This is a genomic window from Acinetobacter sp. 1566109 (assembly GCF_000582255.1).
Taxonomy (GTDB): Bacteria; Pseudomonadota; Gammaproteobacteria; order Pseudomonadales; family Moraxellaceae; genus Acinetobacter; species Acinetobacter nosocomialis.
Genome location: NZ_JEYB01000027.1, coordinates 1 through 47,843, shown reverse-complemented (window position 1 = coordinate 47,843; position 47,843 = coordinate 1). Strand labels below are relative to the sequence as shown.

45 protein-coding genes and 3 pseudogenes are annotated in these 47,843 nt (G+C 38.3%); 30 read left to right on the top strand and 18 right to left on the bottom strand.

All coding sequences use genetic code 11. The annotated features are described in order from the left end of the window. Both J582_RS16485 and J582_RS16480 read right to left on the bottom strand, forming a co-directional pair. Positions 1–317: pseudogene (locus J582_RS16485) on the bottom strand (hypothetical protein); the annotation flags it as partial. A 56-nt stretch (positions 318–373) separates the two neighbouring features. Beyond that, the gene (locus J582_RS16480) at positions 374–1,840 is read right to left on the bottom strand and encodes a PLP-dependent aminotransferase family protein (RefSeq protein ID WP_081405544.1); all 1,467 of its coding nucleotides are present in this window, start codon (positions 1,838–1,840) and stop codon (positions 374–376) included. Positions 1,841–2,070: 230 nt separating this feature from the next. Between J582_RS16480 and J582_RS16475 the strand changes: the two genes are divergently transcribed. Continuing rightward, on the top strand, positions 2,071–2,940 hold the full coding sequence (locus tag J582_RS16475; RefSeq protein ID WP_031982656.1) for a PhzF family phenazine biosynthesis protein: 870 nt from the start codon (positions 2,071–2,073) through the stop codon (positions 2,938–2,940). A 54-nt stretch (positions 2,941–2,994) separates the two neighbouring features. Here the strand turns inward: J582_RS16475 and J582_RS16470 are convergent, their stop codons facing one another. Continuing rightward, complete coding sequence (locus J582_RS16470) at positions 2,995–3,774, bottom strand: ferredoxin--NADP reductase (RefSeq protein ID WP_002049093.1); 780 nt, start codon at positions 3,772–3,774, stop codon at positions 2,995–2,997. A 104-nt stretch (positions 3,775–3,878) separates the two neighbouring features. On the opposite strand from J582_RS16470, the gene tsaA reads away from it, so the two are divergent. Then, entirely contained in the window at positions 3,879–4,607 is a 729-nt protein-coding gene (gene tsaA, locus J582_RS16465) for a tRNA (N6-threonylcarbamoyladenosine(37)-N6)-methyltransferase TrmO (RefSeq protein WP_081404905.1), read from the top strand. 10 nt (positions 4,608–4,617) lie between these two features. On the opposite strand, the pseudogene J582_RS16460 reads toward tsaA, so the two are convergent. Then, a pseudogene (locus J582_RS16460) lies at positions 4,618–5,887 on the bottom strand (MgtC/SapB family protein). Between the two features lie 288 nt (positions 5,888–6,175). Here J582_RS16460 and J582_RS16455 point away from each other — a divergent pair. The 4 genes from J582_RS16455 to J582_RS16440 all read left to right on the top strand — a co-directional run bounded on the left by J582_RS16455 (position 6,176) and on the right by J582_RS16440 (position 10,481). Beyond that, on the top strand, positions 6,176–7,933 hold the full coding sequence (locus J582_RS16455) for a GspE/PulE family protein (RefSeq protein ID WP_031982659.1): 1,758 nt from the start codon (positions 6,176–6,178) through the stop codon (positions 7,931–7,933). Between the two features lie 75 nt (positions 7,934–8,008). Continuing rightward, a complete protein-coding gene (locus tag J582_RS16450) occupies positions 8,009–8,359 on the top strand; it encodes a NirD/YgiW/YdeI family stress tolerance protein (protein ID WP_002049212.1) in 351 nt (116 codons plus the stop codon). A 104-nt stretch (positions 8,360–8,463) separates the two neighbouring features. Then, on the top strand, positions 8,464–9,126 hold the full coding sequence (locus J582_RS16445; protein ID WP_004707827.1) for a response regulator transcription factor: 663 nt from the start codon (positions 8,464–8,466) through the stop codon (positions 9,124–9,126). Beyond that, positions 9,123–10,481, top strand: a complete 1,359-nt coding sequence (locus J582_RS16440; protein WP_031982660.1) for a sensor histidine kinase — start codon at positions 9,123–9,125, stop codon at positions 10,479–10,481. Before J582_RS16445 ends, J582_RS16440 begins: the two co-directional genes overlap by 4 nt. Positions 10,482–10,546: 65 nt before the next feature. Here J582_RS16440 and hemP read toward each other — a convergent pair whose 3' ends face one another. Further along, positions 10,547–10,717, bottom strand: a complete 171-nt coding sequence (hemP, locus tag J582_RS16435) for a hemin uptake protein HemP (protein ID WP_000993415.1) — start codon at positions 10,715–10,717, stop codon at positions 10,547–10,549. 136 nt (positions 10,718–10,853) lie between these two features. Between hemP and J582_RS16430 the strand changes: the two genes are divergently transcribed. Continuing rightward, complete coding sequence (locus tag J582_RS16430; protein ID WP_032041454.1) at positions 10,854–11,756, top strand: NUDIX domain-containing protein; 903 nt, start codon at positions 10,854–10,856, stop codon at positions 11,754–11,756. Between the two features lie 22 nt (positions 11,757–11,778). Here J582_RS16430 and J582_RS16425 read toward each other — a convergent pair whose 3' ends face one another. Continuing rightward, positions 11,779–12,330 carry a tetratricopeptide repeat protein gene (locus tag J582_RS16425; protein WP_031982663.1) on the bottom strand — a complete coding sequence of 184 codons (552 nt, stop codon included), beginning with the start codon at positions 12,328–12,330 and terminating at the stop codon, positions 11,779–11,781. 20 nt (positions 12,331–12,350) lie between these two features. Next, positions 12,351–14,747: a penicillin-binding protein 1B gene (gene mrcB, locus J582_RS16420; RefSeq protein WP_004707836.1), complete on the bottom strand. Its 2,397-nt coding sequence runs from the start codon at positions 14,745–14,747 to the stop codon at positions 12,351–12,353. A 185-nt stretch (positions 14,748–14,932) separates the two neighbouring features. On the opposite strand from mrcB, the gene J582_RS16415 reads away from it, so the two are divergent. After that, positions 14,933–15,841, top strand: a complete 909-nt coding sequence (locus J582_RS16415; RefSeq protein WP_002049094.1) for an NAD(+) kinase — start codon at positions 14,933–14,935, stop codon at positions 15,839–15,841. After that, positions 15,838–16,110, top strand: a complete 273-nt coding sequence (locus J582_RS16410) for a YeaC family protein (protein ID WP_002049252.1) — start codon at positions 15,838–15,840, stop codon at positions 16,108–16,110. The genes J582_RS16415 and J582_RS16410 overlap by 4 nt, the downstream gene beginning before the upstream one ends. Before the next feature lie 211 nt (positions 16,111–16,321). On the opposite strand, the gene J582_RS16405 is transcribed toward J582_RS16410, so the two are convergent. Continuing rightward, positions 16,322–17,326, bottom strand: coding sequence for a glycosyl transferase family protein (locus tag J582_RS16405; protein WP_031982665.1), 1,005 nt, complete (start codon positions 17,324–17,326; stop codon positions 16,322–16,324). Positions 17,327–17,824: 498 nt separating this feature from the next. Between J582_RS16405 and J582_RS16400 the strand changes: the two genes are divergently transcribed. Next, positions 17,825–19,180, top strand: coding sequence for a dicarboxylate/amino acid:cation symporter (locus J582_RS16400; protein ID WP_002049312.1), 1,356 nt, complete (start codon positions 17,825–17,827; stop codon positions 19,178–19,180). Between the two features lie 159 nt (positions 19,181–19,339). After that, positions 19,340–20,485, top strand: coding sequence for an acyl-CoA dehydrogenase family protein (locus J582_RS16395; protein WP_004707843.1), 1,146 nt, complete (start codon positions 19,340–19,342; stop codon positions 20,483–20,485). 50 nt (positions 20,486–20,535) lie between these two features. Here J582_RS16395 and J582_RS16390 read toward each other — a convergent pair whose 3' ends face one another. Together J582_RS16390 and J582_RS16385 are read right to left on the bottom strand one after the other, a co-directional pair. Then, positions 20,536–21,159 carry a hypothetical protein gene (locus tag J582_RS16390; RefSeq protein ID WP_017393809.1) on the bottom strand — a complete coding sequence of 208 codons (624 nt, stop codon included), beginning with the start codon at positions 21,157–21,159 and terminating at the stop codon, positions 20,536–20,538. Between the two features lie 108 nt (positions 21,160–21,267). Then, positions 21,268–22,212, bottom strand: a complete 945-nt coding sequence (locus tag J582_RS16385; RefSeq protein ID WP_068791253.1) for an alpha/beta hydrolase — start codon at positions 22,210–22,212, stop codon at positions 21,268–21,270. 185 nt (positions 22,213–22,397) lie between these two features. Here J582_RS16385 and pheA point away from each other — a divergent pair, with 185 nt between their 5' ends. The 5 genes from pheA (at position 22,398) to J582_RS16360 (ending at position 29,646) form a co-directional block, all read left to right on the top strand. Further along, the gene (gene pheA, locus J582_RS16380) at positions 22,398–23,507 is read left to right on the top strand and encodes a prephenate dehydratase (RefSeq protein WP_002049199.1); all 1,110 of its coding nucleotides are present in this window, start codon (positions 22,398–22,400) and stop codon (positions 23,505–23,507) included. Between the two features lie 108 nt (positions 23,508–23,615). Continuing rightward, the gene (locus J582_RS16375) at positions 23,616–25,862 is read left to right on the top strand and encodes a bifunctional prephenate dehydrogenase/3-phosphoshikimate 1-carboxyvinyltransferase (RefSeq protein ID WP_031982668.1); all 2,247 of its coding nucleotides are present in this window, start codon (positions 23,616–23,618) and stop codon (positions 25,860–25,862) included. A 127-nt stretch (positions 25,863–25,989) separates the two neighbouring features. After that, the gene (locus J582_RS16370) at positions 25,990–26,373 is read left to right on the top strand and encodes a hypothetical protein (protein WP_002049301.1); all 384 of its coding nucleotides are present in this window, start codon (positions 25,990–25,992) and stop codon (positions 26,371–26,373) included. Between the two features lie 233 nt (positions 26,374–26,606). Then, positions 26,607–28,037: a formylglycine-generating enzyme family protein gene (locus J582_RS16365; protein ID WP_171073053.1), complete on the top strand. Its 1,431-nt coding sequence runs from the start codon at positions 26,607–26,609 to the stop codon at positions 28,035–28,037. Positions 28,038–28,185: 148 nt separating this feature from the next. After that, positions 28,186–29,646 carry an aminoacyl-histidine dipeptidase gene (locus tag J582_RS16360; RefSeq protein ID WP_031982671.1) on the top strand — a complete coding sequence of 487 codons (1,461 nt, stop codon included), beginning with the start codon at positions 28,186–28,188 and terminating at the stop codon, positions 29,644–29,646. 98 nt (positions 29,647–29,744) lie between these two features. Here J582_RS16360 and J582_RS16355 read toward each other — a convergent pair whose 3' ends face one another. Beyond that, positions 29,745–30,701 (bottom strand): ribonuclease Z, encoded by a 957-nt coding sequence (locus J582_RS16355; protein WP_031982673.1) that lies wholly within the window; start codon positions 30,699–30,701, stop codon positions 29,745–29,747. Positions 30,702–30,895: 194 nt separating this feature from the next. After that, positions 30,896–31,528, bottom strand: a complete 633-nt coding sequence (locus J582_RS16350) for an alpha/beta hydrolase (protein WP_016805219.1) — start codon at positions 31,526–31,528, stop codon at positions 30,896–30,898. A gap of 125 nt (positions 31,529–31,653) precedes the next feature. Between J582_RS16350 and yaaA the strand changes: the two genes are divergently transcribed. Then, on the top strand, positions 31,654–32,433 hold the full coding sequence (yaaA, locus tag J582_RS16345; RefSeq protein ID WP_031982674.1) for a peroxide stress protein YaaA: 780 nt from the start codon (positions 31,654–31,656) through the stop codon (positions 32,431–32,433). Positions 32,434–32,650: 217 nt separating this feature from the next. Here the strand turns inward: yaaA and J582_RS16340 are convergent, their stop codons facing one another. The 5 genes from J582_RS16340 to J582_RS16320 all read right to left on the bottom strand — a co-directional run bounded on the left by J582_RS16340 (position 32,651) and on the right by J582_RS16320 (position 35,381). Next, positions 32,651–33,436 carry a thiazole synthase gene (locus tag J582_RS16340; RefSeq protein ID WP_001154366.1) on the bottom strand — a complete coding sequence of 262 codons (786 nt, stop codon included), beginning with the start codon at positions 33,434–33,436 and terminating at the stop codon, positions 32,651–32,653. A 13-nt stretch (positions 33,437–33,449) separates the two neighbouring features. Continuing rightward, the gene (thiS, locus tag J582_RS16335) at positions 33,450–33,647 is read right to left on the bottom strand and encodes a sulfur carrier protein ThiS (protein ID WP_022575392.1); all 198 of its coding nucleotides are present in this window, start codon (positions 33,645–33,647) and stop codon (positions 33,450–33,452) included. Positions 33,648–33,660: 13 nt separating this feature from the next. Beyond that, positions 33,661–34,026, bottom strand: coding sequence for a DUF423 domain-containing protein (locus tag J582_RS16330; RefSeq protein ID WP_002049118.1), 366 nt, complete (start codon positions 34,024–34,026; stop codon positions 33,661–33,663). A gap of 109 nt (positions 34,027–34,135) precedes the next feature. Further along, entirely contained in the window at positions 34,136–35,002 is an 867-nt protein-coding gene (gene rpoH / locus J582_RS16325) for an RNA polymerase sigma factor RpoH (RefSeq protein WP_002049311.1), read from the bottom strand. A gap of 133 nt (positions 35,003–35,135) precedes the next feature. Beyond that, positions 35,136–35,381 carry a sulfurtransferase TusA family protein gene (locus J582_RS16320; RefSeq protein WP_004886267.1) on the bottom strand — a complete coding sequence of 82 codons (246 nt, stop codon included), beginning with the start codon at positions 35,379–35,381 and terminating at the stop codon, positions 35,136–35,138. 374 nt (positions 35,382–35,755) lie between these two features. On the opposite strand from J582_RS16320, the gene J582_RS16315 reads away from it, so the two are divergent. Beyond that, entirely contained in the window at positions 35,756–35,968 is a 213-nt protein-coding gene (locus tag J582_RS16315; protein ID WP_000126912.1) for a cold-shock protein, read from the top strand. A 109-nt stretch (positions 35,969–36,077) separates the two neighbouring features. After that, positions 36,078–37,229 (top strand): ATP-dependent RNA helicase RhlB, encoded by a 1,152-nt coding sequence (rhlB, locus tag J582_RS16310; RefSeq protein ID WP_004886271.1) that lies wholly within the window; start codon positions 36,078–36,080, stop codon positions 37,227–37,229. Between the two features lie 39 nt (positions 37,230–37,268). On the opposite strand, the gene J582_RS16305 is transcribed toward rhlB, so the two are convergent. Then, positions 37,269–37,649, bottom strand: a complete 381-nt coding sequence (locus tag J582_RS16305) for a hypothetical protein (RefSeq protein WP_002049100.1) — start codon at positions 37,647–37,649, stop codon at positions 37,269–37,271. Positions 37,650–37,852: 203 nt separating this feature from the next. Here J582_RS16305 and J582_RS16300 point away from each other — a divergent pair, with 203 nt between their 5' ends. The 11 genes and pseudogenes from J582_RS16300 to J582_RS16255 all read left to right on the top strand — a co-directional run. Beyond that, positions 37,853–38,428: a nitroreductase gene (locus J582_RS16300; protein WP_031982676.1), complete on the top strand. Its 576-nt coding sequence runs from the start codon at positions 37,853–37,855 to the stop codon at positions 38,426–38,428. 34 nt (positions 38,429–38,462) lie between these two features. Next, a complete protein-coding gene (locus J582_RS16295) occupies positions 38,463–39,536 on the top strand; it encodes an NAD(P)H-dependent glycerol-3-phosphate dehydrogenase (RefSeq protein WP_002049214.1) in 1,074 nt (357 codons plus the stop codon). 55 nt (positions 39,537–39,591) lie between these two features. Continuing rightward, positions 39,592–40,047 (top strand): SixA phosphatase family protein, encoded by a 456-nt coding sequence (locus J582_RS16290; protein ID WP_031982677.1) that lies wholly within the window; start codon positions 39,592–39,594, stop codon positions 40,045–40,047. Between the two features lie 22 nt (positions 40,048–40,069). Further along, positions 40,070–41,209 (top strand): type II secretion system protein GspL, encoded by a 1,140-nt coding sequence (gene gspL / locus J582_RS16285; protein WP_032048239.1) that lies wholly within the window; start codon positions 40,070–40,072, stop codon positions 41,207–41,209. Beyond that, positions 41,209–41,688 carry a type II secretion system protein GspM gene (gene gspM, locus J582_RS16280; RefSeq protein ID WP_031982680.1) on the top strand — a complete coding sequence of 160 codons (480 nt, stop codon included), beginning with the start codon at positions 41,209–41,211 and terminating at the stop codon, positions 41,686–41,688. The genes gspL and gspM overlap by 1 nt, the downstream gene beginning before the upstream one ends. Before the next feature lie 89 nt (positions 41,689–41,777). Further along, positions 41,778–42,782, top strand: a complete 1,005-nt coding sequence (locus J582_RS16275; protein ID WP_031982681.1) for a quinone-dependent dihydroorotate dehydrogenase — start codon at positions 41,778–41,780, stop codon at positions 42,780–42,782. Between the two features lie 6 nt (positions 42,783–42,788). After that, a complete protein-coding gene (locus tag J582_RS0104865; protein WP_002049156.1) occupies positions 42,789–43,376 on the top strand; it encodes a CvpA family protein in 588 nt (195 codons plus the stop codon). A gap of 25 nt (positions 43,377–43,401) precedes the next feature. After that, a complete protein-coding gene (gene purF, locus J582_RS16270; RefSeq protein WP_002049153.1) occupies positions 43,402–44,943 on the top strand; it encodes an amidophosphoribosyltransferase in 1,542 nt (513 codons plus the stop codon). 78 nt (positions 44,944–45,021) lie between these two features. Continuing rightward, positions 45,022–46,911 carry a M48 family metalloprotease gene (locus J582_RS16265; protein WP_004707885.1) on the top strand — a complete coding sequence of 630 codons (1,890 nt, stop codon included), beginning with the start codon at positions 45,022–45,024 and terminating at the stop codon, positions 46,909–46,911. Between the two features lie 100 nt (positions 46,912–47,011). Continuing rightward, on the top strand, positions 47,012–47,665 hold the full coding sequence (locus J582_RS16260; protein ID WP_031982683.1) for a hypothetical protein: 654 nt from the start codon (positions 47,012–47,014) through the stop codon (positions 47,663–47,665). Positions 47,666–47,676: 11 nt separating this feature from the next. Further along, positions 47,677–47,843: pseudogene (locus tag J582_RS16255) on the top strand (bifunctional glyoxylate/hydroxypyruvate reductase B); the annotation flags it as partial.

The window sequence follows — 47,843 nt, the reverse complement described above, 5'->3', positions numbered from 1 at the left end:
CTTAAATAAAAAAGTCTCCGACAAACCCGGTACGGTTCAATCAGAGCATCTGGCTGCATAGCCACAATTGGCTCAAGATCGCGTATAAAGTTTTTTAATTTGCTGTTATGTGGCTGAATATTTACCACAACATAAAACTTCTTACCCAAAGCGTGGGCTTCATCAATACCAATTTTTAAGTTGTCATGGTCAAAAGCATTATTACGTACACGTAAGCTGTAACGAGGTTGGCCTGCGTATACTGCATCTGCACCATAAGCAAATGCATAGCGCATGTTTTTAAGAGAACCTGCGGGAGAGAGAAGTTCGGTTTTCATAAAATAAAAGGCATAAAAAATATATGGTTTTATTTTATTAACTCCGCATTTTTGATTCAACCTACTGAATTAGTAGGAATTTGAGTTATATCATTTTGCGCGGGTAGCATATTTTTTGCTAACTCTCCTAAGCGCATCAAAGCATTTAACATTTTCGGATTTAATTCGAAACAGGCTGCTATACGTAAACAATGACTAAAACGTTTATCAGCCGAACATAAAATTCCTGGCATACATAAGATCTTTTCATCCATTGCTTGATGAAACAGTTCTAATGTATCAATAGATTCGGGTAGCTCTAACCATAAAATAAATCCAGCTTGTGGACGACTAACTCGAGTACCGAGTGGAAAATAGCGACAAATATAAGAGTTGATGGTATCGATTTGTTGTTGATAGCGCTTTTTGAGCTGACGTAAATGCAGATCGTAACCACCATTTTCTAAAAAAAGTCCTAAAGTTTCGGTGAGTAAAGTTGGTTCGGCAACGGTTGTTGTTAATTTAATTTGCTGCACAATATTACGAAAGCGTCCAGCTTCTAGCCAACCAATTCGATAGTCAGGTGCCACAGTTTTGGTATAGCTACCACAGACCAAGACCCATCCATTTTGGTCAAATGCCTTAATGTTGGGTAGGAGAGGCTCGGTGAGTTGTAGTTCAGCATACATTGCATCTTCAATAACCGGAATTTGGAACTGATTAGCGAGCTCTGCTAAACGCCGGCGGTTGCTTTCAGGCATGCTAAAACCAAGAGGATTATGTCCTGTCGGAATAGTTAATATGGCTTGTACACTTTTAGATTTTAAGAGTTCTTCAAGTGCATCTAGACACATCCCTGTATGAGGCGAAGTCGGCACTTCTACGATTTTTCGCCCTAAATTATGAAGAAGCGGGTACAGGTTATGAAAAGTAGGAATCTCAAGCGCTATGCTGTCACCTGCTTGGGTGGTTGCCATAATTGCGAGACTTAAAGCCTCCATAGTGCCATGAGTCAGCACAATGTCATCTGCGGACAGAAACATGCCAAGCTGTAAGCTTCGCCTAGCAATTTGAGTACGTAATCGTAACGAACCAGGCGGCAAAGTATAGTTTTTAAAAATGTCTGCCTGTGTCCGTAAAACTTGAGCAGTTAAACGTTTTAATCTTTCTATTGGATAGAAGTTTTCTCCAGTAGGGCAAGCTAGAGCTAAATTGGCATAGTCAGGCTCCATCTGTTTTTTAACAATTTGTGCGAGAAAACAGCTAATTCCTGAAAGAGATACTTTTTCTTCACTGACATAACGCTCTTCGAGTTCTAGTAAGTTTGAAGGAGCATGACAAACATAGTAGCCAGACTGTGGGCGAACTGAAATTAAACCTTGGTCTTCAAGCTGACGATAAGCTTCTTTTACGGTGTTAATACTGACCTGATAATGTTGCGCACAGTCACGAATTGAAGGCAGCCTAGAACCTACAGGCTGCCTACCATTCTGGATTTGAAGGGTGAGGTCATCACTCACTTTTTTATATTTGTACATGTCAATTTATTAAAAAGTAAAAGTAATGGATACACTTTATAGTGATCTGGTATTTATCTCAAATATTGTTATTCGCTTAGATTGATCCTTTTAAGCAGGATTTATTTTTAAGAACTGTGTCTATTATTTTTCATATTAACTGATACTGTGACCATCAAAAATAAATTAGTAAGATCAAAAAGTGGTGAGGATTTAAAGCCATATTTTTTTAATTATAAAATCAGTAGGAGTGGTCTATGTCTGTTGTTGCATTTAAACAAGTTGATGTTTTTACTTCACAAGCATTTAAAGGAAACCCTGTTGCGGTCATTATGGATGCCAGTACTTTAACGTCTGAGCAGATGCAAGCCATTGCGAACTGGACCAATCTTTCTGAAACCACATTTGTATTTCCAGCCACTGATTCACAAGCTGACTATCAGGTTCGAATTTTTACTCCACAAAGTGAGTTGCCATTTGCAGGACATCCCACAATTGGTACCGCCTATGCTTTGCTTGAAGCGGGTATAGTGACTGCTAAAGAAGGTAAGTTAGTACAGCAATGCGGTGCAGGTTTGGTGACTTTGACTGTAAGTGATTCAAAGCATATTTCATTTGAACTCCCTAAGCCTAAAATTACTCCACTCGATGCAATGCATACTGAAAAATTGGCAGAAATTTTAAAATGTAAAATTAATACACAATGGAATGCAGCATTGATAGATGTAGGTGCGCGTTGGGTTGTATTACAAGCTGTAAATGCTAAGGCTGTTTTAGATAGCCAACCCGACTTTGCTGCTCTAAAAGAACATGATTTAGAAATGAAAGTTACGGGTGCGACAGTTTTCGGTTTTTATGAAAATGATGATGTAGAAAAGCATATAGAGGTCCGTTCATTTGCAACTTCATGTGGTGTAAACGAAGATCCAGTTTGTGGTAGTGGTAATGGGAGTGTAGCGTCTTTTATTCGTTACTATGGTATTTTGCCAGCACAAAATGACCTTGTGCTTTCTTCACAAGGTCGCGCTTTAGGGCGCAATGGACAACTTAAGCTTGAATTGCATCAAGATAAAATTTTAGTGGGTGGAACAGCTGTTACCTGTATTGATGGCAGCATCACCTTATAAAAAGAGCTATAAAAAAACCGAGGACTTTACCTCGGTTTTTTATTTAGAAAAATCTTATTTTTCTACGAACGCACGTTCGATCACATAGTCGCCCATTTCACCCATGCGAGGTGATTCAACTAAACCATGTTGGTCAAGTAATGCAGCAACGTCTTTTAAGAATGCAGGGCTACCGCAAAGCATTGCACGGTCAGTTTCACGGTTGAAACGTGGTAAACCGATTTTTTCAAATAAAGCGCCTGTTTCAATTGCAGTTGTTACACGGCCTTGTGTGTGGAAAGGTTCACGAGTAACAGTAGGGTAATAAACAAGTTTGTCTTTAATACCTAACTCTTCAAAGAATTCATGGTTTGGTAATTCGTTCAAGATTAAGTCTTGATAAGCTAATTCAGAAATATAGCGTGTACCATGAACAACAATTACTTTTTCAAAGCGTTCGTAAGTTTCTGGGTCACGAATAATTGACAAGAATGGAGCAAGACCAGTACCAGAAGATAAAAGGTACAAGTTTTTACCTGGTAAAAGATCATCATGAACTAAAGTACCTGTTGGTTTTTTAGAAACTAAAATTTCGTCACCAACTTGTACTTTTTGCAAAATTGAAGTTAAAGGACCATCTGGTACTTTAATCGAGAAGAACTCTAACTCTTCTTCGTAGTTTGCACTTGCAATCGAATATGCACGCATTAACGGTTTGCCATTCACTTCAAGTCCGATCATCACGAACTGACCATTTTTAAAACGTAAGCTAGTGTCGCGTGTAGTTTTAAAACTGAAAAGGGTGTCATTCCAGTGGTGCACATGAGTAATGCGTTCAACGTTAAAAGCAGCCATTAAAGGTCTCGATCACGATTAAAAGAAAACAGATTGCTATTCTAATCTAATTTCATTCCCGATAAACTGAATATATTTAATTGTGTTTATAAGAAAAAGTGATGATGAATTCTGTCACCCTCCCAATAGTCGGGCACATGTGCTCACCTTTTCGAGAAAAATTTGGTATTCCACGTCAGCCTAATTTGGTTAATATCGAATCTTATATCGAGATGGTAGAACCTTATAACGACTTGTTGGCTTTTGAGGGAATTGAGCAATTTAGTCATCTTTGGCTCATTTGGCAGTTTCATGACAATAAAAATCAGGAGACTGCAACTAAGTTTCGGCCTCAGGTTCGTCCGCCACGTTTAGGGGGCAATGAAAAAATTGGTGTGTTTGCAACACGCAGTATGTATCGTCCAGCGCCTGTGGGTTTATCTGTAGTACGTTTAAAAAAGATTGAAAAAGTCGGTAAGTCATTAAGAGTGTACGTTACAGGCAGTGATTTATTAAATGGCACGCCAATTTTAGATATTAAACCTTATATTCAATATTCAGATGCCATTGTTGATGCTCAAAGTGGTTATGCGCAGGCTGAACCCGAACGAAAGTCAGTCATATGGTCGGAAACTGCACTCACTACCCAGCAATATCTTTTAAAGAATAAAAAAATTAATACGCAATATCTTGATGAATTAGAACAAGTATTGACGTTAGACCCTAGACCTGCCTATCAAGAAGACCCTGAACGAGTCTATAAAATGAAATTTTCGAATTTTGATATTCATTTTAAAGTGAATGGTAATGTCATTACAGTTGTTGATATAGCGAAAGAGGAATCGCTTATCTAATAAAGCCGTTTTAGAACCAATGTAGGTTCATCCATAGCAAGCTAATAAATATTGTCATATGCAAAATTTGGGCAGGAATAAAAGCAAGGGCATAACGCATTCCACCAGAAATAGCCGAGTTAATGCTTTTAGCAATCGCATGGACAGCGAAGCCGCTCATGAAAGCAATGAGTAGTGAGGTATGAGCGTTATTCGGTTCTCCTTGTACAATTACTGCTGCAATAGCTGCATGTATTTCAAACAAAGATGCGAGTAAGGTCCCTGCGATTAAGCCTGCATCTCCCAAATATAGACTTAGACCATAAACGCCTGCCTGAATGAGGGTAAGTGTCCCTGCAATAATAATTGCTTCTTTTAAGCTAAACATTCTGGAATCTAGCTCGGGTGTAGTCGTACTTGGCTCTGCCTTGCGTAATATAATGAAAGCCCATACCGCTAAAAAAGCCAATGCAATGAGTGTTGGAAATATAATAAGTTTGAACCATGCCAAACTTATACCGACGACAATAATTAAGGTTTGTACCAATGTGGAAACACATGACATTAATGCTGCACCTGCATTTGTCTTGGCATTTGCACGACCAGAGCGTACTTCCAAACCCAGACTCGCGATAGTGGCGGTACTTGAAACAAAACCTGATGCTAAAGAAGAGAGTAATAAAGCATTTTTAGAAGATAAAAGCCGCTTTGCAATATGTGCGAGAGCTTGCACAAATAAAATTAAAGTCAGTAATTTTAAAATCACATGAGGGTTTAGAACGGGTCCCCAAAAAGGTTTATTGGGAACTAAGGGTAAGGCAATTAAAAGTAATGCCAGTAAAAAAATCCCGTCGCGCAATTCTGATTCGGTAATCCATTGACTGGCTATGCCATGCATTGATTGTTTTGCCAATAAAATAATCGTTATGATCACGGCGAGTCCTGCAGCCAGCGAAATATTCCAAATACAAAGCGCCCCAATGAAGTAAGTCATAATAAAGGCAAGTTCGGTGGTGACACCGGGGTCATTTGGCTGATTTTTTAAGAGAGACAATACTGATCGCGCCTATAAGTAGAGCACCTACAATTCCAATTTCAGTACCGAATAAAAAGCATATTGCTCCGAGTAGGGAGCTAATTGCAAATGATCGAAAACCTGCGAAAGTTTTATATTCGTGTTTTAACTTACTTCTTTCGCGCTCCAGACCAATTAATAACCCGCAGCCCAATGCAGCAGCAATGATAGTGATAAATTCTTCAAATGATGCAGTTTGTAATGACATTGTCATTGGAAGATTCATAATACTTCCTCTTAGGTTTATTGTTATATGTAGATGTCAGTTATTTTTAAATCATATATTCATGTCCAGTTTATGCTTTTTATTGTATTGAGCCTAGTCTCTTTTTTAATCAAACTATCATAATAAATATCTTTATAAATATGATCTATGACACAAAAAAAATCTAAGTTGAGAATTGGTTTAATTAATTGAAGTTAAAAGATATTTAAAAGCTAAATTTGAAGATTTCTAGACCAGCTAAATCTAAAACATCTCTGCTATATTATAAAAATATATTGGGGATAACACATGAATGCACATGTAGAAATAGACGCACATTGGTGTCTGGAACAACTATTACAAGAAGGCCGCATTACTGAACGGGACAAATTACTGGTACAAACGACAAATAGACAAAAAGATCAATTGAAATGGCATCCATTACAGTGGATTGCACATTTTAATTTAAAAGACCAACAGCACGTACAAGCACATTTAAGTCTAAACCGCCTGTGCCAATGGTTTGCTGATCGGGCGCAATTACCATTATTTGTGATTGATCCTTTAAAAGCAGATGTAAGCGCTTTAACTCAAGTCATGTCACAAGAGTTTGCAATTCGAAACCATATTTTAGCTGTAGAAGTTCATGCGGACCGAATTGTGATTGGTACAGACCAGCCTTTTAAAACAGATTGGTTAAACAATTTGGAAAGAAGCCTGGCACCGAAGAAAATTGAACGCGTACTGCTTAATCCCGAACAGTTGCAACGTTATTTGCGAGAATATTATCAGGTTAGCCGAGCAGTAAATTCAGCTCAGAAAGATGCTGCGCATGACCGTGATAACAAGGGAGTAGAAGCACTTTTACAGCTTGGTGATAGCCAAAACCCTGATGCCAATGATCAACACATTGTGAAATTGGTTGACTGGATTTTACAGTTTGCATTTGAACAAAGTGCCAGTGACATTCATATGGAACCGCGTAAAGACAATGGCAAAGTTCGGTTCCGTATTGATGGTGTTTTACATACCATTTATAACATGCCCTCAAATACACTGACTGCCGTGATTTCCCGAATTAAAATTTTAGGGCGATTAAATGTAGCAGAAAAACGTAAACCGCAAGATGGTCGGTTAAAAACACGCACACCGAAAGGGCAAGAAACCGAACTCCGTTTATCTACCTTACCAACAGCGTTTGGTGAAAAAATGGTTATGCGTATTTTTGATCCAGATGTACTGGTACGTTCCTTTCAGCAATTGGGTTTTGACCAGTCATTGTTGCAACAATGGCAGCGTATTACACAAAATAGTCACGGCATTATTTTGGTTACTGGTCCAACAGGTTCTGGTAAAACCACAACGCTATATTCTTCTTTAAAGCAGCTTGCAACCGAGCAGGTCAATGTCTGTACCATTGAAGACCCGATTGAAATGCTAGAGCCTAGTTTTAACCAAATGCAGGTCAATAATGCAATTGATCTGGGCTTTGCTGATGGTGTGCGTGCCCTGATGCGTCAAGACCCAGACATTATTATGATTGGGGAAATTCGTGACCAAGATACTGCAAATATGGCCATTCAGGCGGCACTCACAGGGCATTTGGTTTTATCAACTTTACATACCAATGATGCACCCTCTAGTTTGACCCGTTTACATGATTTGGGTGTGCAACCTTTTTTAACAGCAGCGACTATTTTAGGGGTATTGGCTCAGCGTTTAGTGCGACGACTTTGCCCACACTGTAAACAAGAAACTCATATAAATGAGGAAGAATGGCAGCACCTAACATTTGACTATATTATGGAAATGCCCGAAAAAGTTTATCAAGCAGTAGGGTGTGAACAATGCCGACATACGGGCTATAAAGGTCGAGTTGGTATTTATGAGTTTATGCCAGTTAGTCTTGAGCTTAAGCATCTTATTAGCAGCCATGCGACATTAAATGAACTACGAAGCCAAACCAAAAAAGAAAGTGTAGAGCCTTTGAGAATTGCGGGAGCACATAAAGTCATTGAAGGGCTTACCACTTTAGAAGAGGTATTAAGAGTTGTTCCATTAAACTAAACTTTTCTTAAGATTCACCTCATTTATGCTTGTTTTACTGATGTCATTCCAAGATGTAATTAAATAGGTGATTTTATGAAAGCATTTAAAGTGATCTTGATGACAGCGCTTACTGGTATAGCGCTAGCTCCTATATCTATGAGTCAAGCAGCGGCTATATCTGCAACGGTCACTACTGTTAAGCAAGCATTAACGGCAAAAGACGATACGCCTGTAAAACTACATGGACAAGTCGTGAAATCTATTGGAGATGAGAAATATCAGTTCCGAGATAAAACAGGTACTATCACTATTAATGTAGATGATGAGCTTTGGCAAGGTCATCCTATTTCCCCAACAACTAATATTGGTTTAGTTGGTGAAGTAGATATAGACTTTAAACCCTCAAAACATGTAGAAATTGATGTAGAACAAATCCAGTTTTAAGCACTGGACTTTACTTATAATATTTATAGCCGCACTGATGATGCGGCTTTGCTTTTTTAATAAAGGCTTGGCAAGATCAAGACAGAATATAACAGGAAAAATAGATGAGAATTTTGCTTGCAGAAGATGATCGCTCTCAAGCGGAAAGTATTCAATCTTGGTTAGAGTTAGATGGCTATCAAGTCGATTGGGTCGAAAGAGGTGATTATGCCCTTACTGCGATTGAGCAGCATGACTATGATTGTATTTTACTTGATCGAGGTTTACCTCAACTGGCAGGTGAAAAAGTCTTAACAACAATCCGTTATAAACAAAAAAATGTACCTGTCATTTTTATTACAGCGCGTGACAGCATTCATGACCGGGTAGAGGGACTAGATTTAGGCGCAAATGACTACTTGATTAAACCTTTTAGCTTAGAAGAGTTATCTGCCCGAATCCGTGCTCAATTACGTAATCAAACTTTAAGTCAGCAATCGATTCTAATATGGGGAGATTTACATCTAGATACTCAAGCAAAAGTTGTATCGTTGGCCGGAAATTCCATTGATTTAACAGCGAAAGAGTTCCAAATTTTACGTAAGCTCATGGTTCATCCTGAACATATTGTTACTCGGGATCAATTAGAAGAAGCGCTCTATGCATGGGGTGACGAGATTGAAAGTAATGCAATAGAGGTTTTTATCTATCAACTTCGAAAAAAAATCGGCAGTAGCAGTATTAAAACCATACGGGGACTAGGCTACCGTATGGGAGATTTAAAATGAAAACGAATCGATCCTCTTTGCAGTCTCAACTGGTTAAAACCACTATGTGGAGCAGTATCGTGGTGGGGCTGCTCGCTTTAAGCTTGCTTACCATATTTTCGATTTATCACAATATGTCAGTGCAAGATGAAATCATGGATGAAATTTCAGATACGTTATTGGTTTCTGATCTCTCTAAACATTCTATGAGACAATTTGACGAGCTCAGTGATGAGTTTGATATTCAATATGAATTATTAAATTCTGGTCAATTGCTTACTCATTCTCATACTTACCAACATGAACTTTTTGAACAAGGCAATTTATCAAAAGGTTTTTCATATTTTTGGTTTGATGGTCAATTATGGCGTAGTCTGGCCGCACAACAAAAAGATTCAGAGCTGCAAGTTGAGGTTTTTCAACCCATGAGTACTCGTGTTGAAGAAGTACTCAAAGCACTCGCTGGATATAGTGGTCTTATGGTTTTGTTCTGGCTACTACAATGGGTCATTGTAAGTTGGCGTACCGAACAACAATTGGCGGCTCTCAACCTACTCTCTAAACGTATTGCTCAAAAAACCGCATCAAATTTAGAACCGATTCAAGACCCAGATGTCATTACAGAAATTCAACCCGTCATAGATGCATTAAACCAGTTACTCGCAAGGCTCCAAAGGGCACTCGTTGCTGAACAGCGATTTACCGCAGATGCATCACATGAGTTACGTTCACCATTATCTGCCATACAAATGCGTCTGCAAGTTTTACAACGTAAATATCAGCATATTCCAGAGCTTGATCAAGACTTTGAACGTATCCAGGAAGACGTTTCAAGAAGTACCAAAATTCTTGAAAATTTACTGCTCCTTGCTCGTTTGGAACCTAATGAAATAGAACAACCAGAACTTTTTAAGAGTGTGATTGATTTAAACCATCTATTAGCTCGAGTAATTGAAACTGTAAGTATGGATGCACAAGCCAAACAAATGATGATTGAGACAAATATTTTGTCAAATGAAACCAAAATATTTGCAAATGAAGAATTACTTTTGATTGCTTTTAGAAATCTGTTTGATAATGCTATTCGCTATAGTCCTATGTTGGGTTTTATTCATGTTGAGCTCAGTCATGATCAGCAACAATTAAAAATTTCTATAGAAGACACTGGAAATGGTGTAGATGATGAAGTTTTAAGACGTCTAGGACAGCGTTTTTTTCGTGTATTAGGTACGCAGCAACAAGGCTCAGGATTAGGACTATCAATTACTAAAAAAATTATTCAACTCCATGGTGGGGAACTGCAGTTTATGCATGCAAACCAAGGTGGTTTAAAAGTTGAGGTGACATTGCCTTTTAATCATGAAATACAAAAATAGCATGGTTGCCCATGCTATCCATTTTTTGTTTTCCCACGAATATTATTGAAACGCGAGGGTAGTTCTTATTTAGTTAAAATGAGACGGTTATTGCGAGTAAGGCGTAGTCGGTATTCCTCGCCAGCATGCATAATTCGAATTTCACGACCTAATGCAAATAGGTTGTTAGAATGCAGCATTGGTAAGGCATGAGCTGAGTCAGTGTTACGAGTAAATAAGCTAAAAGGTGCGTTCATTTGTTGTGCTCCGTGGTATATTCTTGAACGATTTAAATGATAATCATTATCGAATAGATCTGTCAATGAGATTTTAAAGAATTTATAAATTGATAAAATTTGCTTACACTTGGGAAAAATTTGAGTGAGTAGAAAAATGCCTAAACCGATAGTCGATGTCGCAATAGCTATCTTAATTCATCGCGGAAAAATATTAGTTGGATGGCGTGGTGAACAGCAGCATCAAGGTGGAAAGCATGAGTTTCCAGGAGGAAAGGTTGAGCAGGGTGAAACGCCTGAAGAAGCATGCCGCCGTGAAATTTATGAAGAAGTCGGTATTGGTTTAAAAGATTGGCATCAGTTTGATTATATTCACCATGAATATGATGACATTATCGTCAACCTTCATTTGTTCCATAGCTATGTACCTGATGAATTATTAAATCTTATTCATCAGCCTTGGACATGGTATACGCGTGATCAGCTAGTTAACTTAAACTTCCCGAAAGCCAATAAAGATATTATTAAAAGATTGTATTGGCCACATTTTATTAAAATTAGCGCTACGCTCACACTACCCGAAAATGATGAAATTTTAGTGTATTGGCGCAGTGAAAAAGATAATGTTAGTGAGGATGATCTAGAAAAATTAGCTCTTTTAGATACAAATCAGCTTTCAAAATTAATCGTGAATGTCGATACTTGGCACAAACTAAAACCTGATTTAAAAAGCCGTATAAGAACAGTACATCTTAAACAGTCTCAATTAATGAGTTTGCATAAAGGCGACTTAGAAGTGGGAGTACGTTTTATTGCTGCTTGCCACGATGCGGTTTCTTTACAGCATGCTCAGCAAATTGGTTGTGATGCTGTTTTTGTAAGCCCTGTCAAAGTAACAGAGACCCATCCTGACGCTATCGCATTAGGGTGGGATCGTTTTGCTGACTTAATTGACAAATGCCAGATTCCCGTCTTTGCTTTAGGGGGCATGAGTCCTGATGATTTAGCCACAGCACAGCAATATGGTGCGTATGGCTTGGCTGGTATTCGTAATTTTTAAAAAGACATAAAAGCATTAAAAGCTAGAGCGCTTTTAATGCTTGCTGAGCTTCCTGAACAGTTTTTGGGTTATTACGTTGTTGACCCGCTTTTAAAATGGTTAGCCAAAGCTGTTTTTTCATCGCTTGGCTCTGAGCAAAGCTTAAACCACGTCTTGCAAGAGACTCAGCATTAGCATATTGCTGTTTATGATTTGCAGTCAGTGCAAGAAATAAATAAGTCTCGGCAGCCTGTGGAGCTAAACGCTGGGCTTGAAGGGCGTAGCGCTCTGCATCTGACCATTGCTGGTTTTTGTAAGCTTGCTCAGTTTTTTGCATTAAAGTTTTAAAAGCTGGTAACTGGCTTCCATCATCATTAAAGCGTTGGGGCTTTTTCTGCTGAGGAACAATCACCTGTAAACTTTTACGTTGAATATTTGGATGATCATAGGGTGTAATTTTTACACCAGATGGTGTCTCAGCATTCTTTTTTTCAGTAACAGGTGGTGTTTTGTCTTTTGGAGCTGAATGATCTGGTAAAGTTGTACAGCCGACCATAAGTACAGCACCAATATAAAAAACACCTTTCTTTAACATATCCTGTTTCCTGTTAATGCTTAGTTGTTATAACTACCACTAGAAATCACTCGTGTGTTATTCGACAGATCTTGTTCCATCTGGCTTTCACTCTCACGAATATAGCTATCGCTATTATCCGGTTGAGAAGCTGGTGCTGTGTTATCACTTTGTGGTGCGTATGTTGGATCAACTTGATAATACGGTGCTCCACATGGCGTAGCACGATGCGGAACCGTATGTGTCAGCATAGGGATATACATCGCGCCAGCACAAGCTTGTGCTGATAAATCACCTGTTGCATGGTCAATCCATTGCCACTGTACCGTGTCTGGCTGACGTAGATTTACTGGTGTTTGACGTAATTGTTTCATCACATTAATCCACACTGGTAATGCACCAGATGAACCTGTTAAGCCAGTTACTTTGTTGTCATCTAGACCTAACCATACTACAGCGACATGGTTCCCCGAATAACCAGCAAACCATGAGTCACGTGTATCGTTAGTTGTACCTGATTTACCAGCCAATTTTAAAGTAGGAGGTAAGCTGTTATACGCTGCGCGGCCCGTACCTGATGACATGACCTGTTGTAGGCCATAGTTCATGATATAGCCAACCGAAGGGTCAATGGTTTGTTGTACGTTTAAACCATAACGATCAAGTAAACGGCCATTTGCATCTACCACAGAACGAATCGCACGAGTTGGATATTTGAAGCCACCTGTAGCGAAGTTTTCATAAATACCGAGTACTTCCATTGGTGACATATTAACTGCACCAAGGAAAATAGATGGGTAGGCTGGAATTGGTGATTCAACACCAAATTTTCTTAAGTTGTTGGTAAATGTAGATAACCCAAATTCTTGACCTAGACGAACTGCAGATAGATTGTAAGAGTTTGCTAAGGCTTCACTTAAACTTACAACGCCATGACCACCGCCACTATAGTTTTTCGGTGTCCAACTTTTACCGCCATCTACCGGAATGCTAATAGGAGCATCTTCGATCTTACTTGCCCAGTTATAACGTCCAGACTCAATTGCACTTAAATAAATCACTGGCTTCAATAAAGAACCGACTTGACGTTTTGCATCTAAAGCACGGTTAAAGCCAGTAAAATCTTGAGTTGAGCCAACGGCTGCAATCAACTCACCGTTTTCAGGATGTGCAATCAGTACCGCACCTTGCAAGTTTTTCAAGCGGGCAGGGTTACTTTGAGTCAGACGTTCTACAGATGCTTTAAATGCATCTTGAACCTGAGTTTGTGCAATTGGGTCCAAGGTCGTAAAAATACGTAATCCTTGATTAGTTAAATCGCTTTCCTGATATTCGGTACGTAACTGACGGCGCACAATATCTAGGAAATCAGGGAATTTTGCAGGACCTAAGCTTGGCTTGCTGAGAACACCTAAAGGACGTGCAATTTCAGTTTCATATTCGGCTTGAGTTAAATAACCCATTACACGCATGTTATTCAATACTGTATCGCGACGATTTTTTGCTCCTTCAGGGTTTTTCCAAGGGTTATATAAAGATGGCCCTTGAACTAAACCGACTAAATAAGCTTGTTGCGCGACATTAAGTTCACGAAGTGGTAAACCAAAATAAAACTGCGAAGCCAAGCCATAACCATTAATTGAATAGTTACCATTTTGGCCTAAATTTACTTCATTTAAATAAGCTTCTAAAATTTCATCTTTGCTGTAATGAAGCTCAATAAGTAAAGCCATTAATGCTTCATTAACTTTACGCTTTAATGTACGTTCAGGGGTTAGATAGAAATTTTTGACTAACTGTTGTGTCAGGGTTGAACCACCTTGGCGACGTCCTCCAGTGACATTACTTACTAAAGCACGTGCTGTACCACGAATTGAAATACCGTGGTGATGGTAGAAATTACGGTCTTCTGTAGAAATTAAAGCTTCAATGAGTGGTTTAGGAACATTATTGAGTTTGATCAGAACACGGTCTTCATTATGCTGAGGATAGATCCCACCAATCAGTAAAGGTTCTAAACGAGCCACACCTGTTGAAGAAGGTTTTGTACTGCGTACCTCTGCAACTTGGTCATTTGTAAAGCTAAGTTCTAAAACTTGTTCCGGTTCTACGCTATCACCATAGTCAAAACCGCGTGTATGTACATACATGTTGCTACCTTGAGCAACGAAGGTTCCAGACTTGTCATAATTACTTGAAGTTTTGTAACCTAATAATTTTAATTCTTGGGTAAAATTTGCTTGAGTAATGGGTGCATTATTATAAATTTCCAGAGGCCGAGCGAACACTTTGGCAGGAATGTCCCAGCGCTGTCCTTCAAATTTTTCACGGATAATATTATCTAAACGAATCAGATAGATACTAAGAGCAATAAAAGCACCAATCACCAATATGGAAAAAATTAGCGCGAAGAAACCGATACCACGTTCAAACTTCATATAAATGAGATAAAACCCTAAACAATACGTTAATGATGCGATAGCTTGTCATCAATTTGCAATGATAAAACTGTGAATAAATGGAAAACTTAGATTGAATTTTACAGCATCTTGTTGTTATGTTTTTTTAAATTAATCAGGTTAATGTTATGATAGCGTAGAATCGCAGCGGAGCTTACTCATTCGTGCAAATTTCACATAAGTCCTTCAGAAACGTCGGGTTAATTGGTCGACCGGATAAATCATCAGTTGTAGAAACACTATGTTTAATTCATGACCATTTGCTAAGTTTAGGCCTAAACCCCATTTTTGATCAGGAAACTGCCGAATTAGTGCCCTATGATCATGCACAAGTTGTTAGTCGTCACTTATTAGGTGAAGTTGCTGATCTGGTGATTGTAGTAGGTGGTGATGGTTCTTTACTTCATGCAGCTAGAGCTTTAGTTCGCTACAATACACCTGTCATTGGTATTAACCGTGGGCGTTTAGGATTTTTAACTGATATTAAGCCTGCGGAAGCTATTTTTAAACTTGATCAGGTATTACAAGGTCATTTCCAACTTGATCGCCGTTTCTTGCTTGAAATGGAAGTACGGACCAATGGTGAAGTCATTTATGATGCAATTGCTTTAAATGACGTTGTACTACACTCAGGTAAGTCGGTACATATGATCGACTTTGAACTTAATATTGATGGTCAATATGTTTACCGTCAGCATAGTGATGGTTTAATTGTTTCGACCCCGACAGGATCAACTGCTTATGCATTGTCAGGTGGTGGTCCAATTTTACATCCGAGTATGGATGCTATTGCATTAGTCCCTATGCACCCCCATACATTATCTTCACGCCCGATCGTAGTTGGTGGGCAAAGTGAAATTAAAATCGTCATTCGCGAAAATCGGGTATTACCGATGGTGAGTGCAGATGGGCAACATAGTGTATCGCTCAATGTTGGTGACAGTTTGCACATCCGCAAACATCCATTTAAATTAAGTTTATTACACCCACCAGGTTATGATTTCTATATGGCTTGTCGTACCAAACTGGGTTGGAACCAAGATTTTGAATCTTTTCAAAGAGATGAATCATGAATATTGAACAAATGCTATCTGTTTTAAACCCTGAAATTGTAGAGCGTTTAAAAACAGCAGTAGAAATTGGTAAATGGCCAAATGGTATTGTTTTAACGAAAGAGCAGCGCGAAACATGTATGCAAGCCGTGATTGCTTGGGAGTTAAAGAACTTACCAGAAGAACAGCGTAGCGGTTATATTGACCGTGGTACAAAAGAAGAGGGTGAGGTTTGTGAAGATGATCATCACAAGCATGAGCCTGAATTTAAACCGATTCGTTTTGTTTAAAACCGTATTTTAAAACAAAAGAATAAATCCTAGTTAGCATTTGCTATCGCGTTGGCGACATGGATGTCGCCAGTTGAGCAACAGTACATGGAAGTACTGTTTGCTCAACAAAAGATTTTTGTTACTTTTCATCTTTGAAAAGTAAGTATTGCCTATATGTAGCAATATAAGAAAAACATGCTATAGAAGGCTGTATGGTCTTATATCAGTTTTATTGGCTTGAATTACGTGTTTCCCATAACACTTTTGCTTTTTGCATTGCTTCCTCAAAACTAGAAACAATGCCCATGGTATATAAAGCAATACCCATAGTTTCTGTTACGGCCATTTCCCCATATTCATGATTTTGCTTTCCAAGCCAGACCGCTTTAAAGGTTGCTAAGTCTAACTCTTCTTCAATTGGACTACGTTCAGGCGTAAGCTTTGGCAACTCATGCTCATAGAGTTCACCATTTTTAATACCGCAAATGAGAGTTTTAGCATCGGGGTTTCGTTCAAATTCACCGCCTTCACCTTTAATGACGGCACTATTTTGATAGCCTAAGCGAAGCGCACTATGCTGATGAGAGGTTCTATACGCTGGATGGAATATCGCTTGTAAGGTGGCTTTCGCATTAAATGGGTTAATGAGACGAGCCAAAGTGTGAATAGGTGAGCGTAAGCCCATCACATTTCTCAAAGAAATTAAATCGCTTAAAACAGGTGAAATCACATCTAGCGGTAAGTAAGCAAAATTCTGTTCGGCCAATTGGGTGCGGACCTCTTGTTCAGAATGGCAAATTTTATAATCTAAATATTGCAAAACTTGTTCGGTATAGACCCGGTTAATCGTATGTCCAGAAGCGCCATGCATGACGATTTTATAGCCGTGGTGAGCAAGGTTAAGAGCCGCTAATAAAAACCAAGGGTAATGTTTCCGCTTGCCTGCATAAGATGACCAGTCCAAGTCCACATCTAAAGGTTGAAAATTAAGTTGGTCTTTGGTGGCTTGTACAAAGCCTGCAAGCTCATCAATGGACTCTTCTTTAACACGTAGCAGCATTAAAAAAGCACCCAACTGAACATCAAGAACTTCACCTTTTAAAATCATGGTAAAAGCCTGATAGGCCTCTTCATAACTTAGTGAGCGAGAGCCGGTTTTCCCCTTACCTAAAATACGGACATATTGAGCAAAGGGATGTTCAGCATCTTTATAGATATTACGTTTAGTATTCATGGCAATTCAAAACAGTAAAAATAAGGGGGAGACAGCTCAAAATGAAATGTCTACAAGGACTTTTCAATATGACATAAAAAACTGCTGAAAAAATATCAAAAGTGTTTCTCATACTAAAGTCTTAAGGCTGCATGAGTGTTTTTTGTGCGTATTAGCCAAAATTTTAACCGAATTGCTATTCAATTCGAGTAAACTTTCACGTGCTTTTTTGAGCACTCATATCATAATTTTATGTGATTCTCCTATATCTTCAGCTTTTTATTGGAAAAGTAAGAGGTTATTTCTGGCTACTCAAAGTGGTTGGAAACTTCAGGTATTCTCCTGTTTTAGAAAACTGTATTTCGTTTTCATTGAGGTAGTAGGAAGGTTTTTTGTTCCCAAAAAACCGTTTCCCTTTTGCGGTGTTTATGTGAAAGGTTAGGGCTGTGTATTCGTAAAGAATAGACGTTTCATTTTGATATTTCCAACGGACTTGGAAATATAGATTGAAGTAAAGTTATGGCTAAAAAACCGATTTATAAATCACTTTATTTTCAAGTGATTATTGCGATTATTGCGGGTGTTCTGGTTGGGCATTTCTCACCAAGTACAACGCAAATAGTGAATGGTGTTGAACACCATATTCCAGGTTTAGGTGAGCAACTCAAGCCATTAGGTGATGCTTTTATTCGTTTGATTAAAATGATCATCGCACCTGTTATTTTCTGTACAGTGGTCAGTGGTATCGCTGGTATGGAAAGTATGAAGTCAGTGGGTAAAACTGGCGGTGTTGCGTTGTTATACTTCGAGATCGTTTCAACAATCGCACTTCTGATTGGCCTTGTGGTGATTAACATTGCAAAGCCAGGCGTAGGAATGAATATTGATCCTGCGACTCTGGACACTTCAGGTATCCAAAAATACGTCACTTCTGGTGAATCACAATCTACCGTTGATTTCTTAATGCATATCATCCCAGATACAGTAGTGGGTGCATTTGCAAATGGTGAAATCTTACAGGTCCTTCTTTTTGCCATTCTATTTGGCTTTGCACTGCATAAGCTAGGTGATGCAGGACGTCCAGTTTTAAAGTTAATTGATCAAATTGCTCATGTGTTCTTTAACATTGTAAATATGATCATGAAGCTTGCTCCACTGGGTGCTTTTGGGGCAATGGCGTTTACTATCGGTAAATATGGTGTGGGTTCACTGGTACAGTTGGGCCAGCTCATCCTCTGTTTCTACATTACCTGTTTATTATTTATTTTCTTGGTATTAGGAACCATCAGCCGTTTGAGTGGATTTAGCATTCTTAAAATGGTGCGTTTGATTCGTGAAGAACTTTTAATTGTACTTGGTACATCTTCTTCTGAGTCAGTTCTACCACGTATGCTACGTAAGCTTGAAATCGCAGGTTGTGAAAAGTCTGTGGTTGGTTTAGTTATCCCAACAGGTTATTCATTTAACCTCGATGGTACTTCAATTTATTTGACCATGGCTGCAATCTTTATTGCTCAGGCAACGAATACACAGCTTGATATCCAGCATCAAATTACTTTGCTATTGGTACTTTTAATTTCATCTAAAGGTGCGGCGGGTGTAACGGGTTCTGGTTTTATTGTTATGGCTGCAACTTTATCTGCTGTTGGTCATATACCAGTTGCAGGTTTGGCATTGATTTTAGGTATTGACCGTTTCATGTCAGAAGCTCGTGCTTTAACGAACCTTGTTGGTAACTCTTTAGCAACGATTGTGGTTGCGAAATGGGTTGGTGCATTAGATAAAGATAAACTAAATGATGCACTGAATAATCCCGATGAAGTAGATAGAAAAATGCTTGAGCAAAAAAGTGTAATTGCTGAGGCATCTCACTAATCATTTATCGTAATAAAAAAGGAGGCTAAGCTTCCTTTTTTATTGGCTGACTGAAAAGTACAGTTTAAATGAGCAGCTATGCCATGACAGTAACTAAAAAAATGATTAGCATGCACAGCAATGAGATTCGATAAAACAATAAAGCCGAAGGAAAATATTATGTTGGCATATGATGCAGATTTAGAATTATTCCGTGATAATTTTAAACGTTTTATGAATGAGCATATTGCTCCACATTACGACCAATGGGAACGTGAAGGAATTATGCCGCGTTCAGTGTGGAATCAACTGGGCGAAAATGGCTTTTTATGTGTGGATGTCCCAGAAGAATATGGCGGTTATGGGGTTCCAACTTACTATTCATTAATGTTAGTTGAAGAGTCTGCTCGAGCTGGTTTTTGTGCATTATCAACTGCTATTTCATGTCACTCTGAAATTGCTGCACCTTATATTTTACATATTGGTACAGAAGAGCAAAAACAATATTGGTTGCCGAAAATGGTAACTGGTGAAGTGGTTGGGGCAATTGGTATGACTGAACCGGGTGCTGGTTCAGACTTACAATCAATGCGTACGAGCGCCATTTTACAAGATGACCATTATTTACTAAATGGATCAAAAACATTTATTTCAAATGGTCAACATGCTGACCTTGTGGTGCTTGCAGTAAAAACCGATCCTCAAGCGCGTGCGAAAGGGGTATCGTTATTATTGGCAGATACACATTTGGATGGCTTTAAGAAAGGTACCAACCTCGACAAAATCGGTTTACATTCTCAAGATACTTCTGAGCTATTTTTTGACAATGTTAAGGTTCCTAAAAACCAGTTACTCGGTCAAGCTGGGCAGGGGTTTGCTTACTTAATGCAAGAGTTACCACGTGAACGTACAGCCATTGCATCTACCGCTATTGGCGCTATTCGTGGTGCAATTGATTTGGCAACGGCTTATGTAAAAGAACGTCATGCATTTGGCCAGCCTATTTCACAGTTCCAAAATACGCGTTTTGTTTTAGCTCAAGCAAAAATTGATGAGCTTGCTACGGCTGCTTTTTACGAGAGAAACGTTGCTCTATATCAAGAAGGTAAGCTAGATGTGGAAACAGCAGCCGCACTTAAAAGTTTTAGTACGGATATGCAAATGAAAGTAGCTGACAACTTGCTGCAACTTTTTGGTGGTTATGGTTATATGACTGAATATCCAATTTCACGTTTCTTTGTAGATGCTCGTATTCAGCGTATTTACGGTGGTACAAATGAAATTATGAAAGAAATCGTAGCGCGTGGCTTAATTGGTAAAGCCTAATTAAATAGTTTTAAAAAAAGCCTACCTTTGAGTAGGCTTTTTTATATTACCTATTTGTTAGTTCGATAAATGACAGGATAGTCTTGTTGCTTGGGTAACTTGTGTAAGGCCTGATTGATCTTTATTAAAAATGCATCGGCTTCATCTTGACGAAAAGAGTCTTCGGTATATTTGCTACGTTTTTGATTGATGCCACAACCCGTTATTTCCATATTTTCAGGATTAAATGACCAGTCATTTGGATTCTTTAAGTTAATGTCTAAATCACTTTCACAGCTTTTCCATAAATGTAAAAACTCATTTGATAATTCTGTTTTAAATCCTCGTGCTGGATAGACCGAGAAGCCTTTCATTTCGGGATTAGAAAATTGTATAAACATATCTACTGGCATACCTCCCCAAATGATTGCTGTATTTTCTGGTAATGCAATGCCTGATAAATTTTTTTCTTTTAAAGCATGTGTTTGCTCAAATTTCTGTCTGAAATTTTGCGATTGATAGGTCAGCTTGGTTTGAGGTGGGATTGGAATACCACGAATTTGATTACTGACAGTCGTCATATAGTACGGAGAATTATCAGTACCATTGCAACCTGCAATTATTGGACAACCGCCGCAAGCCGTTAAACTAAAAGTTGTAAAACCCAATAGGCTTAAAACAATAATTTTATTCATTCTATTTTACTGTTGTTATGACATATTGGGTCAGTATAACCAATCCATGCATTAAGAGGGCTATCTTTAAGAACAACGAAATAATCAGCTTTAAATGTAATTATGTTTTTACTTGGCTGGCTGATCTAATGGTCCATCAAATAAAGATTTACAGCTTTCTAAATTTTGACAAGAAGCAAACATAAGTGCTTTAGGTAAGCTCGCATACAAATTTGTAATGTGTTGTTCGGCAGGGTTATAAAAATGCCAATAACTAAATTCGTTTGAACGTTTATTTTCTAAAGCTTTAAAAAAGTCTGCTTCATTAAGCGTATTATTAAGTTGAGTAAGAGGGCCACCTTGTTCATGTGTACCGACTGTGGTCATGAGTAAAGGGAAATGATTTAGTTTTTGACTTTGCCAATGTTCTAACTGTTGAAATAACATGCCTTGATCAAACCACAAAGAAGGACTTGCAGCGAAGTAACGCTGAAATGCATTTGGCTTTTGAAAAAAATGATAAAGCACAAACAAGCCTCCAAAAGAGTGCCCATAGAGGCTTTGTTGCTGGCTGTTAACCGGAAACTGTTTTGCAATTTCAGGTTTGAGTTCGTTATTTAAAAAGGCAATGAACTGATCAGCACCACCATATTTATATTTACCGTGTGCTTGAAATTGGGCAGAAGGTTCTGGTGTGTAATCATAAGCACGCTTTTGCACATCAAAGGTTTTTTGATGTGGATAACCAACAGCTACAATCATGAGCGGATCTAAACCTAATTTAGTCGAACCTGCTCCAATTGACTGAGCAATATTGGCAGCACTAGGGAAAGTTGCATTTCCATCTAATATATAAAGTACAGGGTAACCATGTTGGGGTGGGGCCACAGGCGGTTTATAAATTTGAATTAGATATTCATGACCTGTATTTTTAGATTTGATTTGGAATTGTGCCTGATTATTTTGAAAAACGATTTTTGATTGATCTTTTATTGAAGGTTGAGCCAAAACAGGCGTACTTATTAAAGTTCCCAAGAGAAAACTACAAGATAAAAAGAAAAATGGTTTAAGCATAATAAAGTTAAGAAAATGTTATAAGTAAAATAATAAATGAAAATCATTATCAAATAAAGTAATCTTATTGACAGGTTTGAGAGTGATTAACGAAAAAAGCCGGTACACCGATATTGCCTAACAAATCAAAGCCGACTATTGTTATACTCTCGTTTAAAAGATGATTTTTCTGAGGCTGCATTCCAATGATCAACGATGATCAAAACAAAACGACTTCTCTTAGTTTAGAACAAATTCGCGAAGATATTGATAGCGTAGATCAACAGATTCAAGAGTTATTAAATCGCCGCGCAAGCCTTGCTGAAGCTGTTGCTAAAGCTAAATTTGCTTCCGAAGAGAATCCTTTGTTTTATCGTCCTGAACGTGAAGCACAAGTATTACGCAAAGTTATGGAACGCAATCAGGGACCTTTATCTGATGTAACCATGGCGCGTCTGTTCCGTGAAATTATGTCTGCTTGCCTTGCTTTAGAAGCTCCGCAAAGCATTGCATTCTTAGGACCTGAAGGTACTTTTACGCAATCTGCTGTGCTTAAACATTTTGGTAAAGATGCAGTTGTACGTCCATTACCAACTATTGATGAAGTGTTCCGTGAAGTAGAAGCGGGTAGTGCACATTATGGTGTAGTTCCAGTTGAAAACTCATCTGAAGGTATTGTGAACCACACACTAGATTGCTTTAAAACATCGAATTTAAATGTGATTGGTGAAGTTGAATTGCGTATTCATCATCAATTCTTGGTTTCTGAAAATACGCGTAAAGACAGCATTAAACAGATTTATGCGCACCAGCAAACTTTGGCGCAATGCCGTCAGTGGTTAGACGCGCATTATCCAGGTGTTGAACGTGTTGCCTTAAACTCAAATGCAGAAGCTGCACGCCGTATTCGCAACGAATGGCACTCAGCAGCAATTGCATCTGATATTGCAGCAGGTATGTATAATCTTGAAATCTTGCATAGCAATATTGAAGATAATCCGGAAAATACCACTCGTTTCTTAGTGATTGGCCGTGAAAAAATTCCACAAAGTGGTAATGACAAAACATCGTTATTAATTTCAGCACATGATCGTGCAGGTGCTTTATTAGAAATTTTAGCGCCGTTTGCAAAACATAATATTAGCTTAACGAGTATTGAGACCCGTCCAGCATTACCTGAAAAATGGGCTTATGTATTCTTTATCGATTTAGAAGGTCATATTGATCAAGAAAACGTTGCTGCTGCAATCAATGATATCCGTCCAATGGTAAAAGAGCTTCGTATTTTAGGTTCTTATCCTGCTGCTGTTCTTTAATTACTTACGTTGGAATAATGACATGTATCCAAAGGAATATGTCATTAAGCTTAAAAAACAAATTGCTCAAAGATTTAAATAACTTTGAGCAAAAATAAAGTTGAAGTTATGTCACAACCCCTATTTAAAAAAGTTGCATTTATTGGTTTAGGACTCATCGGGTCGAGTTTGGCTCGCGTTATCGTTGCAGAAAAGTTGGCGACAACTATTGTGGCATCTACACGTTCACAGAAAACTTTAGAAGATGCAAAATCACTTGGTTTAATACAAGAAGGATTTTCCGATCCTGTAGAGGCCGTGAGAGGGGCGGATTTAATTGTTTTAGCCTTACCTGTACGTGCTACACAAAAAGTGCTTGAGCAAATTAAACCTTATTTGTCAGAAACCACAATTGTAACCGATGTGGGAAGTACAAAAGGTAATGTGGTTGATGCAGCAAAAGCTGTATTTGGTGAAGATTTACCAACGGGTTTTGTACCCGGGCATCCTATTGCAGGTAGTGAACACACGGGTGTTCATGCAGGTAAAGTCGATCTCTTTGCAAATCATAAAGTGATTTTAACGCCGTTACCAACAAGTGCAGAATGGGCTGTTGAGAAACTAATTCAACTTTGGTCAGCTGCTAAAGCTGAAGTTATTTGTATGGATGTTGCTAAACATGATGAGGTTTTGGCACATACGAGCCATTTACCGCATTTAATGGCATTTAATCTAGTCGAGCAACTTGCAAACCGTGAAGATAACTTGGATATTTTCCGTTATGCGGCTGGTGGTTTCCGTGACTTTTCACGAATTGCAGCAAGTGATCCTCAAATGTGGCATGACATTTTCTTTGCCAATAAAACCGCTATCTTAAATGCTGTAGATGGCTTCGAAAAGCAACTTACCGTACTTAGAAAATTGATTGAAAACGAAGATTCTCATGCATTAATGGGTTTACTCGGCCATGCTCAGGCAGCACGGCAACATTTCAATCATATGTTAGCCAAAAAACCTTTAATGGAGAAAAATAAGGTGACACAGCAATTCAGTATCTTACCGGGAAATAAGGCGTTTAAAGGTAAATTTACCGTACCGGGTGACAAATCTGTGTCACATCGCTCCATTATGTTTGGTGCTATTGCCGAAGGCACCACCCATGTAACTGGCTTCTTAGAAGGTGAAGATGCTCTAGCAACTTTACAAGCTTTTCGTGATATGGGTGTAAGCATCGAAGGCCCTAAAAATGGTGAAGTGACCATTCATGGCGTGGGTATGCATGGCTTAAAAGCACCAGCAAGTGCATTGTATATGGGTAACTCTGGTACAAGCATGCGTTTACTTTCAGGTATGCTTTCTGCACAAAAGTTTGATTCTGTTATGACAGGTGATGCATCACTTTCTAAACGTCCAATGGAGCGTATTGCTAAACCCTTACGTTTAATGGGTGCGCAAATTCAAACAACAGGCGAGAAAGGTACACCACCTGTAAGTATTACTGGTGGTCAGCAATTAAAAGGTATTCAATACGATTTACCTATGGCATCTGCTCAAGTGAAGTCTGGTATTTTACTTGCTGGTTTATGGGCTGAAGGTGAAACTTCGGTAACTGAGCCGGAACCAACACGTGATCATACAGAGCGTATGCTTCGTGCATTTGGCTATGATGTTAAAACTGAAGGTAATAAAATCTCACTCGTTGGTGGTGGAAAATTAGTAGGTACTAATATTCAAGTACCATCTGATATTTCATCTGCTGCTTTCTTTATGGTGGGTGCTGCAATTACTGAGGGTGCAGACGTTGTACTTGAAGCGGTAGGCATTAACCCAACACGTACAGGTGTAATTGAAATTTTAAAACAGATGGGTGCCGACCTGACTGTTGAAAATGAACGTATTGCTGGTGGCGAACCTATTGCTGATATTCATATTAAAGGTTCACGTACCCTTAAAGGTATTCATATGCCTGAAGATCAAGTACCTTTGGCAATTGATGAATTCCCAGCATTATTTATTGCAGCGGCTTGTGCTGAAGGGCAAACAGTACTCACAGGTGCGGCAGAGCTTCGTGTGAAAGAATCTGACCGTATTCAAGTTATGGCAGATGGTTTAAAAATCATGGGTATTGACTGCACACCAACTGAAGATGGCATCATCATCGAAGGAAAAGGCAAATCTGGCGATTGGTCACCAATCTTTGCTGGCGGTGAAATCGAATCGCATCATGACCATCGTATTGCTATGAGTTTTAGTATGGCAGGTCTTCGTACTTCTGGTCCGATTACAATTCATGGTACTGAAACTGTTGCTACAAGTTTCCCAACATTTACTGAGTTGGCGAATCGTGCAGGTTTAACGATTGAAGTTAGCCAATAACTTTTGACCTAATACATTTTATAATTGCTAACACAATAGCAACGGCAGCAGCGAGCTAAAGGCTTGGCTGCTGTTTGTTTATTGCTTATGCTAAGTGCAGATAATGATAATAGTGTTAGGACAAAGGATGAAAAAATTACAATTTATTGCCAGTTGCCCAGAACATGGGGTGCTTGATCATCCACCAAATGAATGCCATATCACTCAAGAATATGTAGCGGCCTTATTATTTAAACAATTGGGGCATTATGGTTTCGATGCACAGCATATTGTACATGAGCATGAAAAAGTAGAAGTAAGCATTGATAATCATCTTTTGCCGTTGTCTATTACTTGCCAGAAAACGGACCACGATGGGCATTTAATGTGTGAAATCTCTGCCAATCCAGATGAAGAACAAGACTGGTTTGAGAAAATCGAAACACAAAGCATTATTCGTCAGCTTGCGCAGGCTGTTGAAAATAGTTTGAAAGCCGATCAGAGTTTCTCCGAATTTGTTTGGAAGTCTTGATCAATTAAATATATTTTATGAAGTAAGGGTGAACATATTTGTTCACCCTTTTTATTTATTAATATTGATAAGAATTATTTATTTTTGTAGTGACATTATTTAATAAAAATTAACAAACAAAAAAATAATATTGTTTGAATTTTGAACTAATTTTCTATTAATTTAAAAATGCTTTTTAACAAAGAACTACTCAATTTCCTCTTCTTATTTATATTATTTTACAGAGAATTAACATGAATATAATTTCCAGTAATTATTCAAAAGGCTTTGGTATATTGATTATCTCCTTATTATCAGCGTGTAATAGTGATGATAAAGATACGACCATAAACTCAACAAATCAGAAGTTGCTAGAAGGAACTATTACTTCCTTGGAGAATCTTAAACAAACTTTGGTATGGCAAGAAAATCAATGTGATAGTGTCTATTCTAAAGTTATTGGTGAGGCGACAATTGCTCAAAAATCAGCGGCAGAACTAAGAGCCAATATCGCGAGTTCAAATAATTTAGGAGTTTTTCTTGATAATCAAATTATTCCCAAACTAGCTCAGCTTACTGATGAGTCGACAGTATTAAGAGCGAGATGTAATGCTCCTGACTATGATGGAACTGGAGTAAGTATTGAGCGGCCTGCTATGCTTAGAGAAATGTTAAGTGAGTGGAAAGGAACAATTAATTTATTAATTCGTCAAATAAATAACCCTCCTAATATGAATCCTGAAATTAAATTAGCTTCATTAACCAATATCAATATTAATCAATTAACGGCAGCAAAATCTAAATTTAAAGATTGTTCAGATAGCTTTTGTCCAGAAATGACGGTTATTCCAGCTGGTAGTTTTTTAATGGGCGGAAATATAAATGAGCAAGAGCAACAAAATGTACCTGCTCAATCTCGGTCATATGAATTACCTCAACATTTAGTACAAGTCGAAAAACCATTCGCAATGTCAACTTATGAAACAACAATTGCTGAGTTTCAGGCTTTCCAAAAGGAAACTGGCTGGGAAGTCGAGGGGTGTCGTAATTGGGAAACACGCAATGGGGTCTTCAATATGTGGTATCGAGATGATTTAAATCCGAATAATTCGGGTATGAATCAAACACCTCAGGATCCTGTTGTATGTGTACGCCGTGAAGATGGAAGAGAATTTGCGAAATGGTTATCTAAAAAAACAGGTCAGACCTACCGTTTACCAACAGAAGTTGAGTGGGAATATGCGGCGCGTGCTGGAACGACAACAGCCTATTATTGGGGGGATGACCTTAATCTTGACCAAGCTTGTAAATATGCAAATGTATTAGATCCAACAACAGTTGTAGCACTACCACAAACTAATGGTTGGAGTTTATTTAATTGTACAGATGGTTATGCTTTTACGTCACCAGTAGGGAAGTTTTTACCAAACAATTTCGGTTTATATGATATGAGTGCCAATGCCCGAGAATGGGTCGATGATTGCTGGCATGCAAATTATGAAAATGCTCCTAGTGTAAATCGTCGTTGGGGTGAGGAAAATAATGGACAGTGTAACTTCCCAGTTTTACGTGGGGGAGCATGGATATATAACACTTATAACGTACGAACTGCCTATCGTAATGCTTATGTAACTTCACAAGCCCGTTCAATCATGTGGGGTTTCCGTTTGGTACGTGAAATTTAACTTTGATTTTTATATCTAATCTATTCTACATTTAGAGTCATTTTTAATTTATCAGCGTCGATTTTAATAAAGGCTAAAACTGCGCTGATAAATTCTTATCTTTGAATAAACCTAAGTTTATTAAGAATATTTTTGAGAGTATAAATATATGGTGCCATTTGATTTTTCAAACTTATCTCCTCAAATTGTTTGGCAGCATTTTCAAACACTTTGTACGATTCCGCGCCCCTCAAAGCATGAACAACAGCTTCGTGAGTATCTAAAAAACTGGGCCGAAAGTCGAAATTTAGAAACTTACGTAGATGAAGTTGGTAATTTAATTATCCGAAAGAATGCAACTACGGGTAAAGAACATGTATCTGGCGTTATTCTTCAAGGCCACTTAGATATGGTTACACAAGCTAACACTGGCACAGTACATGATTTCTTTAAAGACCCGATTCGTCCTGTTCTTGAGGATGGCTGGTTAATTGCCAAAGACACTACTTTAGGTGCAGACAATGGCATAGGAGTAGCTTTGGCTTTAGCTGTTTTAGATTCAAATGATATTGCTCATGGACCAATAGAAGTTCTTTTAACAGTCGATGAAGAAGCAGGTATGAGCGGTGCACGACTTTTAGAAGCCGGTATATTAAAAGGAAAAAGGTTATTTAATATTGATACAGAAGAATGGGGCGAGTTGTATCTAGGGTGTGCTGGTAGTATTGATGTTGAGGTAGAGCAGCCGCTTAGCTATGAACCAATTTCTAAAGATTTAAATATTGTGAATATTCAGGTGGCTGGTCTTAAAGGCGGGCACTCTGGCGTAGATATTCATTTAGGACGTGGCAATGCTAACGTTATTTTGGCTCGCTTTTTAAATCAATATTTAGGCTCACTTGGTGGGCATCTTGTTGAGTTTACAGGTGGCACGGCGCGTAATGCTTTACCGAGAGAAGCTGTAGCGACTATTGCAATTTCATCTAACCAATTGCCTAAATTAGAAAAATTACTCGATGAATATCAAACAGCATGGAAAAAACAGCTACAAGGTATTGATGACAATCTGCAATTAATTATTCAGCCTAATAGTGCTGAAGTGACTGAAGTGATTACTCAACAACAGCAAAACGAGTGGTTACAAGCTTTAGCAACAAGTCCTTATGGCGTTGCAAGTATGAGTCAAGCTTTACCAGATGTAGTTGAAACTTCAAATAATATTGGGGTGGTAAAACTAAATCCAGAAGGTGGAAAAGCTGTCTTAATGGTTCGCTCAATGGTAAATCAAGAAGCTCAAGATTTTGCAGAAAAAATTCAGGCCCATTTTAGCCAGTTTAATATCGCTTCTGCACTCACACCATTAGTTTCGGGTTGGACACCAAATCCTGACTCAGCGGCTTTAAAGTGCTTGCAACAAGCCTATCAAAAGGCATTTAACATTGAGCCAAATCTAAAAGTAATTCATGCAGGCTTGGAGTGTGGGATTATTGCCGAGCATTATCCAGATTTACAGATGGTATCGTTTGGACCGGATATTCAAGGTGCGCATGCACCGGGTGAACGAGTCAAAGTTGATACTGTAGAGAAATGCTGGAAGCTATTGGTAACGGCTTTGGCATCTGTAGAGTAGTTTTTTAGAAATAAGAAGCTCAATCATGAGCTTCTTAAACTTTAACCTTTACGTGAAAATGATCTGGATTTAACTCGATTTCACAATAAATTTGTTGTTTAAGTGATTTTTAAAAGTTGTCCTGTTTCATTTAAAGTAAACTCATCAAAATCATTCGCTAAATAAAAATGACCTTTATAAAACTGGCGAACTTCTTCGGCAATAGCTAGCTGCCCAGCTTTATCCTGATGTCTAGGGCTAAAATGCGTCAGAATTAAATTACCCAAAGATTGCTGTTCTGCAAATTCAGCCACCATTTTTGCTGAGCTATGCATTGGACCTTTGCCGACTTTATCTAAAACCGTTTGCAAGTATGTTGATTCGTGAATAAGGAGTTGGGCATCTTTGCAAGCGTTAGCTAATAGCTCTGGTTGGTCATTATCACCACCTATAATTGCATGAACTTGTTGATTTTGAATTTTGATAAAGTCTTGAGCTTTTAAAGTTTGTCCCTCAAATTCAACATTGTAGCCACGTTTTAAATGGCCCCACATATCGCCTTGAGGCACGCCTAGCTGTGTGAGAGCTTGGGTATCTAACTTCTTCTGAATAGATTTGATATAAATACTAAAAGCAAAACTTGGAACACGATGGCTTAGAGGATGTGCTTGAACAATAAATTCATCAGTGATCTGTTGTGGCTGTATTGCATCATTCACATCAATAAATTGAAGGGAATAGGGTAAATGTAAATCTGTAAGCTGGGCAGTGATTTCAAACCATTGCTGAATTTCTTTCGGTGCAATCACGATTAAGGGTTTGCTACGGGCATTCATGCCTGCACTTGCCAATAAACCAACTAGACCATAACAATGATCGCCGTGAACATGTGTAATACAAATGGCAACTAGGTTTTGCAAGGAAAGTTTAGCTTGTTGAATGCGGTGCTGGGTACCTTCGCCGGCATCAACTAAAATCCAGTCCTTATTTTTGCTGTTACGAACCGCTAATCCTGAAACATTACGGGAAAGTGTGGGTACACCTGATGATGTGCCTAAAAAAGTAAAATGAAGCATATTCTTGGAATTTTTTAATCAAATGCGTAATTTATATTATAGACACTTATTAGAATTTTATAAAAATTATAGTAAATGATAGCGACCGAGTAAAAAAATATTTGGCACGTTCTGGGTTAAGTTGGAATAATTTTCAATAAGGACATACTTGAAAATGATGGGCATACTCTCAAGTTATGCCCATCAAATACACTTTATTTCATGATAATAAAGCGTGTAATGATTTGACGAAGCTGTTTTAAATAACCTGTAAAGAAGTGGTTAGCGCCCGGTAAAATCGTAATTGGATGCTTCTGCGGTTTTGCCCATGCAATTGCATCTGAAAGTAAAGTAATATCATCTTGCTCACCATGAATGAGCAGAATATCACCTTGAATTTCAGGGGTTTTATAGTGACGTAATCCCACAACAGTAGCTGTTGGTAAACCACACAAAATTAATTGTACTGGCTGTAATTCAGGGCTAAGCTGCGCATGACATTTTGCCAAAACATGTGAGCCGAAGCTAAAACCGCCTGCATAGAATGGTAAGCCTTCATGAAGCTTACGAACGTGTTCAATCACAGCTAAAATATCTTCGGTTTCGCCATGGCCTTCATCATGAACACCTTCACTGCCACCTAAACCACGGAAACTAGGACGGTAAACAATACAACCATATTCATTAAAGATTTGGGTTAAAAGAGCAGGGACTTTATGTTGAGGAGTTCCACCTTGCAATGGGTGCGGATGGCAAACAACCGCAAAGCCTTTGATTTCACCTTCAGGGCGGTCTACAAAAAGTTCAATTTTACCTACTGGACCCTGAATGAAAATTTGCTCAGACATATAAGAATCGATAAATAACAATACGTATTCCTATTTTACCGATAGTCGTCATTGAAAACACGAGTTAGCATTAAAAAATATCTACTGTTATAGTTGGTATTAAGAATAATTTTTTCAGGTTATCTATGCTTGCTTTAATTTCTCCTGCAAAAACTTTAGATTATGAAACAGCGTTACCTACAGATGAGTTTACTCAGCCGCGCTTATTAGAAAACTCAGCACAATTAATTGATGTTTGCCGCAAACTTTCCGCTTCGGAAATTGCGACTTTAATGAGTGTTAGTGAAAAAATTGCCACACTCAATGCAGACCGTTTTAGAGATTGGCATCCCGAATTTAATTTCTCAAATGCTCGCCAAGCAATCTATGCATTTAAAGGTGATGTTTACACTGGTTTAGATGCTTATCATTTAAAAGGTAAAGATATTGATTTTGCACAGCAGCATTTGCGTATGCTCTCTGGTCTATATGGTTTATTGCGTCCTTTAGATTTAATGATGCCTTATCGTTTAGAGATGGGTACTAAATTAAAAAATACGCGCGGTCATAATTTGTATGAATTCTGGGGTGATATCATCACTAACCAAATTAATGAAGACTTGGCCGCAATTAAATCTGAATTATTAGTAAATCTAGCTTCGGATGAATATTATAAGTCTGTCAATGAAAAGAAAATTAAGGCTGAAATTGTGAAGCCTGTTTTCCTTGACCAGAAAAATGGCAAATATAAAGTTATTAGTTTCTATGCGAAAAAAGCACGCGGTTTAATGGCTCGTTTTATTGTTGAAAACCAATTAAATAAAGCCGAGGATCTTAAGGCTTTTAATACCGAAGGTTACTACTTTGATGCTGATAACTCATCTGCAAAAGAGTTGGTATTTAAACGTGATGAGCAAGTGGCTTAATTAAATTAATAATTTCACATGCCATGCGGCCTTTGGTCTCATGTTTAATTTATTAAACTCTATAAGGGTTATGCCTTACTTTTGAAAGGTCAAAAGTAACAAAAACCTTTGTTGAACAGAGGGCACATCCATGTGGCCCCTGTTCAACAGTGGCATCCATGCCACTCGGCACGATAGCTTTTGTTATCGTGCTTTAAAATTTAGGCAAAATTAATGATTACTTAAAGAAGTAACCTGTTTCTGGCGAGCTTGCATTTGCCATGCGTTTACGTGGCATACGTCCAGCTAAAAATGCTTCACGTCCAGCTTCAACAGCTTTCTTCATTGCAGAAGCCATTAAAATAGGATTTTGCGCAGCAGCAATTGCTGTATTCATGAGTACGCCATCACAACCAAGTTCCATCGCAATAGCTGCATCACTTGCTGTACCAACACCTGCATCTACTAAAACTGGTACTTTCGCATTTTCTTTAATAATTGAAATGGTGTGCGGGTTTAAAATACCTAAACCTGAACCAATCAAACTGCCTAAAGGCATAATTGCAACACAGCCCATACTTTCAAGTTCTTGCGCAATGATTGGGTCATCCGAGGTATAGACCATAATTTCAAAACCGTCATCAATTAAAGTACGAGCAGCTTTTAAAGTCTCGGTTACATTTGGATATAAGGTTTTTTCATCGCCCAACACTTCAAGCTTTACTAGGTTATGACCATCCAGTAATTCTCGGGCTAACATGCATGTACGTACTGCGCTGTCAGCATCAAAACAACCTGCGGTATTTGGCAAGATAGTATATTTTTCTGGTGGAATAACTGAAAGTAAATTCGGTTGATCTGGATTTTGTCCAATATTCACACGGCGGATTGCGACAGTTACGATTTCTGCACCACTGGCTTGAATGGCTAAATCCGTTTCATTTAAGTCTTTATATTTGCCAGTTCCTACCAATAAACGAGATTGAAAAGAACGTGAACCAATAATGAGAGGGGTGTCTTGCATGGATAACTCCGACTTAGCCGCCGCCAACAGCGTGAATAATTTCGATACGGTCATGTTGAGCAATCATAATTTGCTCTAATTTGCTTTTAGGTACGATTTGCTGATTGTGTTCAACAGCAAAACGTTTTCCTTCAAGTGCCAACTCCTGAATGAGTTGCAAAAGGTTTTGGCTAGGCGTGTCCGTTAATTCGCCATTTAAATAAATTTGCATGATCACATTCCGATTATTTTGCGTATTTGAAAGCATTCCAAGCCAAAACTAGCCATCCAGCAATCATTAAGGCTCCACCGATTGGCGTAATTGCGCCTAATATGCGTGGTAAACCTAATGCCATGATATAAAGCGAACCACAAAAGAACAGAATGCCAATCTGAATAAGCAAGAAAGATAACTTGATTGGGAAATGGGGAAGAACCTTACTTAGAATACCAAGGGCTAATAGCCCAAGTGCATGATAAAAAAAGTAGTCGGTTGCAGTCTGCCACCAAGCAATTTGTTCAGGGCTCGCGTGAGCTTTAAGACCATGTGCTCCAAAAGCACCCAACATGACTGCAAAAGCAAGATTAAGGGCTGAAATGGCAATCCACATAACAAAAAACGCAACTGAATAATGAAAGGCAACGTTACCATAGAATAGGTTGGCTAAACATAGCCAGATAAAATAAAAGGGCTGATCGCCCTTTTATTTTTTATTTACTTTAGCTTGCTGACATAGCGACTTTAATTTTTTCCATCGCATTTTTTTCAAGCTGACGAATACGTTCTGCTGATACATTATATTCAGCAGCAAGCTCATGTAGGGTAGATTTATCATCATCTAACCAACGGCGCTGCAAAATATTACGCGAACGATCATCTAACTGGTCCATTGCATCATGTAAAGCAGATGTACTTTGCTCTTCCCAGTCTTCATTTTCAACTAAACGAGCAGGGTCGTAACGGTTATCTTCCAAATACAAGGCAGGTGCTGTATGTGGAGTATCGTCGTCATCATCGCCTTGCGCTTCAAAAGCAGCATCATAAGCAGTTAAACGACCTTCCATTTCCAAAACTTGTTCAGGAGTTACATTTAAGTCGTTAGCAATAGATTGTGCTTCTTCGAGTGTTAATTTTTTACTCGATTTTTTCAAACTACGTAAGTTGAAGAAAAGTTTACGTTGAGCTTTAGTCGTTGCAATTTTTACAATACGCCAGTTACGAATAACGTATTCATGGATCTCTGCCTTAATCCAGTGGACGGCAAAAGATACGAGACGTACGCCCATATTTGGGTCAAAACGTTTTACGGCTTTCATTAAGCCTAAGTTACCTTCTTGAATAAGGTCGCCTTGAGGGAGGCCATAACCTGCATAGCTGCGCGCAATATGAACAACAAAACGTAAATGCGACATTACCAGCATTTTTGCGGCATCAAGATCTTGGTCATAATAATAACGTTCAGCAAGTTCTTTTTCTTGCTCGGCCGTTAAAATAGGAATCTGATTGACAGTACTGATATATGCACCAAGGTTTACACCGGGCGCAGACAATGACAGGGGCATCAATTGATTGCTGCTGTCACTCATGAGTTCTCCTTATAGGATAGGATGGATTAACCAATAAATTCATCTTAATTTGAATTGGCTTCATAATTAAGGAAAATTGGGTAGAAAAATGTAAAATTTTATGCAGTTTCTAATCTTAGATTTTAACAAAGAATCATTGAGTTTCAATTAAATAGTGAAATTCTCTTTCTGAAATCTGCATGGTTTGACACATAAAATGATGTAAAGTGCAGTAACGCGTTACATCAATTTCACTATGCGGGTCAGATGATTTCAATAAAAATAGCTGCTTTCCTGATACTTTCTTAAGTTCACGTTTTAACATTAATAAAGGCATTGGACATGGTTGACCAAGGGCATTAATTTCAATAGGTGCTACAGCAGAAGAAGTAGTGCTCATTCATTTTAAAAACAAATAAAAAAAATATTTTAACAAATTTTTTTACGAACTCTAGGTGTTTTATAAAAATTAAGAGCTAAAGGAATACATAAAAATTATTGTAATAAGCTGTTTAAAAAAAGAGCTAAAAATAGGGGAAATATTTGAAAAAAATTCTATTAATTGTCATAAACCCGTGTTAAGCTCGAACCGTTTTAGGAATTACCACACAGTTAAATTGTTTTAATAACCTATAACAAATGGATGTAACCGGAAATTGTTGATAGTTTTACAGAATGATTACAAGCTTTAAGATTATAAAAATTTTAAAACCTTGTTTGCTCTGCTGTTTGCAACACCGGAAGGTCCTTTTTTCATCATCTGAGGATTGACTTATGACAGCTCGTGAACAAGGCGTAGTAAAGTGGTTTAATGACACTAAAGGCTTTGGTTTTATTCAACGTAACGGCGGCGACGATGTATTCGTTCACTTCCGTGCAATCGTAGGTGACGGTCACCGTTCTCTACGTGACGGTCAACGTGTAGAATTTAGCGTTGTACAAGGTCAAAAAGGTTTTCAAGCTGAAAACGTTCAGCCTTTAGACTAAGACTAATTCATCTTTTTGATGAATCATGGACGCTCCAATTTTTGAATTGGGGCGTTTTTGTTTATAATGATCTTCTCATTCGAGAGATTGTTTGTTAGAGCGCGTATTTATGACATCTGGTTTTGAAACCTTGAATTTACATCCGCAACTTAAAAAGGCGATTGATGCTTTAGGGTTTACTCAAATGACCCCAATTCAGCAAAAGGTTTTAAAATATACATTAGCCGGGCACGATGCAATTGGGCGAGCACAGACAGGAACAGGTAAGACAGCTGCTTTTCTGATTAGTGTAATTAATGATTTACTCAATAATCCGGTTAAAGAACAACGTTTCCGTGGCGAACCTCGTGCTTTAATCTTGGCGCCTACTCGTGAGTTGGCCTTGCAAATTGAAAGCGATGCAAAGTTTCTCACAAAATTCTCTAATTTACATTTAGTGACCCTATTGGGTGGTGTTGATTTTGATAAGCAGAAGAAGCAACTTGATGCTAATTTTGTCGATATCATGGTTGCTACACCAGGACGTTTAATCGATTTTGTAGAACAAAAAGAAGTCTGGCTCGATCAAATTGAATTTTTGGTGATTGATGAAGCTGACCGATTATTAGATATGGGCTTTATTCCTTCGGTAAAACGTATTGTTCGTTATTCACCACGTAAGGAACAACGTCAAACCCTGATGTTCTCGGCGACTTTTAGTTACGACGTCTTAAATTTAGCAAGACAGTGGTTGTTTGAGCCGGTAACAGTTGAAATTGAGCCTGAACAAAAGACCAATAACGATGTAGAACAACGTGTTTATGTTGTAGCTAAACAAGATAAATATCGTCTTTTACAAGATATTTTACGTGAAGAACCAATTGATAAAGTCATGATCTTTGCCAACCGCCGTGATCAAGTGCGCCGTCTTTATGACCATTTGAAAAAAGATGGATATAAAGTAGGAATGCTATCTGGTGAGATTGCTCAAGATAAACGTTTGAAAATGCTAGAGCAGTTTAAGCAAGGGAAGCATAACATCATGATTGCAACGGATGTTGCAGGTCGTGGTATTCATGTAGATGGCGTATCGCATGTTATCAACTTCACTTTACCTGAGCAGTCTGATGACTATGTTCACCGTATTGGGCGTACAGGTCGTGCAGGTGCACAAGGAGTGAGTATTAGTTTCTTGTCTGAAGATGATGCTTTCTATTTGCCGGAAATTGAAAAAGCAATTGGTAAAAAACTACCACTTACCCGATTAGACGGGTATTGCTAATAAAAAAAATCCCAATCAATTGATTGGGATTTTTTTCAATTAATTAATTTTACAATAGAATGTAAGAGTAGTTTGATAGTCATCATCTTTTGCTAAAGACGCATTTTTACCAGTTAAAGTACCAATAACACCTGCAGCGGCTTCTACCATTTGACCCGTCTTTTCACTTACTACATCTTTTAATACACCATGATAAGTGGTTTTTTCATCAACAATAACAGGAGTTGTATTCTTAGAGCACGTTTTCTGTGCGGCAGTAACTGCATTATTCTTTGCAATTAAATTAGTTTTGCCGATACCAGTCACTTCAAACTGATTATTTTCTTTTTGAATTGCTAAAGTATTTTTAGGAGTGGTAGCACAAGCACCAAGTAATAAAACAACGCCGCTCATTGCGCTCGCTAAAATTATTTTTTTCATGATTCACCTAAGTTAATCGCTAAAAGACATAGCTATTTGAACATAAGTTTTCTATTTGATTTTGAATACGTTGTATGAGTTTTGAAGTTTTGTATTAAAAAATGTCAAACTATAAGTTCACTAAGTTTATAGGCTAGATTCCATGGTGGATTAACGGTAGATTATGCTAATCTATTTCGAATTTTTGAGTTAGATCAATATTAATGACGGATTCAGCAATACAAATAATTCACCAAAATATTCATCAGCGTCAGTCTATTGGCCAATTAATTGAGCCAGCTCCAAACTCAGATCAATTAGAGTTGGCTTTTCAGGCTGCTTTAACTGCTCCAGATCATCATAGGCTTAAGCCAACACGCTTTGTCGTTATTTCTGGTGAACAACGTGCTGCTTTTGGTGAGGTTTTAGCAAAAGCATTGGTAGATTTAGGAGAATCTGACCCCGCTCAGCTGGAACGTGTTAAGCAACATCCTTTTCGTGCTCCGCTACTGATTTTAGCTCTTACACAGTTACAAGATCATCCAAAAGTGCCACATTTTGAGCAAATCTTAAGTACTGGTGCGGCAGTACAAAATCTTTTGTTGTCTTTGCAAGCTCAGGGGTTTTCATCTATGTGGCGTAGTGGTGCTGTTGTTGAATCAACTTGGTTAAAACAGCATTTAGGTCTGCAACCGCATGATTTAATTTCAGGTATTATTTACGTTGGCACAGCAGCTAAAGCAATTGCACCGCGTGCAGATATTGAAAGTAAAGAATTCGTAAAAGTTTGGCAGGCTTAAGCGTCTGTAAAAGTAAGAAATAGGATAATAAAGCATGGCTGAATTTAAGTTTACAGATTTGGTGGAACCTGTTGCGGTCGATAAAAAAACGGCACTACGTATTACCGTTTTAGGGGGCGGTAGCTTTGGTACAGCCATGGCGAATTTAGCTGCTCGTAATGGCTGCGATACCATGATCTGGATTCGTGATGCGGAAACAGCAGAAGAAATTAATAAAACCCATATTAATAAACGTTATTTACCAGACTTCACTTTAGAATCTTCACTACGTGCTGTGTCTGATCTTGAGCAAGCGGTATGTGACCGAGATATTATTTTAGTTGCAATTCCTAGCCATTCTTTCCGCGATGTCTTAAAACAAATTGCTCCTTATATTACTGCACAAGCAGTTGTATCTTTAACTAAAGGTGTTGAAGCTAAAACATTTAGTTTTATGAGCGATATTATTCGTGAAGAACTACCAGAAGTTCCCTATGGTGTATTGTCAGGTCCAAACCTTGCCAAAGAAATTATGGCAGGGATGCCATCTGGTACAGTGATTGCTAGTGATTCTGAACTCGTCCGTTATGCCGTGCAGCATGCGCTTCATAGTGCGTTATTCCGTGTTTTTGGTAGCGATGATGTGCATGGAGTTGAGTTAGGCGGTGCACTTAAGAATATTTATGCAGTCGCGATGGGAATTGGGGCTGCATATAAAATTGGTGAAAATACCAAAAGTATGATTTTAACGCGTGCTTTGGCTGAAATGAGCCGTTTCGCGGTAAAGCAGGGCGCAAACCCGCTTACATTTTTAGGTTTGTCTGGTGTAGGTGATTTATTTGCGACATGTAATAGTCCATTGAGCCGTAATTATCAAATCGGATATGCGCTAGGTTCTGGCAAGACACTTGATCAAGCAAGTAAAGAATTGGGGCAAACTGCTGAAGGTATTAATACAATTGTCCAAGTGCGTGGTAAGGCACAAGAACTAGATGTATATATGCCAATTACCAATGCTTTATATGAAGTCATTTTTGAAGGTGCTCCGCCATTAAATATTGCACTTTCTCTTATGAAAAATGGTCATCGTAGTGATGTGGAGTTTGTTTTACCTCATCATGAAGTCTGACGAATAAATGTCATAAATTGTGGTTATAATGCAGAATTATTAACAAGGAAATTTTATGCAACTGACATTAGTTCGTCATGGGGAAGCTGCTCCACCAGTTAATGGTAATGATATTAAACGTCCCCTTACTGCGCGTGGACATGCACAGGCTGAGCAAACAGCAACATTTTTAAAAGACATTGTAAAACCGGATATTTTTGTTGTTAGTCCTTTGTTGCGTGCTCAGGAAACTTTGACGCATATCCAGACTTATTTTAAAGATGTGCCAGTGCTGTTATGCGACAAAATTAAGCCAGATGATGATGCAAAAGAAGCAGTTGAATGGTTGTCTCAAATTCCTTATGAGTCGATTGTAGTGGTTTGCCATATGAATGTAATAGGTCATATTGCAGAGTTACTTACTCATGAAAATTTCAATCCATTTGCACTTGCTGAAGCTAGAATTTATGATCAAGCTGTTATTGCAAATGGTTTATCAACACAAAAAAATAGTTTTATACCCACAATATAATTAAAAAGGTTATTTAGCCAACATGCTGTATATATGGATGCCTGAAACCAATGGAATATGGCATTGGTCTAACGGAGAGAGCTGGTTGCAGGCTGCGAGTCTCGATCAATTAATACAAGACTTGCAAATACATCAGGGAAAAGAAGCTTCGGTTTTTTTTCCGAGTCGTCATGCACAAATGCTTCAGCAAACTATGGCGAAGTCCCACTACAAACAACTGGGGGCTGATGGGGTTAAATATCTACTTGAAGAGTTTGTGACTTTGCCGATTGATCATATGAAAGTGGTTCACTATTTTCATGCCGATCAGTTAACTGTCTTGGGCGTTGCTCAAGGGATGGTCGAGACATGGCAACATTCTTTGGCTTTGTTGCCAACCAAACTTGTTTCCTTGCTACCAGATTTTCTAATATTGCCAGAGCCGCAAACCGAGCAAGTTATTCTGTGTAATATTAATCACCAACTTTTGGTGCGTGAAAATAAATGGTTGGGTAATTCAATTGATGATTTGGGGCTTTTTTTAGAATTTCAGTCAGCTGAAAAACATTATCAATATAGTGGTTTAACACCAGAGCAACTAGAAAGTTTAGAAGCAGCTTCAAGTACAGAACAACGTTCTGAGTTCGTTTATCAATTTCAGCCATTAGATAAAACTAAGCAGCATCCTTTTAATGTTTTACCAAAATCAAAAGGTCAGGAGCGTACTTTTTCTGGTTATTGGAAGGCATGTGCTGCCGTTATTTTAGCAATTATTGTAGTTCAGTTTAGCTATGATTTATTGCGTTGGGTCAAATTGAAAAAAGTAGCAAATCTAACTGCTGACCAGACAATTGAACAATATAAATACTGGTTTGGACCATCTAGTCGTGTGACTGAACAAAATATAAAAGGTCAATTTGAAAGTCATTTAAGAATGAGTCAGCAAGGTGATACACAAGCACTTTCTTTGTTAAGCCGTGTTGGACCTATTTTAATGCAAAGACAGATTTTGGCTCAGCAACTTAATTATGATGCTTCAATTTTAACGATGGCATTAAAAGCAAAATCGGCAGATGATTTACAAGCTTTGACACAACAATTAAATCAGCAAGGATTTAAAGCTGAGCTAGGTAATGTCCAAGCAAATGGTGGTGGGGCAATTGGGGTGGTGAAAATACAATAATGAAAATGTTAGCTCAATTGCAGAATCGTTTTGATCAGTGGATTGAACAAGTTGTTCAGTACCTAGATCGTTTAACTGTCCGTGAACGCGTTATGGTGGTCTTTACTACAATTTTTGTGGTAGTGGCTATTGTTGGGTCTTCACTTTGGAAAATGCATTCCTTGGCAGAACAACAGCAAAAACGCTTAAATGATTTAAAAGATCTGATGGTGTGGATGCAAAGTAATGCAGTTACTATGAAGCCTGCAAATGAGCTTGAACTTGATAAGTCTGGAAAAATACAAAGGGTAGCTCAACAGCAAGGTTTAACTGTGACTTCTCAGCAAAATGGAGAGCAGTTACAAATTGTTGTAACGCATCAGAATTATGCAATTTTAGCTAACTTTTTAACACAACTTGCACAGATGGGTCTTAGTATTCAGAAGATGGAAATGGTTTCAAGCGAAGGTCAGATTAAATTAACAGCGACAGTTCAATAACATATCAAAATATGCTTATGTCAAGCATGGTGTTTTGTGCTGCCTGTGCCTATAATATGCGTACCTAAAATCAGTAGACTGTGATTGGTATGTTATATTCACTTGCTCGCCCGATGTTGTTTAGTTTAGCACCAGAGCGTGCCCATGAATTAACATTATCCATGCTTGATAAAGCGCATAAGCTAGGCCTGATGCGTCAGACCGTAGAAGCAAAACCTACTACATGTATGGGAATCGAGTTTCCTAATCCGGTAGGTTTGGCAGCAGGTCTAGATAAAAATGGTGCTCATATTGATGCATTAGCCGGATTAGGTTTCGGTTTCATTGAAATTGGTACAATTACACCTCGTCCGCAATCGGGTAATCCGAAACCACGTTTATTTCGTATTCCTGAAGCTAAAGCCATTATTAACCGTATGGGTTTTAATAATGATGGTGTTGATAAACTTATTGAAAATGTCAAAGCTTCAAAGTTTAGAGGCATTTTAGGAATCAATATTGGTAAAAATGCCGATACGCCTGTCGAAAAAGCAGTTGATGATTACTTAATTTGTCTTGAGAAAGTTTATAACTACGCTTCATATATTACCGTCAATATTTCATCACCGAATACTAAAAACTTACGTAGTTTACAAAGTGGTGATGCGTTAACTGAATTACTGCAAACCTTAAAAGCGCGTCAACTTGAGTTGGCTGAGCAATATAACCATTATGTTCCTCTAGTACTTAAAGTTGCTCCGGATTTAACAGCTGAAGATGTTGAGTTTATCTCTGCTCAATTATTAGATTTTAAAATTGATGGTCTTATTGTGACCAATACCACTTTGTCGAGAGAAGGGGTGGAAAACCTGCCTTACGGTAATGAGTCAGGCGGTTTGTCAGGTGCGCCTGTATTTGAAAAAAGTACAGAATGTTTACGTTTATTTGCTCAATCATTGAAAGGACAAATTCCTTTAATCGGTGTGGGTGGTATTTTGTCTGGTGAGCAAGCTTTAGCAAAACAACAAGCTGGAGCAACACTTGTTCAAATTTATAGTGGTCTAATCTATACGGGACCAACGCTTGTAAAGCAATGTGTTGAAGCTATGACCTAATTGAACATGAACACTATTGATATCATCATTCTAATACTTTTGCTCATTGGGGGGCTAAACGGTTTGCGGCAAGGATTTATAAAAGCCTTTGCGAACTTGGTAGGATGGATTTTTGCATTAATTATGGGTGCAAAATATGCTGTTCTTCTAGCTCCGTCAATGTCGGGTTTAAGTCAGGATCCGGTGGTTCAAAAGATTGCAGCTTTTGCATTTATTGCACTCATTATTATTGTTTTAACTTGGATCGTCACCGCATTTTTAAATGGCCTCTTGAAAAGTTTAAAATTGGGGCCATTAAATCGTTTAGCAGGTGGTGCTTTTGGTTCGTTGAAGGGTTTATTGGTTGTTCTTATTACTATGCAAGGTGTTGGTCCTTGGGTAGAAAGTTCACCTCATTGGAAGCAATCCAAATTTATTCAGTTTTTATTGCCTTACGCACCTTTAGCCACGGAGCTTTCTAAAGGGGCAGCAAGTGAGGCTTTTCATCAGATAACATCTGGAGGCGGTGTATCTCGCACTTCTCCAAAACCAATGGACGAGTCGGAAGAACCAGAAATCCGGCCTGACCATTCAACAAAGAATCCTTTTTATTAATTCCTAGCTTGTCTGCGAGGTTGCTATGTGTGGAGTTGTTGGTATAGCCGGTAAATCGCCAGTGAACCAAATGTTGTTTGATGCATTAACGATGTTGCAACATCGTGGGCAAGATGCAGCTGGAATAGTAACCTGCCATGAAGGCCGTCTTTTCCTTCGTAAGGATAACGGTATGGTGCGTGATGTTTTTCATACTCGTCATATGAGAGCATTACTTGGTAATTACGGTATTGGTCATGTGCGCTACCCAACTGCGGGCTCTGCTAGTAGTGCTGAAGCTCAACCATTTTATGTGAACTCACCTTACGGTATTACACTTGCGCATAATGGTAATTTGACCAATGCAGAAGAAATTCATGATGACCTGTTTAAAACAGATTTGCGTCACATGAACACTGATTCTGATTCAGAAGTTCTTTTAAACGTTTTTGCACATGAGTTGCAAAAGAAAGGAACGTTAAATCCTACAGCTGAAGATATTTTTCATACGGTTTCTCGTGTTCATGAGCGCTGCCAAGGTGCTTATGGCGTAGTTGCTATGATCACTGGTCATGGTTTGGTTGGTTTCCGCGATCCAAATGGTATTCGTCCACTGATTTATGGCTCGCGTGTGACTGAACAAGGCGAGATGGAATATATCATTGCATCTGAGTCTGTGGCGATTACTGCTCTTGGTTTTAAAATCGAACGTGATATCGCACCGGGTGAGGCAATTTTCATTGATGCTGAAGGTCAGTTGTTCACTAAACAATGTGCGGCTAATCCAAAATATCGTCCGTGTATTTTTGAATATGTTTATTTTGCTCGTCCAGATGCAATTATTGATGGTATTTCAGTTTATAAAGCCCGTTTAAAAATGGGTGAAAAATTAGCGCACAAGATTTTGCGTGACTGGGGTGAAGACCATGATATTGATGTGGTTATTCCAATTCCAGATACAAGCCGTACTTCTGCATTAGAACTTGCAAATATTCTTGGTGTGAAGTTCCGTGAAGGGTTTATGAAAAACCGTTATATCGGTCGTACCTTCATTATGCCGGGTCAGCAACAGCGTAAAAAATCTGTACGTCAGAAATTAAACCCTGTTGAGTTAGAGTTTAAAGGCAAAAACGTTCTATTGGTTGATGACTCTATTGTACGTGGTACTACGTGTAATGAGATTATTCAAATGGCGCGTGACTCAGGTGCGAAAAAAGTATACTTTGCTTCAGCAGCACCAAAAGTGATGTATCCAAACGTATATGGGATCGATATGCCTGCTAAAACTGAGCTTATTGCATCAGAACGCAGTGTAGAGGAAATCCAGGAAATTATTGGTGCTGATCGTTTAGTATTCCAAGATTTGGAAGATTTGAAGAACGCTGTACGTACAAGTAAGGTTCCTACATTGACTGAGTTTGATTGCTCTGTTTTTGATGGTATCTATGTAACTGGTGGAATTGATGCAGACTATCTGAATAATTTGGAACAGAAGCGTAATGATTCTGCGAAAAAGAAAAAAGATGGTTATATTGATGTCAATATTGATGCAGCGTCCGTAGATTTGACGGGTATTAAAGAAGAATAGAAATAGCCGAAAAAAGCGGGTTTTTCCCGCTTTTTTCTTTTATGATGAAACTTAACAATGTAATTGGGAATATTTACATTGAAAGAAGTAAGCCACTATTTAATCGAAAATAAAAATATGGCATGGTCCATCACTATGTGTTTGGTCGCTGTGCTTTTGACTATTTTTATTTTAAATCTCATTTTAGGTTTACTTGTTCATTTTTTTGATTATAGCCAACCGATTTGGTGGCATGCCTTAAGCCCCTATTTTATTGCTCTTTTGCTTTTTATTATGGTTTGGTCGGTGGTGACCGAGCTTTATATTTTACGTAAAGGTGGTCATTCCCTTGCTAAACAGCTTAAAGCGCGTCGTTTGGTAAAAGGCGAGAGTACACCAGAAGAACATGCGGCATTAAAAATTACAGAACATTTGGCGCAAACATTTTCTCTTAACGTTCCAACTCTCTATGTTTTGCCTGATGAAGTAGGTGTAAATGCATTAACTGCAGGTTTTCACTCAAATGATATTGTCATTATTTTGACTTGGGGAGCTTTACAGAATCTAGATGAATTGGAGCTGTATGGTTTACTGGGTCATGAATTTAACCAAATTTTATCTGGTGAGGCTGTAGAAAATACTAAATTAAAAATTTTATACAGCGGTTTAACGACCTTCAGTCAATGGGGCAGTAAGCTCGCAAAACAAGGTTTTAAGCGCTACAGTCCGGGTTATAAGCATAAGTTCGAGACTGTGTTTGTAGCTGTTGGTGGAGTGATTTGGTTAGCAGGAAGTTTAGGTGTTTTAATCACTCGCTTTATTAAATATTTAACATTAAGTGGCCGCACATTTCGCAATGACCAAAAAACTATGCGGTTGCTAAAAAATAGTACGAATACCCAAACATTATTACGTATTTATGTTCACCATTCAGGATCACAAATTCATAGTGCTTATTCTGAATCAATCGCGCATATGTGTTTTGCAAATTCACTTAGCCCTCAAAGCTGGATGAATATTCACCCGAGCATTCGTGAACGTATTTACGAACTTAATCCAACTTTACTGCAAGATTTACAATTAGAAAATTTAAAGAAACTTCGCAATAGGCCTTTATTTAGTCTTTTCCGTTCATTAGAAGAATCTGAGACGGAAATCTATATTCCGTGGTCATCACCACAACCGCTGCCATTATTGCGTCTTTCTCCAATTAGCTTTGCATTAAATGATGCAATTAAGCCTTTAAGTAGTGATATCCGACGTAATAAAAAACGCCCTGAACTTATTCAGCGTGCATTGCAAACAGCCACTGGTTCACGTGAGGTGATGGTTGCGATTTTAATGATTCGTCAATATCGAGAATTTATTCCGCAAGAAGCCCCTGTAAGCCATTCGATAGTCGATGCTTTGCTTAATCTGGATGGTCGTATTCATATTCAGATATTTCATGACGCATGTAAAAATATTGGCCATATGCCTGCAAGTATTGCGCGTCAATTTTTGACAAAACTAGCACTTATTATTCAGGAAGACGGAGAGATCGGACTGCTTGATGCGCTACTATTAGAGCGGGTCAAATATGAATTGAACTTGATGCCACTTCACTTGCCTACAGCATTTGAAGAAGTGAAGCCTCAAATAGTCCGTTTAATTGATGCGTTGCTTCATGTGCAACAAATTAATAGTCCAAACCAGTTGGAAGTCCGTGAGCGTATTTTGCGTTCTTTACTTAACCCAGATGAAATGCATATTTATGATGAAATTTCGGATGAGCCTTTAGACTTGGCTGAAATTTTAAATGACATTGCTGGGCTTTTACTTCGTGACCGTCTAAGTATTTTGGCAATTGCTGAGATGTGTTTATGGAGTGACCGCATTATTACCCAAGATGAACTTGATGTGCTGGAGTTACTCTACTGGCGATTTGGTTTTGAGTCCGATGAAATTGTAGAGCAAATGCAGAAGAAAAATAGCGTTATGATTATTTAAGAGACATATGTGATTTCTACTAGCGATCATTAAAAGAAAACGCTGAAAAAAAGTCAGAAGCCCGTTAGAATGTGTGTAGATTAGAGGTACTGATTTAAACATGATTGGGCAGCAAAGAAATATACTGGCAACTTTAGGAATTGATATATGGATTCCTAGAACACAAGCGTGCCAAAAAAATAATGCCCATACTGTATGGCGAGATCAGATTTTTGAATCTCATACACCAATTATCACACCTACAATAGATGTTCCTGCTTTTGGACAAAAGCCATCTAAGCCTTTGTTGCCTGAAGCACCTAAAGTTGTAGAGCAACCTTCAATAGCAATTAGAGATGTTCCGCAGTCTGAAAGGGTTATTGAAAAACCTGTGATTGCTGTTGAGCAAGAAGCGATTGCTCCATTCGAGTTGCAGGCTTATTGCCTTGAAAAGTGTGTAATCTTTGTTGATGTGACAGCACTAGAAAAAGAAGAGAAACAACTTTGGACAAATATACAAAAGGCTAAAGTGGGTCACTATGCTGAATTAAAATGGCCTTTTCCCTTAGCGGCATATCAAGATCAACGTGGCGTGAGTTCATATATTCAGGGTTTTTTAGATGCTGTAGCGGCAGAAAAAAAGATTTTGTGTTTAGGTAAATGTGCGTATATTCAACATGCAAATCTTATTCATTTAGCTAGTTTAAAAGAAATGTTAGATAAGCCTCTCCTTAAGAAAAGATTGTGGCAACTTATGCAAGATAACAATGAGTAGTAGGGATATACATGAAAAAGGTTGTAGTTTTTAGTCAAATTGATGAAGAGATTTTGTCGCGGTTGCAGCAGGATTATCATGTTGTCGTATTAAACCCTAAACTGGGTGATATCAATGAACAGATACGACAAGAAGTGGTAGATGCTGATGGAATGATTGGCGCGGGACGCTTGCTTAA

Bases quoted from the DNA above. Each gene is read 5' to 3' on its own strand.
- J582_RS16475 (WP_031982656.1), top strand. From the start codon at position 2,071: ATGTCTGTTGTTGCATTTAAACAAGTTGATGTTTTTACTTCACAAGCA.
- J582_RS16470 (WP_002049093.1), bottom strand. From the start codon at position 3,774: ATGGCTGCTTTTAACGTTGAACGCATTACTCATGTGCACCACTGGAAT.
- tsaA (WP_081404905.1), top strand. From the start codon at position 3,879: ATGAATTCTGTCACCCTCCCAATAGTCGGGCACATGTGCTCACCTTTT.
- J582_RS16455 (WP_031982659.1), top strand. From the start codon at position 6,176: ATGAATGCACATGTAGAAATAGACGCACATTGGTGTCTGGAACAACTA.
- J582_RS16450 (WP_002049212.1), top strand. From the start codon at position 8,009: ATGAAAGCATTTAAAGTGATCTTGATGACAGCGCTTACTGGTATAGCG.
- J582_RS16445 (WP_004707827.1), top strand. From the start codon at position 8,464: ATGAGAATTTTGCTTGCAGAAGATGATCGCTCTCAAGCGGAAAGTATT.
- J582_RS16440 (WP_031982660.1), top strand. From the start codon at position 9,123: ATGAAAACGAATCGATCCTCTTTGCAGTCTCAACTGGTTAAAACCACT.
- hemP (WP_000993415.1), bottom strand. From the start codon at position 10,717: ATGAACGCACCTTTTAGCTTATTTACTCGTAACACTGACTCAGCTCAT.
- J582_RS16430 (WP_032041454.1), top strand. From the start codon at position 10,854: ATGCCTAAACCGATAGTCGATGTCGCAATAGCTATCTTAATTCATCGC.
- J582_RS16425 (WP_031982663.1), bottom strand. From the start codon at position 12,330: ATGTTAAAGAAAGGTGTTTTTTATATTGGTGCTGTACTTATGGTCGGC.
- mrcB (WP_004707836.1), bottom strand. From the start codon at position 14,747: ATGAAGTTTGAACGTGGTATCGGTTTCTTCGCGCTAATTTTTTCCATA.
- J582_RS16410 (WP_002049252.1), top strand. From the start codon at position 15,838: ATGAATATTGAACAAATGCTATCTGTTTTAAACCCTGAAATTGTAGAG.
- J582_RS16405 (WP_031982665.1), bottom strand. From the start codon at position 17,326: ATGAATACTAAACGTAATATCTATAAAGATGCTGAACATCCCTTTGCT.
- J582_RS16400 (WP_002049312.1), top strand. From the start codon at position 17,825: ATGGCTAAAAAACCGATTTATAAATCACTTTATTTTCAAGTGATTATT.
- J582_RS16395 (WP_004707843.1), top strand. From the start codon at position 19,340: ATGTTGGCATATGATGCAGATTTAGAATTATTCCGTGATAATTTTAAA.
- J582_RS16390 (WP_017393809.1), bottom strand. From the start codon at position 21,159: ATGAATAAAATTATTGTTTTAAGCCTATTGGGTTTTACAACTTTTAGT.
- J582_RS16385 (WP_068791253.1), bottom strand. From the start codon at position 22,212: ATGCTTAAACCATTTTTCTTTTTATCTTGTAGTTTTCTCTTGGGAACT.
- pheA (WP_002049199.1), top strand. From the start codon at position 22,398: ATGATCAACGATGATCAAAACAAAACGACTTCTCTTAGTTTAGAACAA.
- J582_RS16375 (WP_031982668.1), top strand. From the start codon at position 23,616: ATGTCACAACCCCTATTTAAAAAAGTTGCATTTATTGGTTTAGGACTC.
- J582_RS16370 (WP_002049301.1), top strand. From the start codon at position 25,990: ATGAAAAAATTACAATTTATTGCCAGTTGCCCAGAACATGGGGTGCTT.
- J582_RS16365 (WP_171073053.1), top strand. From the start codon at position 26,607: ATGAATATAATTTCCAGTAATTATTCAAAAGGCTTTGGTATATTGATT.
- J582_RS16360 (WP_031982671.1), top strand. From the start codon at position 28,186: ATGGTGCCATTTGATTTTTCAAACTTATCTCCTCAAATTGTTTGGCAG.
- J582_RS16355 (WP_031982673.1), bottom strand. From the start codon at position 30,701: ATGCTTCATTTTACTTTTTTAGGCACATCATCAGGTGTACCCACACTT.
- J582_RS16350 (WP_016805219.1), bottom strand. From the start codon at position 31,528: ATGTCTGAGCAAATTTTCATTCAGGGTCCAGTAGGTAAAATTGAACTT.
- yaaA (WP_031982674.1), top strand. From the start codon at position 31,654: ATGCTTGCTTTAATTTCTCCTGCAAAAACTTTAGATTATGAAACAGCG.
- J582_RS16340 (WP_001154366.1), bottom strand. From the start codon at position 33,436: ATGCAAGACACCCCTCTCATTATTGGTTCACGTTCTTTTCAATCTCGT.
- thiS (WP_022575392.1), bottom strand. From the start codon at position 33,647: ATGCAAATTTATTTAAATGGCGAATTAACGGACACGCCTAGCCAAAAC.
- J582_RS16330 (WP_002049118.1), bottom strand. From the start codon at position 34,026: ATGTGGATTGCCATTTCAGCCCTTAATCTTGCTTTTGCAGTCATGTTG.
- rpoH (WP_002049311.1), bottom strand. From the start codon at position 35,002: ATGAGTGACAGCAGCAATCAATTGATGCCCCTGTCATTGTCTGCGCCC.
- J582_RS16320 (WP_004886267.1), bottom strand. From the start codon at position 35,381: ATGAGCACTACTTCTTCTGCTGTAGCACCTATTGAAATTAATGCCCTT.
- J582_RS16315 (WP_000126912.1), top strand. From the start codon at position 35,756: ATGACAGCTCGTGAACAAGGCGTAGTAAAGTGGTTTAATGACACTAAA.
- rhlB (WP_004886271.1), top strand. From the start codon at position 36,078: ATGACATCTGGTTTTGAAACCTTGAATTTACATCCGCAACTTAAAAAG.
- J582_RS16305 (WP_002049100.1), bottom strand. From the start codon at position 37,649: ATGAAAAAAATAATTTTAGCGAGCGCAATGAGCGGCGTTGTTTTATTA.
- J582_RS16300 (WP_031982676.1), top strand. From the start codon at position 37,853: ATGACGGATTCAGCAATACAAATAATTCACCAAAATATTCATCAGCGT.
- J582_RS16295 (WP_002049214.1), top strand. From the start codon at position 38,463: ATGGCTGAATTTAAGTTTACAGATTTGGTGGAACCTGTTGCGGTCGAT.
- J582_RS16290 (WP_031982677.1), top strand. From the start codon at position 39,592: ATGCAACTGACATTAGTTCGTCATGGGGAAGCTGCTCCACCAGTTAAT.
- gspL (WP_032048239.1), top strand. From the start codon at position 40,070: ATGCTGTATATATGGATGCCTGAAACCAATGGAATATGGCATTGGTCT.
- gspM (WP_031982680.1), top strand. From the start codon at position 41,209: ATGAAAATGTTAGCTCAATTGCAGAATCGTTTTGATCAGTGGATTGAA.
- J582_RS16275 (WP_031982681.1), top strand. From the start codon at position 41,778: ATGTTATATTCACTTGCTCGCCCGATGTTGTTTAGTTTAGCACCAGAG.
- J582_RS0104865 (WP_002049156.1), top strand. From the start codon at position 42,789: ATGAACACTATTGATATCATCATTCTAATACTTTTGCTCATTGGGGGG.
- purF (WP_002049153.1), top strand. From the start codon at position 43,402: ATGTGTGGAGTTGTTGGTATAGCCGGTAAATCGCCAGTGAACCAAATG.
- J582_RS16260 (WP_031982683.1), top strand. From the start codon at position 47,012: ATGATTGGGCAGCAAAGAAATATACTGGCAACTTTAGGAATTGATATA.